Source organism: Pseudotabrizicola algicola (genome assembly GCF_010915705.1).
Classification (GTDB): Bacteria; Pseudomonadota; Alphaproteobacteria; order Rhodobacterales; family Rhodobacteraceae; genus Pseudotabrizicola; species Pseudotabrizicola algicola.
In genome coordinates, this window is record NZ_JAAIKE010000001.1 from 845,627 (window position 1) to 900,553 (window position 54,927).

59 protein-coding genes (2 of these 59 only partly in view) are annotated in these 54,927 nt (G+C 63.6%); 26 read left to right on the plus strand and 33 right to left on the minus strand.

Annotated elements, in window-relative coordinates:
• Together G3572_RS04075 and G3572_RS04080 are read left to right on the plus strand one after the other, a co-directional pair.
• On the plus strand, positions 1 to 23 hold the final stretch of the coding sequence (locus tag G3572_RS04075) for an ABC transporter permease (protein WP_164609371.1). The gene continues 898 nt to the left of window position 1, outside the view; only the last 23 of its 921 coding nucleotides appear in the window; its start codon lies off the left edge, out of view; it ends in the stop codon at positions 21 to 23.
• Between the two features lie 193 nt (positions 24 to 216).
• Entirely contained in the window at positions 217 to 507 is a 291-nt protein-coding gene (locus G3572_RS04080; protein WP_240335443.1) for an ArsR/SmtB family transcription factor, read from the plus strand.
• A gap of 9 nt (positions 508 to 516) precedes the next feature.
• On the opposite strand, the gene G3572_RS04085 is transcribed toward G3572_RS04080, so the two are convergent.
• Positions 517 to 1,254 carry an SDR family oxidoreductase gene (locus tag G3572_RS04085; protein WP_164609373.1) on the minus strand — a complete coding sequence of 246 codons (738 nt, stop codon included), beginning with the start codon at positions 1,252 to 1,254 and terminating at the stop codon, positions 517 to 519.
• A 68-nt stretch (positions 1,255 to 1,322) separates the two neighbouring features.
• Entirely contained in the window at positions 1,323 to 1,592 is a 270-nt protein-coding gene (locus G3572_RS04090; RefSeq protein ID WP_164609374.1) for an usg protein, read from the minus strand.
• A 193-nt stretch (positions 1,593 to 1,785) separates the two neighbouring features.
• Between G3572_RS04090 and gyrA the strand changes: the two genes are divergently transcribed.
• From gyrA to gluQRS, 6 genes are all read left to right on the plus strand, one after another.
• A complete protein-coding gene (gene gyrA, locus G3572_RS04095; RefSeq protein WP_164609375.1) occupies positions 1,786 to 4,503 on the plus strand; it encodes a DNA gyrase subunit A in 2,718 nt (905 codons plus the stop codon).
• Positions 4,496 to 4,831, plus strand: a complete 336-nt coding sequence (locus G3572_RS04100) for a hypothetical protein (RefSeq protein ID WP_164609376.1) — start codon at positions 4,496 to 4,498, stop codon at positions 4,829 to 4,831. Before gyrA ends, G3572_RS04100 begins: the two co-directional genes overlap by 8 nt.
• 86 nt (positions 4,832 to 4,917) lie before the next feature.
• Positions 4,918 to 5,622, plus strand: a complete 705-nt coding sequence (locus tag G3572_RS04105; protein WP_164609377.1) for a hypothetical protein — start codon at positions 4,918 to 4,920, stop codon at positions 5,620 to 5,622.
• Between the two features lie 96 nt (positions 5,623 to 5,718).
• The gene (locus G3572_RS04110) at positions 5,719 to 6,069 is read left to right on the plus strand and encodes a DUF6614 family protein (RefSeq protein WP_164609378.1); all 351 of its coding nucleotides are present in this window, start codon (positions 5,719 to 5,721) and stop codon (positions 6,067 to 6,069) included.
• A gap of 48 nt (positions 6,070 to 6,117) precedes the next feature.
• Positions 6,118 to 7,449, plus strand: a complete 1,332-nt coding sequence (gene trmFO / locus G3572_RS04115) for a methylenetetrahydrofolate--tRNA-(uracil(54)-C(5))-methyltransferase (FADH(2)-oxidizing) TrmFO (RefSeq protein WP_164609379.1) — start codon at positions 6,118 to 6,120, stop codon at positions 7,447 to 7,449.
• The gene (gene gluQRS, locus G3572_RS04120; RefSeq protein ID WP_164609380.1) at positions 7,437 to 8,297 is read left to right on the plus strand and encodes a tRNA glutamyl-Q(34) synthetase GluQRS; all 861 of its coding nucleotides are present in this window, start codon (positions 7,437 to 7,439) and stop codon (positions 8,295 to 8,297) included. The genes trmFO and gluQRS overlap by 13 nt, the downstream gene beginning before the upstream one ends.
• Positions 8,298 to 8,367: 70 nt before the next feature.
• Here the strand turns inward: gluQRS and G3572_RS04125 are convergent, their stop codons facing one another.
• The 5 genes from G3572_RS04125 to G3572_RS04145 form a co-directional block, all read right to left on the minus strand.
• A complete protein-coding gene (locus G3572_RS04125) occupies positions 8,368 to 8,916 on the minus strand; it encodes a sarcosine oxidase subunit gamma (RefSeq protein ID WP_164609381.1) in 549 nt (182 codons plus the stop codon).
• On the minus strand, positions 8,909 to 11,914 hold the full coding sequence (locus tag G3572_RS04130) for a sarcosine oxidase subunit alpha family protein (RefSeq protein ID WP_164609382.1): 3,006 nt from the start codon (positions 11,912 to 11,914) through the stop codon (positions 8,909 to 8,911). Before G3572_RS04130 ends, G3572_RS04125 begins: the two co-directional genes overlap by 8 nt.
• The gene (locus G3572_RS04135; RefSeq protein ID WP_164609383.1) at positions 11,911 to 12,234 is read right to left on the minus strand and encodes a sarcosine oxidase subunit delta; all 324 of its coding nucleotides are present in this window, start codon (positions 12,232 to 12,234) and stop codon (positions 11,911 to 11,913) included. Before G3572_RS04135 ends, G3572_RS04130 begins: the two co-directional genes overlap by 4 nt.
• 78 nt (positions 12,235 to 12,312) lie before the next feature.
• Positions 12,313 to 12,741, minus strand: coding sequence for a hypothetical protein (locus G3572_RS04140; RefSeq protein ID WP_164609384.1), 429 nt, complete (start codon positions 12,739 to 12,741; stop codon positions 12,313 to 12,315).
• Positions 12,742 to 12,811: 70 nt separating this feature from the next.
• Entirely contained in the window at positions 12,812 to 14,059 is a 1,248-nt protein-coding gene (locus tag G3572_RS04145) for a sarcosine oxidase subunit beta family protein (RefSeq protein WP_164609385.1), read from the minus strand.
• A 241-nt stretch (positions 14,060 to 14,300) separates the two neighbouring features.
• Here G3572_RS04145 and ccmI point away from each other — a divergent pair, with 241 nt between their 5' ends.
• The 3 genes from ccmI to G3572_RS04160 are packed head-to-tail and all read left to right on the plus strand — an operon-like array spanning position 14,301 to position 16,236.
• Positions 14,301 to 15,527, plus strand: coding sequence for a c-type cytochrome biogenesis protein CcmI (gene ccmI / locus G3572_RS04150; RefSeq protein ID WP_164609386.1), 1,227 nt, complete (start codon positions 14,301 to 14,303; stop codon positions 15,525 to 15,527).
• A complete protein-coding gene (gene ruvX, locus G3572_RS04155; protein WP_164609387.1) occupies positions 15,524 to 16,009 on the plus strand; it encodes a Holliday junction resolvase RuvX in 486 nt (161 codons plus the stop codon). Before ccmI ends, ruvX begins: the two co-directional genes overlap by 4 nt.
• A complete protein-coding gene (locus G3572_RS04160; RefSeq protein ID WP_164609388.1) occupies positions 16,006 to 16,236 on the plus strand; it encodes a DUF1289 domain-containing protein in 231 nt (76 codons plus the stop codon). The genes ruvX and G3572_RS04160 overlap by 4 nt, the downstream gene beginning before the upstream one ends.
• A 36-nt stretch (positions 16,237 to 16,272) precedes the next feature.
• Here G3572_RS04160 and G3572_RS04165 read toward each other — a convergent pair whose 3' ends face one another.
• Together G3572_RS04165 and G3572_RS04170 are read right to left on the minus strand one after the other, a co-directional pair.
• Positions 16,273 to 17,004 (minus strand): hypothetical protein, encoded by a 732-nt coding sequence (locus tag G3572_RS04165; protein WP_354003984.1) that lies wholly within the window; start codon positions 17,002 to 17,004, stop codon positions 16,273 to 16,275.
• 13 nt (positions 17,005 to 17,017) lie between these two features.
• Positions 17,018 to 17,836 carry a sulfite exporter TauE/SafE family protein gene (locus G3572_RS04170; protein ID WP_164609389.1) on the minus strand — a complete coding sequence of 273 codons (819 nt, stop codon included), beginning with the start codon at positions 17,834 to 17,836 and terminating at the stop codon, positions 17,018 to 17,020.
• Between the two features lie 123 nt (positions 17,837 to 17,959).
• On the opposite strand from G3572_RS04170, the gene G3572_RS04175 reads away from it, so the two are divergent.
• The gene (locus G3572_RS04175; RefSeq protein ID WP_164609390.1) at positions 17,960 to 19,147 is read left to right on the plus strand and encodes a multidrug effflux MFS transporter; all 1,188 of its coding nucleotides are present in this window, start codon (positions 17,960 to 17,962) and stop codon (positions 19,145 to 19,147) included.
• Here G3572_RS04175 and dusA read toward each other — a convergent pair.
• Positions 19,129 to 20,073 carry a tRNA dihydrouridine(20/20a) synthase DusA gene (dusA, locus tag G3572_RS04180; RefSeq protein WP_240335444.1) on the minus strand — a complete coding sequence of 315 codons (945 nt, stop codon included), beginning with the start codon at positions 20,071 to 20,073 and terminating at the stop codon, positions 19,129 to 19,131. The genes G3572_RS04175 and dusA overlap by 19 nt on opposite strands.
• A gap of 305 nt (positions 20,074 to 20,378) precedes the next feature.
• On the opposite strand from dusA, the gene G3572_RS04185 reads away from it, so the two are divergent.
• Positions 20,379 to 21,395, plus strand: coding sequence for an SDR family NAD(P)-dependent oxidoreductase (locus G3572_RS04185; protein WP_164609392.1), 1,017 nt, complete (start codon positions 20,379 to 20,381; stop codon positions 21,393 to 21,395).
• 27 nt (positions 21,396 to 21,422) lie between these two features.
• Here the strand turns inward: G3572_RS04185 and G3572_RS04190 are convergent, their stop codons facing one another.
• The 5 genes from G3572_RS04190 to G3572_RS04210 all read right to left on the minus strand — a co-directional run bounded on the left by G3572_RS04190 (position 21,423) and on the right by G3572_RS04210 (position 25,564).
• Positions 21,423 to 21,722: an SH3 domain-containing protein gene (locus G3572_RS04190; protein ID WP_164609393.1), complete on the minus strand. Its 300-nt coding sequence runs from the start codon at positions 21,720 to 21,722 to the stop codon at positions 21,423 to 21,425.
• A gap of 80 nt (positions 21,723 to 21,802) precedes the next feature.
• Positions 21,803 to 22,585, minus strand: coding sequence for a heme ABC transporter ATP-binding protein (locus tag G3572_RS04195; protein ID WP_164609394.1), 783 nt, complete (start codon positions 22,583 to 22,585; stop codon positions 21,803 to 21,805).
• The gene (locus G3572_RS04200; protein WP_164609395.1) at positions 22,585 to 23,637 is read right to left on the minus strand and encodes a FecCD family ABC transporter permease; all 1,053 of its coding nucleotides are present in this window, start codon (positions 23,635 to 23,637) and stop codon (positions 22,585 to 22,587) included. The genes G3572_RS04195 and G3572_RS04200 overlap by 1 nt, the downstream gene beginning before the upstream one ends.
• Positions 23,637 to 24,527, minus strand: a complete 891-nt coding sequence (locus G3572_RS04205; RefSeq protein ID WP_164609396.1) for a heme/hemin ABC transporter substrate-binding protein — start codon at positions 24,525 to 24,527, stop codon at positions 23,637 to 23,639. The genes G3572_RS04200 and G3572_RS04205 overlap by 1 nt, the downstream gene beginning before the upstream one ends.
• Positions 24,524 to 25,564: a hemin-degrading factor gene (locus G3572_RS04210; RefSeq protein WP_164609397.1), complete on the minus strand. Its 1,041-nt coding sequence runs from the start codon at positions 25,562 to 25,564 to the stop codon at positions 24,524 to 24,526. Before G3572_RS04210 ends, G3572_RS04205 begins: the two co-directional genes overlap by 4 nt.
• Before the next feature lie 192 nt (positions 25,565 to 25,756).
• On the opposite strand from G3572_RS04210, the gene G3572_RS04215 reads away from it, so the two are divergent.
• From G3572_RS04215 to G3572_RS04250, 8 genes are all read left to right on the plus strand, one after another.
• Positions 25,757 to 27,871, plus strand: coding sequence for a TonB-dependent receptor domain-containing protein (locus G3572_RS04215; protein WP_164609398.1), 2,115 nt, complete (start codon positions 25,757 to 25,759; stop codon positions 27,869 to 27,871).
• Entirely contained in the window at positions 27,865 to 28,272 is a 408-nt protein-coding gene (locus G3572_RS04220) for a hypothetical protein (protein ID WP_164609399.1), read from the plus strand. Before G3572_RS04215 ends, G3572_RS04220 begins: the two co-directional genes overlap by 7 nt.
• Positions 28,269 to 28,940, plus strand: a complete 672-nt coding sequence (locus G3572_RS04225; protein ID WP_164609400.1) for a MotA/TolQ/ExbB proton channel family protein — start codon at positions 28,269 to 28,271, stop codon at positions 28,938 to 28,940. The genes G3572_RS04220 and G3572_RS04225 overlap by 4 nt, the downstream gene beginning before the upstream one ends.
• On the plus strand, positions 28,927 to 29,304 hold the full coding sequence (locus G3572_RS04230; RefSeq protein ID WP_164609401.1) for an ExbD/TolR family protein: 378 nt from the start codon (positions 28,927 to 28,929) through the stop codon (positions 29,302 to 29,304). Before G3572_RS04225 ends, G3572_RS04230 begins: the two co-directional genes overlap by 14 nt.
• A 1-nt stretch (position 29,305) precedes the next feature.
• Positions 29,306 to 29,695, plus strand: coding sequence for an ExbD/TolR family protein (locus G3572_RS04235; protein ID WP_354003985.1), 390 nt, complete (start codon positions 29,306 to 29,308; stop codon positions 29,693 to 29,695).
• Positions 29,692 to 30,561 (plus strand): TonB family protein, encoded by an 870-nt coding sequence (locus G3572_RS04240; protein WP_164609402.1) that lies wholly within the window; start codon positions 29,692 to 29,694, stop codon positions 30,559 to 30,561. Before G3572_RS04235 ends, G3572_RS04240 begins: the two co-directional genes overlap by 4 nt.
• Before the next feature lie 119 nt (positions 30,562 to 30,680).
• On the plus strand, positions 30,681 to 30,848 hold the full coding sequence (hemP, locus tag G3572_RS04245) for a hemin uptake protein HemP (protein ID WP_164609403.1): 168 nt from the start codon (positions 30,681 to 30,683) through the stop codon (positions 30,846 to 30,848).
• A 37-nt stretch (positions 30,849 to 30,885) separates the two neighbouring features.
• Positions 30,886 to 31,125 carry a DUF1289 domain-containing protein gene (locus tag G3572_RS04250; RefSeq protein ID WP_164609404.1) on the plus strand — a complete coding sequence of 80 codons (240 nt, stop codon included), beginning with the start codon at positions 30,886 to 30,888 and terminating at the stop codon, positions 31,123 to 31,125.
• 9 nt (positions 31,126 to 31,134) lie between these two features.
• Here the strand turns inward: G3572_RS04250 and G3572_RS04255 are convergent, their stop codons facing one another.
• Positions 31,135 to 31,605 carry a Dps family protein gene (locus tag G3572_RS04255; RefSeq protein WP_164609405.1) on the minus strand — a complete coding sequence of 157 codons (471 nt, stop codon included), beginning with the start codon at positions 31,603 to 31,605 and terminating at the stop codon, positions 31,135 to 31,137.
• A 146-nt stretch (positions 31,606 to 31,751) separates the two neighbouring features.
• Entirely contained in the window at positions 31,752 to 32,159 is a 408-nt protein-coding gene (locus G3572_RS04260; protein ID WP_164609406.1) for a hypothetical protein, read from the minus strand.
• Positions 32,160 to 32,312: 153 nt separating this feature from the next.
• Between G3572_RS04260 and G3572_RS04265 the strand changes: the two genes are divergently transcribed.
• Entirely contained in the window at positions 32,313 to 33,206 is an 894-nt protein-coding gene (locus G3572_RS04265; RefSeq protein ID WP_164609407.1) for an alpha/beta hydrolase family protein, read from the plus strand.
• Here G3572_RS04265 and G3572_RS04270 read toward each other — a convergent pair.
• Genes G3572_RS04270 through bglB form a run of 7 tightly spaced genes read right to left on the minus strand, consistent with a single transcriptional unit; the run spans position 33,203 to position 42,055 of the window.
• Complete coding sequence (locus G3572_RS04270) at positions 33,203 to 34,258, minus strand: ABC transporter ATP-binding protein (RefSeq protein WP_164609408.1); 1,056 nt, start codon at positions 34,256 to 34,258, stop codon at positions 33,203 to 33,205. The genes G3572_RS04265 and G3572_RS04270 overlap by 4 nt on opposite strands.
• Before the next feature lie 10 nt (positions 34,259 to 34,268).
• Positions 34,269 to 35,318 carry a carbohydrate ABC transporter permease gene (locus G3572_RS04275; protein WP_164609409.1) on the minus strand — a complete coding sequence of 350 codons (1,050 nt, stop codon included), beginning with the start codon at positions 35,316 to 35,318 and terminating at the stop codon, positions 34,269 to 34,271.
• Positions 35,315 to 36,295 carry a carbohydrate ABC transporter permease gene (locus G3572_RS04280; protein ID WP_354003986.1) on the minus strand — a complete coding sequence of 327 codons (981 nt, stop codon included), beginning with the start codon at positions 36,293 to 36,295 and terminating at the stop codon, positions 35,315 to 35,317. Before G3572_RS04280 ends, G3572_RS04275 begins: the two co-directional genes overlap by 4 nt.
• Before the next feature lie 36 nt (positions 36,296 to 36,331).
• Positions 36,332 to 37,594, minus strand: a complete 1,263-nt coding sequence (locus G3572_RS04285; protein WP_164609410.1) for an ABC transporter substrate-binding protein — start codon at positions 37,592 to 37,594, stop codon at positions 36,332 to 36,334.
• A 46-nt stretch (positions 37,595 to 37,640) separates the two neighbouring features.
• The gene (locus G3572_RS04290; RefSeq protein WP_164609411.1) at positions 37,641 to 40,115 is read right to left on the minus strand and encodes a hypothetical protein; all 2,475 of its coding nucleotides are present in this window, start codon (positions 40,113 to 40,115) and stop codon (positions 37,641 to 37,643) included.
• Positions 40,116 to 40,124: 9 nt separating this feature from the next.
• The gene (gene kduI, locus G3572_RS04295; protein ID WP_164609412.1) at positions 40,125 to 40,958 is read right to left on the minus strand and encodes a 5-dehydro-4-deoxy-D-glucuronate isomerase; all 834 of its coding nucleotides are present in this window, start codon (positions 40,956 to 40,958) and stop codon (positions 40,125 to 40,127) included.
• Positions 40,955 to 42,055: a beta-galactosidase BglB gene (bglB, locus tag G3572_RS04300; protein ID WP_164609413.1), complete on the minus strand. Its 1,101-nt coding sequence runs from the start codon at positions 42,053 to 42,055 to the stop codon at positions 40,955 to 40,957. The genes kduI and bglB overlap by 4 nt, the downstream gene beginning before the upstream one ends.
• Before the next feature lie 110 nt (positions 42,056 to 42,165).
• Here bglB and G3572_RS04305 point away from each other — a divergent pair, with 110 nt between their 5' ends.
• The gene (locus G3572_RS04305; protein WP_164609414.1) at positions 42,166 to 43,221 is read left to right on the plus strand and encodes a LacI family DNA-binding transcriptional regulator; all 1,056 of its coding nucleotides are present in this window, start codon (positions 42,166 to 42,168) and stop codon (positions 43,219 to 43,221) included.
• A gap of 256 nt (positions 43,222 to 43,477) precedes the next feature.
• Positions 43,478 to 44,392, plus strand: a complete 915-nt coding sequence (locus tag G3572_RS04310) for a shikimate dehydrogenase (protein WP_164609415.1) — start codon at positions 43,478 to 43,480, stop codon at positions 44,390 to 44,392.
• Positions 44,393 to 44,451: 59 nt separating this feature from the next.
• On the opposite strand, the gene G3572_RS04315 is transcribed toward G3572_RS04310, so the two are convergent.
• The 4 genes from G3572_RS04315 to dctP all read right to left on the minus strand — a co-directional run bounded on the left by G3572_RS04315 (position 44,452) and on the right by dctP (position 48,395).
• Positions 44,452 to 45,384, minus strand: coding sequence for a dihydrodipicolinate synthase family protein (locus tag G3572_RS04315; RefSeq protein ID WP_164609416.1), 933 nt, complete (start codon positions 45,382 to 45,384; stop codon positions 44,452 to 44,454).
• A gap of 31 nt (positions 45,385 to 45,415) precedes the next feature.
• Positions 45,416 to 46,711, minus strand: coding sequence for a TRAP transporter large permease (locus tag G3572_RS04320; protein WP_164609417.1), 1,296 nt, complete (start codon positions 46,709 to 46,711; stop codon positions 45,416 to 45,418).
• A complete protein-coding gene (locus G3572_RS04325) occupies positions 46,708 to 47,289 on the minus strand; it encodes a TRAP transporter small permease (protein ID WP_354003987.1) in 582 nt (193 codons plus the stop codon). The genes G3572_RS04320 and G3572_RS04325 overlap by 4 nt, the downstream gene beginning before the upstream one ends.
• 89 nt (positions 47,290 to 47,378) lie before the next feature.
• The gene (gene dctP / locus G3572_RS04330; protein WP_164609418.1) at positions 47,379 to 48,395 is read right to left on the minus strand and encodes a TRAP transporter substrate-binding protein DctP; all 1,017 of its coding nucleotides are present in this window, start codon (positions 48,393 to 48,395) and stop codon (positions 47,379 to 47,381) included.
• Between the two features lie 154 nt (positions 48,396 to 48,549).
• On the opposite strand from dctP, the gene G3572_RS04335 reads away from it, so the two are divergent.
• Positions 48,550 to 49,272, plus strand: a complete 723-nt coding sequence (locus tag G3572_RS04335; RefSeq protein WP_164609419.1) for a GntR family transcriptional regulator — start codon at positions 48,550 to 48,552, stop codon at positions 49,270 to 49,272.
• 43 nt (positions 49,273 to 49,315) lie between these two features.
• Here the strand turns inward: G3572_RS04335 and G3572_RS04340 are convergent, their stop codons facing one another.
• The 5 genes from G3572_RS04340 to G3572_RS04360 form a co-directional block, all read right to left on the minus strand.
• Complete coding sequence (locus G3572_RS04340) at positions 49,316 to 49,963, minus strand: DUF3047 domain-containing protein (protein WP_240335393.1); 648 nt, start codon at positions 49,961 to 49,963, stop codon at positions 49,316 to 49,318.
• Positions 49,964 to 50,104: 141 nt separating this feature from the next.
• Positions 50,105 to 52,309, minus strand: coding sequence for a xanthine dehydrogenase family protein molybdopterin-binding subunit (locus tag G3572_RS04345; RefSeq protein ID WP_435530950.1), 2,205 nt, complete (start codon positions 52,307 to 52,309; stop codon positions 50,105 to 50,107).
• Complete coding sequence (locus G3572_RS04350; RefSeq protein WP_164609420.1) at positions 52,306 to 53,289, minus strand: FAD binding domain-containing protein; 984 nt, start codon at positions 53,287 to 53,289, stop codon at positions 52,306 to 52,308. The genes G3572_RS04345 and G3572_RS04350 overlap by 4 nt, the downstream gene beginning before the upstream one ends.
• A complete protein-coding gene (locus tag G3572_RS04355) occupies positions 53,286 to 53,795 on the minus strand; it encodes a 2Fe-2S iron-sulfur cluster-binding protein (RefSeq protein WP_205518461.1) in 510 nt (169 codons plus the stop codon). The genes G3572_RS04350 and G3572_RS04355 overlap by 4 nt, the downstream gene beginning before the upstream one ends.
• A 137-nt stretch (positions 53,796 to 53,932) precedes the next feature.
• A complete protein-coding gene (locus G3572_RS04360) occupies positions 53,933 to 54,679 on the minus strand; it encodes a GntR family transcriptional regulator (protein WP_240335394.1) in 747 nt (248 codons plus the stop codon).
• 148 nt (positions 54,680 to 54,827) lie between these two features.
• Between G3572_RS04360 and G3572_RS04365 the strand changes: the two genes are divergently transcribed.
• On the plus strand, positions 54,828 to 54,927 hold the start of the coding sequence (locus tag G3572_RS04365; protein WP_164609422.1) for an NCS1 family nucleobase:cation symporter-1. It continues 1,325 nt past the right edge of the window; 100 of the gene's 1,425 nt are visible here — the first part of the coding sequence; the start codon lies at positions 54,828 to 54,830; the stop codon falls past the right edge of the window.

Genomic DNA, 54,927 nt, shown 5'->3' on the forward strand with positions numbered 1-54,927 from the left:
ACCCGCGGATCAGGGGGCGCTGAGCGACGCAAACGGGCAGTGCGGCGGGTCGAGAACGGGATACTCTTGTTTGTAGCCCCCCTCCTGCACTACATAAGGGTCTTGTGATGCAGCTCTTTGCAGGATGCGACCATGTCACTTGACAGGCTGACAGCCGCCGGCGACGCCGCCCAGGTCCGCGAGGCACCGGGATGTGACAGCTTGCCGCCTGCCGCGATGGAAGTTCAGGCGGCGATGGCGGCAAGCTTCCTCAAGGCGCTGAGCCATGAAGGGCGGCTGATGATCCTGTGCCACCTCTCTTCGGGCGAAAAGACGGTGACAGAACTAGAGCGTCTGCTTGACAGCAGACAAGCCGCTGTCAGCCAGCAACTCTCGCGCCTGCGTCTTGAAGGGCTTGTGTCCTGCCGCCGCGAGGGAAAGGCGATCCACTATGCCATTCAAGACCCGAAGGTAAGCCGCACGATCGCGCTTATGTATGACCTGTTCTGCAAACCGGACGCGGTCTGATCGGGGGCATCATCCCCGGCCCAGATAGGGCATGTCGCGCGCCATGATGGTCATGAACGGCACGTTCACATCCAGCGGCAGGTTTGCCATGTGCAGCACCGCTTCGGCCACATGGACCACCGGCATCACCGGCTCGGGGCGGATCTCGCCACTGGCTTGCGGCATCCCCACCGAGAAACTCGCCGTCATCTCGCTGGCCGCGTTGCCGATGTCGATCTGGCCACAGGCGATGTCAAACCGCCGCCCGTCCACGGCCAGCGTTTTGGTCAGCCCCGTCACGGCATGTTTCGACATGGTGTAGGGGGCCGAACCCGGGCGCGGGCGATCTGCGCTGATGGAGCCATTGTTGATGATCCGCCCGCCCTGCGGTGCCTGCCGCCGCATCAGACCGAAAGCCGCGCGGGCGCAAAGAAACATGCCGGTGATGTTCACATTCGACAGAGCAAGCCAATCCTCGACGGCAATCTCGTCAATCGGTTTGCCGGGCAAGGACATGCCCGCATTGTTGAACAGGACATCCAGCCGGCCAAATTCAGCCTCAAGCAACGCAAAGCCGCTGTCCACCTGTGCGGGGTCTGTGACGTCCATCGGCAGCACCAAGGCATCATGTGTGCCAGCCGTTTCGCGCAAAGCACCCTCGCGCCTGCCCGCCAGTGCGACGCGCCAACCTGCCGCGATGAAAGCCCGCGCCGTCGCGCGTCCGATGCCCGACCCTGCCCCTGTGACCAGAATACTGCGCTGTGTCATGCAAAGCTCCTCCCTTTTACGGGGCGAACCTTAGCGGGCGTTCGGGGCATGGGCCAGAGGCACCGCGTTCAATGCAGCTTGAACTCTCCCACCACATTGCGCCATTCGTTCGGCCCGATCAGCCGTTTGTGGCTGAAGCGCACCGAATGCAGCGGGCCTTCGATCTTTTCCTGCCAATATTCGATAAACTTGAACAAGCGCGGATAATCGGGGGCAAGATCATAGTCCTGCCAGACGAAGGTATTGAGAACATTTCGATAATCCGGCATCCGGTACAGCATTTCCGCTGTGGTCAATCCATAGCCTTTGAGCATCAGTTCGGTTTCGCGTCTTTCCATCTGAGTCTCCGTTTCAGCCTCCCCCGCTGAAAGCATGCCAAAGCCAGATTAATAATCAATGATTTCAATTTGCTAGCACACAAGACGCGCGGCTGCCAATGTGCCGGTCGGGGCGGCATTGCACCCCATCCCTTGCTTGGTGTAAGGTCGGCGCAACAAGATATAGCCCCCCCGCAAGGAAGGCACCGAGCGCATGAGCGACACACCCGAAGACACTGATATCAAAGACGAAATGCCAGAGCGGCCTGCGCATTCCGGCCCGCAGATCGACATCGCGGCAGAGATGAAGGCGGCCTATCTCGACTACGCCATGAGCGTGATCGTGAGCCGAGCCATTCCTGATTTGCGCGACGGCCTCAAACCCGTTCATCGGCGCATTCTTTTCGCGATGAGTGAAACCGGCAACAGCCATGACAAGCCCTACCGCAAATCGGCGCGTCCGGTGGGCGACACGATGGGCAAATATCACCCCCACGGCGACTCGGCGATCTACGATGCCCTCGTGCGGATGGCGCAGCCTTTCTCGATGTCCCTCAAGTTGCTCGATGGTCAGGGCAACTTTGGCTCGATGGATGGCGATACCGCCGCCGCCATGCGCTACACCGAAGTGCGCATGGACAAGCCGGCAGCTTTCCTCTTGGCGGATATCGACAAGGAAACCGTCGATTTTCAGGACAACTATGACGGCAAGGATAAAGAGCCCACCGTCCTGCCCGCCCGTTTTCCCAACATGCTGGTCAATGGCGCAGGCGGTATCGCCGTGGGCATGGCCACCAACATCCCGCCGCACAATCTGGGCGAGGTGATCGATGGCACCTTGGCGCTGATCGAAAATCCCGATCTGTCGTCCGAGGCATTGATGGAAATCATCCCCGCGCCGGATTTCCCGACGGGTGCGACCATTCTGGGCCGGTCTGGAGCGCGCAAGGCCTATCTGGAAGGGCGCGGGTCGGTCATTATCCGCTCGAAGACCCATATCGAAGAGATCCGCAAAGACCGCTATGCGATCATCGTCGACGAGGTGCCATATCAGGTCAACAAGGCCGCGATGATCGAGAAGATTGCCGAACTGGTGCGCGAAAAGCGGATCGAAGGCATCGCAGCCGTTGCCGACGAATCCGACCGGATCGGCATCCGCGTGGTGATCGAACTGAAACGCGACGCCACGCCCGATGTGGTGCTGAACCAGTTGTTCCGCTTCACCCCGATGCAGACGTCGTTCGGCTGCAACATGCTGGCGCTGAATGGCGGGCGGCCTGAACAACTGACGCTGCGCGATTTCCTGACCCATTTCATTACGTTCCGCGAAGAGGTGGTGGCCCGCCGCACCGCGTTCGAGTTGCGCAAGGCGCGCGAGCGCAGCCATATCCTTTGCGGTCTGGCGGTCGCCGTCTCGAATGTGGATGAGGTGGTGCGCACCATCCGCGCCTCGGCCGATGCGGCGGAAGCGCGTGAAAAACTGATGACGCGCCGTTGGCCCGCCGCCGATATCGCGCCCTATATCCTGCTGATCGACGATCCCAGCCACACGATGAACGAGGACGGGACCTACAACCTGTCCGAGGTTCAGGCCCGCGCCATTCTGGAATTGCGTCTGCAGCGCCTGACCGCGCTCGGCGTCAAGGAAGTCACGGACGAGTTGGAAGAACTGGCCCGCAAGATCAAGGAATACCTCGAGATTCTGGGATCGCGCGAGAAGATCATGGCGATCATCTCGGACGAATTGCGTGAAGTGAAGCAGCTGTTCGCCGTGCCGCGCCGCACTGAAATCGTCGACTGGGCCGGCGATATGGAAGACGAGGATCTGATCGAACGTGAAGACATGGTCGTGACGATCACCTCGGGCGGCTATATCAAACGCACCCCGCTTGCGGAATTCCGCCAGCAGAACCGGGGGGGCAAGGGTCTGTCCTCGATGGCGACCAAGGAAGACGACGTGGTGACAACCCTGTTCGTCGCCAACACGCACACGTGGCTTTTGTTCTTCACCACCGATGGCATGGTCTACAAGCTCAAGACGTGGCGTCTGCCGCTTGCGGGCCGCACCGCCAAGGGCAAGGCGATTGTCAACATCCTGCCGATCCAGACGGGCGTTTCCATCGCGGCGCTGATGCCTGTCGATGTGCCAGAGGCCGATTGGGAAACCCTTCAAATCGTCTTTGCCACCAGCGATGGCGATGTGCGGCAGAATGACCTGAGCGACTTCACCAACGTCATGCGAAACGGCAAGATCGCGATGAAACTGCCCGAGGGCGTCAGCCTTGTGAACGCGGCGATTGCGGACGAGAATGACGATGTGATGCTGGTGACTGCCCTCGGCCGCGCCATCCGCTTTTCAACGCAGGAAATCCGCGTGTTCAAGTCGCGCGGCTCCACCGGCGTGCGCGGGATCCGTCTGGCCGAAGGTGACAAGGTGGTATCGATGGCGATCATCCGCCACTTCGAAGCCACACCCGAAGAGCGCGAAGCCTATCTCAAGCAACGCCGTCTGATGGCCGGAGCAAATGACGACGAGGCAGAGACGGACGAGGAAGAAGAGACGGTTCAGGCGGGCCAACTCTCGCCAGAGCGCTATGCCGAGATGTCGGCACAGGAAGATCTGATCCTGACCATCACCGAAGGCGGAGCGGGCAAGCTTTCGTCCAGCCACGGTTATCCGGTGCGCGGGAGAGGCGGCATGGGCGTGATGGCGATGGACAAAGCGATGCGCGGCGGGCGGCTTGTGGCCTCCTTCCCTGTCGAGATGTCCGATCAGATCATGCTGGCGACCAGCACCGGCCAATCGATCCGCGTTCCGGTGGATCAGATCAGCTTCCGCTCGCGCTCGGCGGGCGGGGTGCGTGTATTCAACGTGGGGCGCGAGGAATTCGTCGTCTCGGTGGCCCGTGTGGCCGAACAGGGCGATGAGTGATCTGGTCTCTGCGCTCGGGGCGCTTGCCGCCTCGGGCCAGACGATTACCTACGGCGCGCTTGCCCGTGATCTGGGCTGGCGCATGGCGGAGCTGACGTCCGCGCTGGAAAGCCTGATGGAACAAGACGCGCGCGCGGGCCGCCCCCTGCGCGCGTCTCTATGCGAGGCGCGCTTGTCTGGCGGCCTTCCCGCGCGCGGTTTTTTCGAAAAGGCGTCGGAGCTTGGCTTTGATGTCAGCGATCCCGCGGCTTTTGCTGCGGCGCATCGTGCGGCCAGCTTTGCCGTCGCCAGGCCTGTGGCCGCCGGATCACAAAACCGACAGGACTGATGCCGCGCGTTTACTCCGGGGGTGCTTAGGGCGTATCCTGTCCGCGAAGCGCAAGAAATGCGCGGTAATAACATCTTGAGGCGACTATGAAGCAGACCCTTTCCCTGGCCTTGGCCGGTGTCTTGTGCGCATCGGCCGTGCAAGCATTTGAAGCCAACGGCGGCTCGCTTTCTTTGGGCTATTCAACCTTTTTCGGCAGCAGCCCCGCAACCGACGTCAACAAACTGTCCTTTGGCAGCGCGCTGGAATTCGGACTGACGCCCGACATCGCCCTGCAGGGCGACTTTGCCTACAGCAAGTTCGACGCCACCGGCCTCAGCAACACCGGCGTTGGTCTGCACGGCATTTACCACCTGAACGAAAGCACCTCTTTGGGGGCCTTTATCGGGCGTGACAATATCGACGGGCGCAACCTGAACTACTATGGCGTTGAAGTGGCACACCAGATGGGCATGTTCGAGACAGAAGCCTTCGTGACCATTGCTAAAGATGGCGGCAAGGATGGCACGGTCTTTGGCTTGAAGGGAGATTATGTGATCTCGGATGCCGTGACGGTGGGTGCGCGCTTTGACCAGTTGAAGGTCGAGGGGGCCGATGCCGCCAAGTTTGCCGTCACCGGCGAGGTTGCCGCTTTGCCCGGTCTGAACCTCACTGGAGAGTTGGGCCGTGGCCGCATCAAGGGCTATGGCGCGGACCCCTATGTCGGGGTCGGTGTCAAAGTGAACTTCGGCGCCAAGAACGGTGCGACCTTCGGCAACCGCAGCATTCTCGATTTGCTGCCGGGCGGCTGACCACTGCAACCGGGCGGCGCGCAGAGCGCTGCCCGGTGCCCGTTAAGCCTTTGCACATGTTGCGCCCCTATCCTCGTCAGCCAGAGGAGATGCAGCATGAACCTTTACCACTGTATGATCGAACTGCGGCAGGATTGCCGCGCGCTTGCCTTTGCCAAAGCCGTTGACGGCTGGATGACATACCTGCAGACACGCGGGCTGATCTCCGGCTGGCGACTGATGCGGCGCAAGTTCGGGCTTGCCTCCGGCGCGCACCCAGACTTCCTGCTCGAGATCGAAGTGCCGGGCATGGCCGCGCTGGACGATGCCTTTGTCGCCCTCGCCACCGTCGATGACGATGCGGCCCGGCGGTATGATCTGATGCATCAGATGATTGCCTCGGTCGAAATCGGGCTTTACCGCCCCTACCCCGACGCTGCGCAACGCGAAAGGATCGCGCTTATCTGACGCAATCCACAGCTTGAAAGCGGGCGGGGCGCGGGATATCTCCCGCGCATGAGCAAGACACTTCACATCATCGGCGGCGGAATGGCCGGATCAGAGGCCGCATGGCAGGCTGCCCAGCAAGGCATCCCTGTGGTCATCCACGAAATGCGCCCCGCTGTTGGCACTTTTGCCCATCGGACAGGGCATCTTGCCGAAATGGTCTGCTCCAACTCTTTCCGTTCGGATGACCACGAAAGCAATGCCGTGGGCCTGTTGCATTGGGAAATGCGGGCGGCACAGGGTCTGATCATGGAACAGGCGGCGGCCCACCGCCTGCCCGCCGGGGGCGCACTGGCTGTTGACCGAGACCCTTTCGCTGAAAGCGTGACAGCGCGGATCATGGCGCATCCGCTGATCTCGGTGTCCTACGAAGAAATCACCGAACTGCCCGCGGACGGACACTGGATCATCGCGACCGGTCCGCTGACATCCGGCGCGCTTGCAAACAGCATTCGCGGCGCGACAGGGGCCGAGGCCTTGGCTTTCTTCGATGCGATCGCGCCGATCGTCTATGCCGATACTGTCGATATGTCGGTCGCATGGATGCAATCGCGCTATGACAAGGGCGAAACGTTGGAAGAGCAGACCGCCTATATCAACTGCCCGATGACGCGCGATCAGTATGAGGATTTCATCGACGCCCTGCTCGCCGCCGACAAGACAGAGTTTAAAGAGGGGGAGACGGCTGGCTACTTCGACGGCTGCCTTCCCATCGAAGTGATGGCGGAACGCGGGCGCGAAACCCTGCGTTTTGGCCCGATGAAGCCGGTGGGGCTGACCAATCCGCACCAGCCGGACGCTAAGCCCTATGCCGTGGTGCAACTGCGCCGTGACAACCGGCTTGGCACGCTCTTCAATATGGTCGGCTTCCAGACCAAGATGAAATATGGCGCGCAAACCGATGTGTTCAAACGGATTCCCGGACTGACGGAGGCAAGCTTCGCACGTCTGGGCGGCATTCACCGCAACACCTTCATCAATTCGCCCACGCTTCTGGACGATCAGATGCGGCTGAAATCGCATCCGCATATCCGCTTTGCCGGGCAAATCACCGGCGTGGAAGGTTATGTCGAAAGCGCCGCGATGGGGCTGATCGCGGGCCGCATGGCCGCCGCCGAGATGAGGGGCGAAACGCTGCCCCCCCCGCCGCCCGAAACGGCAAGCGGCGCCCTGATCACCCATATCACCGGTGGGGCCGAGGCAAAAACCTTCCAGCCGATGAACGTGAACTTTGGCCTTTTCCCCCCAATTGACGCACGGGGCGGGCGTCGTGGCCGGAAAGACCGCTACAAGGCCTACACCGACCGTGCCAAGGCGGCCTTCACGGCATGGCTGGGCTGAGCGCGCCTGCTGCGTGGGCCTTTGTCACCCGCTTTGCGCCTTCGCCCACGGGCCCGCTGCATCTGGGCCATGCCTATTCGGCGCTCCTTGCGCATGACTTGGCGCGCGCCGCCCAAGGCAGCTTCCTCTTGCGGATGGAGGACACAGACAGCGAACGCAGCAAATATGCGTTCGAGGCGCAGATCCTCGACGATCTCGCCTGGCTCGGGGTGCGGTGGGACGGGCCCATCCACCGCCAGTCGGACCATATCGCTGCATATAACCGCCGGTTGGAGCCACTGGCCGCGCGGGGGCTGCTCTACCCCTGTGGCTGCAGCCGCACCGATATCCGCGCGGCGCTTGCCGCCCCGCAGGAAGGTGTGCCCCACCAGACCTATCCGGGCACCTGCCGCAGCCGGACGATGGCCTCACGCAAGCCGGGCGATGCGCTGCGGCTCAACCTTGCCGCCGCCCTCGAGCAGATCGGCACCGCGCGATTTGTCGAGACGGGCCCGACCCATGCTGGAACTCACAACATCAATCCCGCTCTGGCACAGGCCCAGATCGGTGATGTGGTGCTTTCGCGCAAGGGGGAGAACATCGTGGCCTATTTCCTCGCCTCGGCACTGGATGATGCCGATCATGGCATCACACATGTGGTGCGGGGCGAAGACCTTTTCGACTTCACCCCGGTTCAGGTCATCCTGCAAGGCCTGCTCGGCCTGCCTACCCCGACCTACCATCATCACCGCCTGATCCGCGATGAAACGGGCAAACGATTGGCCAAGCGCGATGATGCCCGTGCCTTGTCGAAGTACAGGGCCGAAGGTGCCACCCCGCAAGACATACGCCGCATGGTCGGTCTTTGACCCCCCGCGCCTTGTACCGTTCACAAACACGCTCCGAGGGCGCGGGGTGGAAATCCCCCGCCCGCACCGGCTAGAGTTCCGAGCCCGGCTGGGCGGAGGTGCTCAGCAGCCCCATCACATAGGCGGCGACTGACCGGAAGCACACCAGTGTAAACCCCCCGTCCTCGGCCCAGAAGGCCGCGGCAACCTGTGCGGCGCGGCTGCGGCGCAACTCGCCCGGCTCCAGCCGGTCGAAGTCCACCGGCGACAGCTTGCGCAGCACCTGATCTGCCTTCGCGCCCTCGATCCGGAACACCGCTCTGGCGTCGGAAACATCCACAGCCAGATGGTGCTGGCCTTGCAGCGCCTGCGCGATACCCGCCAACGCAGCCGCCACGTCGCCATAGGGCAGGATCAGCAGAAACTCATCCGGACTCATCCAGCCAGCGGCCCTGTCACCCTGCCGGACGATCCGTCGCTGCGCCGGCAGCGCGCATCCGGTGGCCGCGTGCACAGCCGCCTCCAAACCGGCGGTGCCGGCCTTGGCGCGCAGGGTGATCATGCCCAAGGGGCCGATCTCACGCACCGATGCAAACCCTTCGAACGTTGCGCCGCCAAGCGCGCTGACCGGATCAGACATTCTGCTTTTCTCCGTCCTTGTCAAAGAACACCGTCTCGACCACACGCGCCTTGGTGGTGCCACCGTCGCGCTTTGTAAACTCCACCACCTCGCCCATGCGCTGCGGCCCCTGACGCAGCAGACCAAGCGCGATGCCGCGGCCCAGAGTCGGGGAATGATAGGTCGAGGTCACCCGGCCCTGCACCTTGCGCTGGTTGTTGGGGTTCATGCCGTGATCGGGAATATAGGCGCCATCCTCGATCACCGATCCGTCCAGCGTCTCGAACCCGACCAGTTTCCAGCGATCGGGATTGGCAAGGAAGCTGCGTTCCTGCCCGCGCTTGCCCAGATAATCGGCCTTCTTCTTGGAGATCGCCCAATCCAGCCCGAGGTCCTGCGGAATAACGGTGCCGTCGGTTTCGTCGCCGATCATGATGAAGCCCTTTTCGGCCCGCATGATGTGCAGCGCCTCGGTGCCGTAGGGCATCGCACCGAATTCGGCCCCCGCCTTGTGCAGCGCCTCCCAGAAGGCCGCGCCGTGGCTCGCGGGCACCGCGATTTCATAGGACAATTCGCCCGAGAAGCTGATGCGGTAGATACGGCAGGGAAAGCCGCCCAGAGTGCCGTCGCGCCATGCCATGAAGGGCAAGGCCTCGCGCGAGACGTCCATCCCGCCCAGCCGTTCCAGCACCTTTCGGGCATTGGGGCCGACAACCGCCACCTGCGCATATTGCTCGGTCACATTGGCGGTGAACACCTGCCAATCCCACCATTCGCATTGCAGCCAGTCTTCCATCCAGGCATGGATCCGGTCCGCGCCGCCCGATGTGGTGTGGCACAGCCATGTGTCTTCGTCGATGCGCGCCACCACGCCATCATCCGACAGGAAGCCCTGTTCATTGCACATCAGACCATAGCGGCATTTGCCGACGGGCAGAGTGCTCATCACGCCGGTGTAGAGCATATCAAGGAAACGTCCGGCATCCGGACCTTTGACGATGATCTTGCCAAGGGTGGAAGCATCAAGAAAACCAAGAGCTTGCCGGGTGTTCTTCACCTCGCGCTCCACCGCCTGATGCACGGTTTCACCGGCGCGCTGGAAGCAATACGGCCGCCGCCAATGGCCGACGGGTTCAAAATAGGCCCCGTTACGCTCGTGCCAGCCATGCATGGGCGTCTTGCGCAGCGGCTGGAAAATTTCGCCCCGCGCCTCGCCCGCCAAAGCCCCCAGAGGAACTGGCGTATAGGGCGGGCGGAAGGTCGTGGTGCCAACCTGCGGAATCGCGGTGTTAAGGCTGTCGGCAAGCACGGCCAGACCGTTGATATTGCTCAGCTTGCCCTGATCGGTCGCCATGCCGAGCGTGGTATAGCGCTTGGTGTGTTCGACGCTTTCATAGCCTTCACGCGCGGCAAGCTGCACGTCGGAGACCTTTACGTCGTTCTGGTAATCCAGCCACATCTTGCTGCGCAGGGCGACAGATGCCCCCTGCGGCATCACCCAGACCGGTTCCAATGGTGCCTCGTCCGGCACGGTATGCGCTGGTGCGTCTGATGATGCTGCTGCAAAGCCAAGGGCTTGCAAGGCAATATTGACTTGGGCATGGGCATCGGCCAGCGCATCGCGCAAGGCCCCATTTGCTGCGCCTGCCGCCATCACCATGGCGCTGCCATCTTGATGCAAAGGCGGACGAGCCGGATCGGGCCGGAACATCGCCTGCTCCTCATCCCAGATGAGCTTGCCGCCGCAATGGCTCCACAAATGCACCACAGGCGACCAGCCGCCCGACATGGCGACCGCGTCACAGGGCAGGCTCGAGCTCGCAGAGCCTTCGCCCGCCTGCAGGCAGATCTCGACCCCTTCAACCCGCTTGCCGCCCTTGACCTTGGCAATCGCGCGTCCGGTTTCTACCCGAATGCCAAGGGCGCGCGCACGACTGGGCAAAGCGCCATTGGCAGCCGCCCGCGCGTCGATCACGGCAGCCACCTCCAGACCGGCCTCGTGCAAGGCAATGGCGGTGCGATAGGCGTCGTCGTTATTGGTCACAACCACCGTGCGGTCGCCCGGCGATACTGCCCAGTTCACGACATAATCACGCACCGCTCCAGCCAGCATGACGCCCGGAATGTCATTGCCCGCAAAGGACAGCGGCCGCTCGATCGCACCCGTTGCGGCAAGGATCTTGCCCGTGCGCATCCGCCAAAGCCGGTGCTTCGGACGCCCGTCACCCGGCGTGTGATCGGCGATCTTTTCGTCGAGCAGCACATAACCGTGGTCATAGGACCCTGCCGCCATGCAGCGCAGGCGCAAGGTCACATTGTCCATCGCCATCAAGGCCGCGACGCTGCGTTCAACCCAGTCTGCCGCTGGCAGACCGTCGATCACATCCCCGTCCACCGGCGCGCGACCGCCCCAATGGGCCGTCTGCTCCACCAGCCAGACCCGTGCACCGGCACGGCCTGCCACCAGCGCAGCCTGAAGCCCGGCAATTCCCCCGCCCACGATCAACAGATCGCAGAACGCATAGGCCTGTTCATACCGGTCTGCATCCCGATCTTTCGGGGCAGAGCCAAGACCTGCCGACTGGCGGATGATCGGCTCGAAAAAGTGCTTCCACGCCGCACGAGGGTGGATGAAGGTCTTGTAGTAGAACCCGCCCGGCAGGAAACGCGCGGCGTAGTTGTTGACCACCCCGATGTCGAACTCGAGACTGGGCCAATGGTTCTGGCTGCGTGCTTCCAGCCCGTCGAAAAGCTCGGTGGTGGTGGTGCGCTGGTTCGGCTCCAGCCGCGGCCCCTGCCCCAGATTGACCAAAGCATTGGGCTCTTCCGCGCCGCTGGCCACAATGCCGCGCGGCCGGTGGTATTTGAACGAGCGCCCGACCAGCATCTGGTCATTGGCAAGCAGGGCCGATGCCAGCGTGTCGCCCGCGCAGCCGCGCAGCCGCTTGCCGTTGAACGTGAATTCCACCGGGGCAGAGCGATCGATCAGCCGCCCGCCGGATTTGAGACGCGTGCTCATGAATAGCCCTTCCACTCTGGGCGCTTGGCCTTGATTTTCTCGACAATTTCGGCTGGGGGTTCGGCGGTCTGCGCAAGGTAGGTGCCGAACACCTCCAGCGTCGCGGTGCAGCGTGCGGCCAAAAACCACTTGCCGCAGCCATAGGCATGCCGCCACCGTTCACAATGCACACCCTTGGGGTTTTTGCGGGCGAACATATAGGCTTCGAATTCATCATCGGATGATCCGGGGCCAAAGCGTTTCAGATGCGCCTCTCCACCGGGAGAAAGTTCGGTTTCTTCGGCCTTTACGCCGCAATACGGGCATTCAAGGATCAGCATGGCGCACCTTCGAACGTGAAAAAGGCGGGTGCAGCAAAGCACCCGCCCGACAGTTTGGGGGAGGAGAGAGTATAAAGCTTAGTTGCCAGTCGGCGCAGCCGGAGCGGCTTCGGGAGCCGGAGCGACAGGGTCGGCAACGGCAGGCGCGTCAGCGGCAGGCGCATCAGCAGCCGGAGCGGTTGCTTCAGGCGTGATGGCAGTCGGAGCTTCGGGTGCGAGAGGCGCAGCAGGCGCATCGGCAGCCGGAGCGGTGGCAGGCGCTTCGATGGTGACGTTGTTACCGGTCGCGCCCGGTTGGGTCTGCGTGCTGGTGCCGCTGCCGCCGTAGACAAGCGCGGCGATGCCGACCGCAACGACCGCCCCGCCAAGGAGCCATGCAAACCAGTTGGTCGACTCGCGGGTCTCGCGGATGTGGGTCGTGTGAGTTGCACCGGCATAAGGTGCGGCACCCGGGTTGCCATAACCCGGCGTGGTGGTCTTCGTGGTAGAGTTATACGCGTCGGACATGTCTGGTCCTCCTTGCAATGTCTGATTGCAATAGGAACAGCGTCACCCCCCATTTGGTTCCAACAAACCATCAATGTGCAACCCCCGCAGCCACCGATTCATCGATGAAACGGCCTTCGCGGAAGCGCCACATGTCAAATTCCGCCGCCAATGGTCCCGGCTCGCCACGCGCCATCAGATCGGCCATCGCCCAGCCGGAACCCGGAATCGCCTTGAAGCCGCCGGTGCCCCAACCGCAGTTGATGAAGCAATTCCCCAGCGGGGTTTTCGAGATGATAGGCGAGCGATCCCCGGTCATATCCACGATGCCGCCCCATTGACGCAACATCTTGAGCCTTGAAATCATGGGGAAAGTTTCAACCAGCGCCCGCAGCGTTTCCTCGATGTGGTGGAAAGAGCCGCGCTGGGTATAGTTGTTGAACCCGTCGGTGCCGCCCCCGATCACCATCTCGCCCTTGTCGGACTGGCTCATGTAACCATGCACCGTGTTGGCCATCACAACCACGTCCATACAAGGTTTGATCGGTTCCGAGACGAGCGCTTGAAGCGCCATCGACTCCACCGGCAGGCGGAAACCAGCCATGTCGGCAACCTGCCCCGAATGGCCGGCAACCACGATGCCGAGTTTCTTGGTGCCGATATAGCCCTTCGTGGTCTCCACACCCGTCACCCGCCCGTTTTCCGAACGAATGCCCGTCACCTCGCATTGCTGGATGATGTCCATCCCCATGTCGGAACAGGCCCGCGCATAGCCCCAAGCCACAGCGTCGTGCCGCGCCGTGCCGCCCCGCGCCTGATAGAGCGCGCCGAGAATCGGATAGCGCGGACCGTCGATGTTGATGATCGGCACCAGCTGCTTGACCCGCTCCGGCGTGATCCACTCGGTCGCCACACCCTGCAGGTTGTTGGCATGCACCGTGCGCAGATAGCCGCGCACCTCGTGATGGGTCTGCGCCAGCATCAAAAGCCCTCGCGGGCTGAACATGATGTTGTAATTCAGCTCCTGGCTCAGCGTTTCATACAGCGACCGCGCCTTTTCATACAGCGCCGCAGACGGGTCCTGCAGATAGTTCGACCGGATGATCGTCGTGTTCCGGCCGGTGTTGCCGCCCCCCAGCCAGCCCTTTTCAATGATGGCGACATTGCGGATGCCGTGGTTCTTGCCAAGGTAATAGGCCGTTGCCAGCCCATGCCCCCCCGCACCGATGATGATCGCATCATACGAGGCTTTGGGCAGCGGCGATTTCCAAGCCCTCTCCCATCCCTGATGGTGGTTGAGCGCCTCACGCGCGATGGCAAAGACGGAATAACGCTTCATCGGATCAGTCCCTTGGCAACGGCACGCTTCTGGCATCCTTACTGGACCCAAAGCGGCCACGCGCCTCCGCCCCAAGCGGCACAACAGGGAAAATTGCGACATGCCCGCCGATTGGCAGGCAGGCGCCTGTCACACCGCCGTGAGGGCAGAAGCCTGCCTGCCCACCTGCGGCCAATTCCCGCCTTTTGTCCAAAGCACATAACGCTTACATGGAGGCTGGCGCAGTGATGGGGACACAGACATGGCGGTGTGGGGATTTTGGGCGGCGGCGGCGCTGCTGGTGGCTGGCGTCGTCGCGACACTGATGCGCGCCATGCGGCGCGCGCCCGAGGCCGAACGCCCGACAGCAGACTTTGATCTGGCCGTCTATCGCGACCAGTTGACTGAAATCGAACGTGACATCGCGCGCGGCGTAATCCCCGCCGACGAAGGCGCGCGGCTCCGCACCGAAATCCAGCGCCGCCTGCTCGATGCCGACCGTGCCGCGCGCGTGGCCGCGCCCGTCGGCAAGGCACAGGGCGGGCGCGGCATGGCGGCACTCATGGTCGCGGTTCTGGCGGGCTCTGTCGCCGTCTACTGGCACCTTGGCGCGCCTGGCTACCCTGATCTGCCGCTCGCGCAGCGCTTTGCCCTGTCCGACGACTTGCTGGCAAACCGTCCGTCTCAGGCCGAGGCGATAGCGCAACTGCCCGCCCTGCCCACGCGTCAGGACGTCGATCCGTCCTTTCTGGAACTCATGGTGCAATTGCGACAAGCCGTGCAGGACCGCCCCGATGATCTGCGCGGGCTGGAACTTTTGGCCCGCAACGAAGCTGCCTTGGGCAATCTGGCCGCAGCCACCGCTGCGCAGGAAGCAATCCTTGCGCTCAAAGGGGCCGAGGCAACTGCCGAGGATCATGCCGCCCATGCCGAATTGCTGATCATGTCGGCGGGTGGCTATGTCTCGCCCGAAGCAGAAGCCGCGCTGGTTCGAGCGCTTGAGGCAGACCCGAGAAACGGCACAGCGCGCTATTACACCGGCACCATGTTTGCTCAGGTCGGCCGCTTCGACCGCACCTTCATCCTGTGGAACCGCCTGCTGCAGGAAAGCCCGCCAGACGCGCCCTGGATCGACCCGATCCGCGCGCAGATCACCGACGTTGCCGCGCGCGCCGGGGTGCCCTTCACCCTGCCGCCTGCCACTGCCGGACGCGGACCAAGTGCCGCCGACGTCGCCGCCGCAAGCGAGATGACCGCCGAAGAGCGGCAGGCGATGATCGAAGGCATGGTGGAACAGCTTGGCGCACGCCTTGCCCAGCAGGGCGGCGAGGCGGAAGAATGGGCGCGGCTGATCACCTCGCTCGCCCAGATCGGACGTATGGAACAGGCACGCGAGATTTACGCCGAAGCGCAACAACGCTTCGCCGGCCGCACGGTAGAGCTTTCGGGTCTGCGCCAGGCCGCAGTCGAGGCAGGGGTCGCCGAATGATCCTGACCGACATAACCGACTTTCTGGCCGTGCTGCCGCGAAGCGGCGGTATCGCGGGGCTTGATCTGGGCGACAAGACCATCGGCGTCGCCCTCTCCGACCTGCGCCGTCAGGTCGCCACACCTGTTGAAGTGATCCGTCGTGAAAAGTTCACGCTGGACGCAGGACGGCTGCTCGCGCTGCTTGCGGCGCGCGGTGCGACAGGCATCATCCTCGGCCTGCCGCTCAATATGGATGGCAGCGAAGGGCCCCGCGTGCAGTCAACACGCGCCTTTGCCCGCAACCTCGAAAAACTGACCCCCCTGCCAATCACCTTCTGGGATGAGCGCCTGTCCACCGTCGCCGCCGAACGCGCGCTGCTAGAGGCGGATACGTCGCGAAAAGGTCGCAAAGAGGTGATCGACAAGGTCGCGGCCAGCTATATCCTGCAAGGGGCGTTGGACCGCATGGGCTACATGACAGCAAGGCAGGGTGATCTGTGACCGACGAGATCTGGAAACGCGACGAGATCGAGTCGCCCTGCGTCAAACTCTGCGTTGTCCACCCCGAGGCGCGCCTCTGCGTCGGCTGCCTGCGTAGCATCGACGAAATCACGATGTGGTCGCGCCTGAGCCCGGACACGCGCCGCAGCATCATGGCAGAGCTGCCGTCCCGCGCGCCTCTGGTCGCCAAGCGCCGCGGCGGTCGCAGCGCGCGTCTTCAAGGCTAGGCAAGGGTCTGCCCCGCCTGCGCTGAAGACGGGCCGTCAGGGCTGCGCGATCCACTCGGCGACCGAAGCCAGCATCGGTCGGAAATAGGCGATGATCCGGTCTTCACGCTCCGTGCCGCTCCATGACGCAACACCATGCACGGTCAGACGATGCAGCAAACTGGCCTCGCCGGGCACCACAGGCAGTTCCACGCGGGCGCAGGTTCTGAACACCTCGGCGCGGGCCGCCTGATAGGCATCGGTGATGTCGATATCGGCCCAGCTTTCTGGCGGGTGCGGGCGCAAGGCTTGGCGCAAGGCCTCGGCCATGATCCGGTGGCTGCCTTCCCAGACGACCAGCGGGGCCGCGCGCACCGACGTAAGCGGCACACCCAGAATCCAGGCATGCGGCTCGCGGATCATGCGGCGGCGGTCGGGACCGATGGGCAGCAGCCCGTCGAGATGTGCTGCCGCGCGCTTTTGGCGGAACGCAAAAGCGGCTGCGCTTTCCTCTTCAGAGGGCTGCGGATAGCCCGGCCGGATCACCGAAAGCTGCGCCCTGTGCAAGGAGCGCGGAGCCACGGGCAAGGCCTGCCAAGGAAAGGCACAGGCTCCGACCGAGCCATCGGCAGCATTCGGCAGAGCGTCCACACCGACAAACCATGTCCCGCCACAGCGCCACGGCTCGGGGCTGGCCGCGATCTCTTGGCGCGCGACCGGCAGCGCCGCCTCTGCCCAGGCGCGCAGCGCGGGATCCGGCCCCAGTTTTCGCCAGCCCCTGTCATTCACCTTGCAGCCCCCGTCACAGCCCCACGACCTTGCGCAGCATGTTGAGCGCAACCAGCGTGATGAAGACGGCAAACACCCGCTTGAGAGGTTTCGGGTCCATCGCATGGGCAAGCTTTACGCCCCAAGGCGTTGAAATCATGGTCATCGCAAAGATCAGCGCAAAGGCAGGCAGGTTGACCGCACCCAGCGTGTAGGGCGGCGCGCCTTCGACATTCAAAAACAGGAACACCAGAACCGAAGGCACCGCGATCATCATGCCAAAGCCGGACGCGGTGGCAACCGCGCGGTGGATGGGCGTGTTGTAAAGGCTCATCAGCGGCACCCCGAAGCTGCCGCCCCCGATGCCCATCAGGACCGACAGAAAGCCCACCATGCCGCCCAGCCCCGCCCGTTTCGGCCCCGCCGGCATCTGCTGGCCCAACCGCCAGTCGGAGCGGCCAAAGGCCATGTAAAGGCCGACAAGCACCCCGAGCACACCGAAGATGGCCTGAAGCGTCACCGACTTCAGGGCCGAAGCGGTGAACACCCCGATCACAGCTCCCACCCCGATATAGGGCGACCACGACCGCAAGATCTGCCAGTCCACCGCCCCGCGCTTGTGATGCGCCAGCACCGAGCGCAACGACGTGACCACGATGGTGGCCAGAGAGGTCGCCAGACAGACCTGCATCAACTGCGGCCCGGCAAAACCCAAATGCCCGAAGGCATAGAAAAATGCTGGCACAAGGACGATGCCCCCACCGACACCCAAAAGTCCGGCAATCACACCTGCGACAAGGCCGATCACCGCCAAAAGGCCGATCATCGGGATCAGAAGGCTTGGGTCTGGCATGCTGACTCCTCTTGCATCGCCGATGTGATAGCGCGGGGTTGCGGCGGGGGCCAGTGCAGGCTTACGCCGGGTGCGCGAAAGGTGTAGGCAGGAGCCATCTTTTCCAGACGCGAGTCGCATTTCATGACTTCCAGTTTGCTTCGCCCCGCGCTTGTGCTGGGCCTTTTGTCTTGCGTTGGTCCCTTTGCCATCGACATGTATCTGCCTGCCATGCCCGAGATCGGCGCCGACCTTGGCACCAGCGTTGCGGCCATGCAGGGCACGATCACCGCCTATTTTCTGGCCTTCGGTGTGGCTCAACTGTTTTACGGCCCGTGGGCGGATCAAGCCGGGCGCAAGACCCCACTCTATGCCGGTCTTGGCATCTTTCTGCTTGGCACGCTGATCTGTGCCCTTGCGCCCAGCATCGGCTGGCTGACGGCGGGACGCTTTGTGCAGGGGTTGGGCGGCGCCGCCGTGATGGTGGTGCCACGGGCGATCATCCGTGACATGGCCACCGGCCATCAGGCCACACGGTTGATGGCAGCCATCATGCTGGTGATTTCTGTCTCGCCCATGCTGGCACCGCTGGCCGGCGCAGGGGTGATGGCGATTGCCGACTGGCGCTGGATCTTCGGTATGCTGGCCGTCGCGGCGGGGCTTTCCCTTTTGATGATCCGCTTTGTTTTGGCCGAAACCCTGCCACAGGCACAGCGGCAGCGTTTTGACATGGGCGATACCCTGCGCGGTGCCAAACGGTTGCTGACCAATCGGGGCTTCATGGCGTTGACCTTCCTTGGCGGCTTTGCGATGGCGAGTTTCTTTGTGTTCATCGCATCAGGCCCCTTTGTCTACACCCAGGCCTTCAACCTCTCTCCCACCGGCTTTTCGCTCGCCTTCGCGGTCAATGCGATCGGGTTCTTCTCGGCATCGCAACTCGCGGCCGGACTCGGCCAGCGCTATGGCGCATCGCGGGTGGTGCGGGTGGCGGTGCTGGGCTTTTTCGCCAGCACGGTCTGCCTTGCGCTGATCGGCGCGATGGGCTTTGCCTCGCTGGTGGTGGTGATGGCGGGCCTCTTCATCGCCAACGCCTTCCTCGGGCTGGTCATCCCCACCGTGATGGTCTTGGCACTGGAAGAGCATGGCGACATCGCAGGTCTTGCCTCCTCGCTTGGCGGCACATTGCAGATGCTGGCAGGCGGCGTGATGATTGCCGTGACCGCCCCCTTCTTTGACGGCACCGCGCTGCCGATGCTGGCCGCCATCGCGGTCTGCGGGACACTCGCGCTGCTGCTGTCGCGCCTTGTTCGGGTTCAGGCCGCGGCGGCCTGAACCTGCGAAAGCGCGTGATCGAGCAGATCAAGCCCTGCCGCGTTGCGCGTGGCGCCCTCGGACAACACGCGCCGCCATCCGCGCGCGCCGGGGCGGCCGGTAAAGAGGCCCAGCATGTGGCGGGTGATCTGGTGCAAGCGCCCGCCCGACTCCAGATGTGCGGCGATATAGGGACGCATGCCCTGCACGACCTGGTGGGCATCCGGCGCGAATGCGTCGCCCCACAGCGCATCGGCGCCTATCAGGGTGGCCGCCGGATCATGATAGGCCGCGCGCCCGATCATCACCCCGTCAAGCCCTTGATCGAGCATGGATTTTGCGGCGCTCAAACTCGCAACACCGCCATTGATGCAGATGGTCAGATGCGGGAACTCACGCTTCATCCGCAGCACGAGCGGATAATCCAGCGGCGGAATCTCCCGGTTCTCTTTCGGTGACAGCCCCTGCAGCCAAGCCTTGCGGGCATGGATGATGAAGTGGCGCACCCCTGCCCGCGACACCTGCTCTAGAAAACCGGGCAGCACTTCCTCGGGGATCTGGTCATCCACGCCGATCCGGCACTTGACCGTCACAGGGACGGGCGATTCCGCGATCATGGCCGCGACGCAATCCGCAACCAGCCCCGGGCGTTCCATAAGCACCGCCCCGAAACAGCCTGATTGCACACGATCCGACGGGCAACCCACGTTCAGGTTGATCTCGTCATACCCCCAGTCCCGCGCGATCCGTACCGCCTGCGCCAGTTCGGACGGCACCGAGCCTCCCAGCTGCAAGGCGACCGGATGCTCGACCGCGCTGTAATCAAGCAGCCTGGGACGCGGCCCATGCAAGATCGCCGCGGCCGTGACCATCTCGGTATACAGCATCGCACGGCGCGTCATCATGCGGTGAAACACACGGCAGTGCCGATCCGTCCAGTCCATCATGGGCGCCACGGAGAGTCTGTGTGGGTTTTGTTCCATCGTCTTCGCTTGCCCTTAATCCATGCGCCTCTTGCGGCCCTTCGAGGGAGTGGTCGCGCGGCATATAGCGGATATAGGCAGCAAAGGGAAATCGCTGCGGCGCAAACGCATAGGGTGAACAGGGCTTGCACTAAAATCCGCCGCTCCGCCGTGGTTTGCAGCGCGGCCCCCTTGCCACGGCGATGGCACTAGCCCGGCCTCTGGCATGATGGCAAATTGCGGCATAGGGTGTCACCCATTGCGAAGACGAATGCATTGGAGAGCAGAGAGTGAGCAAAACCGCTTTTGTGACGGGTGCCGCCGGATTCATCGGCTTTCATCTGGCCAGATTGCTGCTTGAAGAGGGCTGGACGGTTCACGGTTATGACGGCATGACCGATTATTATGACGTCAAGCTGAAGGAACGGCGGCTGGAAATCCTGTCCCGATCCGCGCGCTTTCATATGACGCGCGCCCTTCTGGAAGACGCGGCCACCCTGACATCCTGCGTCGCGGCGGCGCGTCCGGATATCATCGTGCATTTCGCGGCGCAGGCCGGGGTGCGCTATTCGATCGACAATCCCCGAGCCTATGTCGATGCCAATATTGTCGGCACCTTCAATGTGATGCAGGCCGCTCTTGATGTAAGGCCCGCACATCTTCTGATGGCCTCGACCAGTTCGGTTTACGGGGCGAATACCCAGATGCCCTATGCCGAGACCCATAAAGCCGACACCCAGATGTCTTTTTATGCGGCCACCAAGAAAGCCAATGAGGCAATGGCCCATTCATGGGCGCATATCCACGGCTTGCCGATCACGATGTTCCGCTTCTTTACCGTCTACGGCCCGTGGGGACGGCCCGACATGGCGCTGTTCAAGTTCACCAAGGCGATCCTGGAAGGCAGGCCCATCGACGTCTACAACCACGGCAACATGTGGCGCGATTTCACCTATGTCGATGATCTGGTGCGCGGGATACGGCACCTGTTCGACGCCATCCCCGGCACTGGCGCTTCGGTCGCGGGCGACAGCCTGTCGCCCGTCGCCCCGTGGCGCGTGGTCAATATCGGCAATTCCGACAAGGTCCGGCTGGAAGACTTCATCGACGCCATCGAGGTGGCGGCAGGGCGCAAGGCCATCCGCAATTACATGGACATGCAGCCCGGCGATGTTCCGGCGACTTGGGCCGATGCCAGACTGATCACCGCCCTGACAGGCGCACGCCCCGGCACCGATTTCGTGACGGGGGTGCGCGCCTTTGTCGACTGGTACATCCACGATTACGCGGGGCAGGCGGCGGGTTGAAGCGCCCTCTGCATCGGGCGCTTCGGCTTACTGAGACTTGAGATAGGCGCGCGAGACAAATCCCTTAAGTCCGCGCGCCTGCTTGAGCGACACGCGGCACCAGCGGGTGCTGCCCGTCTGCTCGCAGCTATGGACCCAAAAGACCGTGCCGTTGGGAAAGCCCGCAATCACCTTATAGCCGGTGCCCGGACCCGCCCGCATCTTGAGCATGTCATCCGCCGCAACGGCAGTTACCTCGTAATAGCCTGCCCGCTCGGCGAGCGCGGGCGAAACGCCAAGCCCCGCCCCAAGCACCACGGCCATTGCGGCAAAGACATCCTTGCGCATGGTTTTCTCCTGTTTTGTTATCTGCCTCGACCGCAGATTATACGCCAAGGCCGGGTGGCAGCAACCACAGGGAGAGCAGTTCAGACCGGCCCTGCCGCCTGCGGCAGCGCAAACCAGCCGCCCGCTGGCGGCAGGCAGCCCACGCGAAACCGGCAGCCATAGGCCCGTTCCAAGGCGGCATCCGTCAGCACCTCGGCCACTGGACCCTGCCCCGTCAGGCGGCCTTGATCCATCAACCAGACACGGTCGGCCGCCATCGCGGTGAGGTTCAGATCATGCAGCACCGCCACCACGCCGCCCCCCTTGCGGGCATAATCCCGCATCAGGGCCACCACCCCCAACTGGTGAGCGATGTCCAGACTGGCGACAGGTTCATCCAGCAACAACCAGCGTGGCAGACCGTCCACCATCGGCTCCCAGACCTGGACAAGCACGCGGGCCAATTGCACACGGGCCTGCTGACCGCCCGAAAGCTCTTGGTAAAGGCGTGCGGCAAGGCCCGCCAGATCCACCGCTGCCAGCGCCCGCGCCACCAGATCACCACGTCCGGAATGGCGGGCGGAAGTCAGGCCAAGCCGAACCACCTCGGCCACGGTAAAGGGAAAGGCCAGCACCGCGGCTTGCGGCAGCACACCGCGCACGGCGGCAAGTTCCCATGCGCTGAGCCCTGCGCAATCCTGCCCGTTCAGGATCACCCGGCCCTGATAGGGCACGTCCCCCGTCAGGGCGCGCAGCAGCGTGGTCTTTCCCGACCCGTTGGGGCCGACGATCACCGTCACCTCGCCTGCCTGTGCCTGCGCGCTCACGCCGTGCAGCACCTCAACCTTGCCAAGCGACACCCGGATATCTTCTGCCGTCAGCATCACAGGTCCACCACGCCGCGGCGGCGCAGCAATATCCACAGGAAAACAGGTGCGCCGAGTGTGGCCGTCACAATCCCGATGGGCAATTCCGCGGGCGCGATGATGCTGCGCGCGATCAGATCGGCCAAAAGCAGCAGGGTCGCCCCGGCAAGGCCTGCGTTGACCAGCAGATACCGGTGATCCGGCCCCGTGGCCAGCCGCAGCAGATGCGGCACCACGATGCCGATAAAGCCGATCCCCCCGGCGACGGCAACCGCAGCCCCAGTGGCCGCCGCAACGGTCAGGATGGCCACCGACTTAACGCGCTGCACCGGCAAACCGATGTGATGCGCCGCCGCTTCGCCAAGAGCCAGACCGTTCAGCCCCCGCGCCAGAAAGGGCGCGGCCAGCAAGGCCAGCAGCATCACCGGCCCTGCTGCCATCAACTTGGGCCAACTTGCCCCGCCCAGACTGCCAAGGCCCCAGAAGGTCAGGTCACGCAGCTGGCGGTCATCGGCGATGTAGACCAGCAAGCCAGTCACCGCTCCGGCCAGCGCCCCCAAGGCGATGCCCGCAAGCAGCATGGTCGCAACCGAGGTGCGCCCCGCGCGGGTGGCAACGCGGTAAAGCACAAGTGTGGACGCCCAGCCGCCCAGAAATGCCGCCAGCGGCACGAGGTGATATCCAAGCGTCTGTGCGACCCAAAGCGGCGCGAGCCCCCCAAGCACAATCGCCAGAACCGCCCCCAAACCTGCGCCCGCCCCCACGCCCACAAGACCGGGATCTGCCAGCGGGTTGCGGAACAGCCCCTGCATCACCGCCCCAGCCACCGCAAGCGAGGCCCCGACCAGCACACCCGTCAGCATGCGCGGCAGCCGGATCTCCCACAAGATCAGGCGATCACGCGCGGGCATGGCATCGCCGAGCGTAAGCGACCACAGAGATACGCCAGATGCGCCATGCGACAGGCTGAGAAGCATGGCCAGCGCCAGTGCAGCGGCAAGCACAAACAGCGTCAGCCGTGCCTGTGCTTCTCGCTCTCCGGCCAGACGGGGAATATCCAGCGCCACCATCAGCCTTGCTCCGCCAAACCGCCGCGCAGGGCGCGGTTCAACTCGAGCGCCGCAGCGCCGGTGCGCGGCCCGAAGCCAAGAAGGTAGAGCCCGTCCATGCGAAGCACCCGCCCCGCCTGCCCTGCAGGGGTCAGCCCCAAGGCGGGGTGGGCAAGCAACTGGTCCGTCTCGATCGCAAGATCGCCGCCGCGATCCATGACGAGGATCACATCGGGCGCGGCGGCGATGGCCGCCTCGTCTGTCAGGGGCTTATATCCCGACAGGTCCGTCACCGCATTCACCCCGCCGGCCATGGCGATCATCGCCGCAGCCGATGTTTCCGTCCCCGCCGCCAAAATCCGGCCCCCCTGCATCGAGAGCACAAACAAGACCCGTGGCCGGATCGGCAGTGACGCCGCCGCCGTCGCTGCGGCATCAAGCTCTGCCTGCGTGCGCGCTGCGAGCGCCGCCCCGGCCTCTGGCACGCCAAGCGCTTGCGCTGTCACGCTGATCTTGGCCAGCACATCGGCAGGGGTGCGCGCCTCGGGCAAAGTCACCAGCGGCACACCGGCATGGGCCAGTATCTCGATGGTCTCGGGCGGGCCGGCATCATGCTCGGCCAAGATCAGATCGGGGTCCATCGCGATCAGGTTTTCTGCCGACAGGCTGCGCACATAGCCCACATCGGGCAAGGCAAGCACTGCCTCGGGATAGCTCGATGTGGTGTCGCGCGCGATGAGGCGATCCCCTTGGCCCAGCGCAAAGACGATTTCCGCCGCCGATCCGCCCGCAGCAACCACGCGGCGCGGCCCGTCTTCCGCCTGCGCCCCGCTCGCGAGGGCCGTTACCAGCACAAGCGCCGCCGCTCCGGCTTGAACGCGCTCCATGGCCCGATTGCGCAGGGAGGTCATGCCATTACCTCGGCCAACAGGGTTTCGGTCATCCGGTCCCATCCACGGGTATCTGTATCGGCCTCGGCGCGCTTGCCGAACATCTGCAAGATCAGCCGCCCCTCCCCATCAAACGCCTCGATCGAGATGGCCGGACCGCGCTTGGTCGGCTTCACCACCCGCCAGACTTCGGCAATGTGATCGGTGCGCAGATGCAGGTTGAAGCGCGGGTCCATCACATTCTGCCACGGCCCCATCGGCATCAGCCGATCGACCGTTCCCGAATGGATCTGGATGCAGCCGTCATTGCCGACAAAAATCATGATCTTAAGCGCCTCTTCCGAGGCACGCTCCAGCGCCGTCGACACCGCATCAAGCGGCAAGGGCTGCGCAAACTGCGGCCCGACCGCGCGGTTTGCGCCCAGTCGGTTCATCTTCAACTTGCGCACCATCGCCAGAAACTGGTGCGTGTCCGTCATATGCGCCCAGTCATGGCGCAGTGCCTCGATACGATCTTCGGCGATGCGGGCAGGATCGGCCCCCACACGCTCCGCGATGTCAAAGGCGCAGTCTGCGGGCAAGGCCAGCGCCTCTACCGCCGCATCAAAGGCGGCCACATCGGACAGCGGGCCAAGATGCACCTTGTGAACCGCATCGCCCGCATTGTCGAACACCTGCAGACTGCGTTTGACGCCCTGATCCGTTTCCCGACGAATGGCAAAGCCGTGCACCCAGTGGCGCGGAAAGATGCGCAGGTCGATTTCTTCGCCCAGCACCATCGCCGCATGTGGCCCCGCGTGAAAACCGGTGTAGACCCCGCGACGCTCGTGAACCGCACTTTCATTGCGCGTCAGTGCCATGACCTCGCCCATTCTGGCCACATGGGGAATCAGCTTGGCCGGATCAGCCACGATCCGCGTCACCGCCCCGCCCACGTCGGCGGCAAGCAGATGCGCCTCGGTTACGCCGATGGCGGCAGCCAGATCACGCTCGCGCAATTTGGGATGATCACTGCGGGCTGCGGCGATGCGGGCAAGAAGTTCGGAGGAAAGCAGCATAAGGGCATCCTTTGACATGGGGGCAGTCGCATGTCTGGCAGGGGCATTTGCCCGTAAGCTGGATGGCGCTTTGCAATACTTGACGATTTTACTCGGGCAATTTAGAAGCCGAGTCGAGCGGGGTCAAGAGCGATCCCGCAGGGTGCCAGCGTTCCGCCAGCCGACCAAAACCGTCGCGACCAAGGAAACGCCATGCAACCGACTTCTCAGAGGCCACCGGCCTTTCCGGGCCTTGCCCGCCTGTTGACCACCGCCGCCATCATCGCCATCGCCGCTCCCGCCAGCGCACAGGAGTCGGCTGGTACCGGCACCTTTCTGGGGCGGCTGATCCTTGGGGCGGGGCAATCGAAAGTGGCCATCGACACGCCGCAAGCGGTCACCGCGCTGGAGCAGGAAGACATCGACCGGGAACAACCCGCCACCATCGGCCAGTTGTTCCGCAACGTTCCGGGGGTGCAGACCGCAGGCTCTGACCGTCCGCTTGGCACCGCGTTCAACATTCGCGGCATCGGTGCCACCGAACAGACCGCCAGCGAGGCGCGCATCATCGTCAATGTCGATGGCGTCCCGAAGTTCTACGAACAATACCGTCTTGGCTCTTTCTTCACCGAGCCAGAGCTTTACCGCCGGGTCGAGGTGCTGCGCGGGCCGGGGTCCGCCGTGCTTTACGGCTCGGGTGCGATTGGCGGCACGGTCAACTTCGAAACCAAGGACGCAGGGGATTTCATCCCCGACGGAAAATCCGCGGCAGCGCGGTTCAAGCTGGGCTATGACACCAATGGCGACGGGGTTGTCGGATCGGCGATCTATGCCCTTCGCACAGCGCCCGGAGCGGAGTTCCTTGCGGCTTTGGGCTATCGGACAGCAAAGGATTACAAGGATGGCGCCGGCACGACCCTGCGCGGCACCGGATCTTCTGCGCCATCGGCCTTGCTCAAAGGCACGTTCCGCTTGGGCGAGACGCAAACCCTGCGCCTCTCGGCACAGCGCTTTGAAAGTGACAATGACAACGCAACCTTGTCGCAGACGGGCGGCGGCAATGTGGTGGCCGATACCTTCGGCATCGTGCAGCGAGACACAACCGACACCACGATCAGCGCCGAATGGCAGGCGACCACCGATCTGGCGTGGTTGAACCCCAAGGTGCAATTGGCCTGGTCTGATACCGCCGTATCGCAACGCAATGCGCGCACGCTGTCGGGGGCGCCGCAAACCTGCTTGCCAACGCCCTCGAACCTGAACGTGTTCTGCGCCGTGGATTACGCATACCGAACCGCGCTGCTGAAGGTCGAGAACACCGCAAGCCTGCAAGGCGCAGGGTGGGAAAACTTCCTGACCTTTGGTCTGCAAGCCACCAACCAGCGCCGCGTTGCGCAAAGTGCCGGCCCGCTGGGCTTCCACCCCGAAGGGACCGACCGCAAGATCGGGATTTATGCCCAATCGGAGCTTCTTCTGGGAGAGCGCCTGACGCTGATCGGCGGGGCACGCGTGGATTTTGGCAATCGCAAACAGGGCGCGGCTGTGCCCGGAGCAGCCCCCGTCAAGGATGAGGCCACCGCCCTGACCTTTGCCGCGCTTTACAAGCTGAGCGATGATCTGTCGGTCTTTGGCTCGCTGGCACGCACCGAACGGTTGCCGACACTGGATGAGCTTTATTCCTGGTCCGCCACCAAGGCCCCTGCCCTGTCGCTGAACAAGGAAACCGCCACCAATGCCGAACTTGGTCTGGCATGGTCGCGTCAGGGGCTGTGGGGGCCAGATGACAGCCTCCAGATCAAGGCGACCGTGTTCCAGAACCGCATCGACGATCTGATCACCACGACTGCCACCACTGACACGGTGTTTCACCGCAATCTCGCCCGCGCCCGCTTTCACGGGGCCGAGATCGAGGCCGGTTATGAAGCGGACCGCGTCTTCGGCCGGCTTGCCTACTCGCGGGTCTTGGGCAAGGATCGCGACTTCAGCTATACGCTTGCCACCACCCCCGCCGAGTCTGTCTCGCTCACATTGGGCGGGCGGGCACCGGAGCGTGGCATCGAATACGGCTGGCGCGGCAATTTCGTTGACAGCATCACCACGGCCACGCGCAGCACCGCGACCGGCGTGATCACGCCCACCCGCTACGCAGGCTATGCAACGCATGCTGTCTTCGTATCGTTCAAACCGCAAAGCGGGGCTTTTGAAGGCTTTGACGTGCAGGTCGCGGTCGAGAACGTGTTTGACCGCGACTATCGGAACAACCTTTCGGCCGATCAGGGCCGGGGCCGCACAGTCAAGCTCAGCCTTGCCAAGGCGCTGTCATGGTGATCCGGCTCTTGGCGGCGGCGGTGGCATTTGCCATCGCCGCAAGCGCGGCCTGCGCGCAGGACATCGAGATCGGGCTGAACACCGTCGAGCCGCAGCCCGATGCCTGCCGCCTGACCTTTGTGGCGCGCAATGACTCCGGCACCGATCTGGCCCGCGTGGTCACAGAAGCGGTGCTTTTCACCAAGGCCGGAAAGGTCGCGCAGTTTACCCTGTTCGATTTCGGGGCGCTGCCGGGTGGACGGCAAAGGGTGCGCCAGTTTGACGTGGACGGACTGGCCTGCACCGATCTGGGTCAGGTGCTGTTCAACGGCGTCTCAGCCTGCGAGGGCGCGCGGCCCGAGACCTGCGCGGCCGCCCTGAGGCCCAGTTCCATGATCGACGAAATAGAGGTGACAGGATGATACATCTGATCGAGGCGCGCGACGCCCTGAGCGCGCTGATCGCCCTTGGTGGTCCGGTGGTGGCGTTGATCCTCGCCCTTTCGGTGCTGGCGGGCGCGGTCGTGCTGTGGAAAGTCTGGCAGTTCCGCGCGGCAGGTGTCGGGCGGCATCAGGGGCTGGAAGCGGCCATTGCGGCGCAAGACGCGGGTCAGACCACACGCGCCCGAGCCCTTTCCGATGCGGCGCAAAGCCATCTTGCGCCCCTGCTGTCCGAAGCGTTGCGATCGGACGGGCCGGAAACGCGCGAACGGCTTTACACCTTGGCCGAGCTGCGCCTGTCCCGGCTGGAACAGGGGTTTCGCCTGCTCGACACGATAGCCCAGATCGCCCCGCTTTTGGGCCTGTTCGGCACGGTTCTGGGCATGATCGACGCCTTCCGCGCCATGCAAGGGGCGGGACAGGCAGTAGACCCTTCGGTGCTGGCAGGAGGGATCTGGGTGGCGCTGATGACCACGGCGGCCGGACTTGCTGTCGCCATGCCGGTGTCGGCACTGCTTGCATGGCTTGACTCACGCATGACAGCCGAGCGACGCATGGCAACAGTGGTGATCGAGGCAGCCCTGTGCCCCGGCATGGCCACGCCCCGCGCCTCCGCAGCGATCAGGGGTCAAACCTATGTTCCGGCTTGACCGGCCCCGGCGACGCAAGACGGTGTCGATGACCTCGCTGATCGACGTCATCTTCCTGCTGCTCTTGTTCTTCATGCTGTCCTCGACCTTCACCCGCTTTGGCGATTTGCCATTGACCACCGCAGCGGCTGGGACCGTTCCCGCCCCGCAAGAGCCGCCAGCCCTTTTGCGCCTGACCGCCGAGACGATGATGCTGGATACCAAACCCATCGCGATGGAAGAGCTGCCGGCGGCCCTGAGCGCCCGCGCGCCGCTGCAGGTGGTTCTGGCGCCGGCAGAAGGGATCACGGCGCAGCGCTTGGTCGATGTGCTGGCCATCGTCCGCGATCTGCGCGGCGTTACCTTGCGCGTGATCGGGGGCTGACATGATGCGTCTTACGCCACCAGCCCGCCAAAAATCCGAACCCACCATCACGCTCATCAACGTGGTCTTCCTGATGCTGATCTTCTTTCTGGTCGCAGGTCAGGTCGCCGCCCCTGTCGACCGCAACATTCGCCTGATCGACGCCGCCTCGGTTTCAAGCCGCGCGCCGGATGATGCCTTGGCCATCCGCGCCGATGGCACGACACTATGGCGCGGCGTCGTCACCAGCCCAGAGGCCTTTGCCGCCGCGCGCCTTGCCGAAGGCTCCGAAGTGCTACGACTGGTGCCCGCCCGCGATCTGCCCGCGCAAGACCTGCTGCACCTTGCCTCTACCCTGCGCGCAGCCGGTGCAGCCGAGGTGCGGCTTGTCACCGAAAGGTCCACGCCATGAGACAGTCGCTTCCCTTTGCCGCCGCGCTCGCCATCTCTGGTGCGCTGCATGCCGCCGGAGCCATCGCGATCACGTCGAAAGAGGCGACTGCCATCGAAGGCGGCGGCGGAGCCACCATTGCCCTGCTGGGCGAATCTTTCGAGGATCTCGCCATTGGCGCGCAGCCGGTTGCGGCGACGACACCAGCAGAGCCGCGCCAGACTCCGACAGCCGTGGCCGCCCCTGCGCCGGTGCCTCCGGTCCCGATGGCCACCACCCCTGCGCCTGCGCCCGTTCCCGCATTGGCCCCACGGCAAGACGCCGATTTGCCCGCCGCCGCCCCGATGACGCAGGAGTTGCACCCCGTAACGCCGCCAGTCGCCGCGCAGCCCGTGCAATCTGCCGCAGAGGAAGTCAGCGTCACCAGCGCAGCCCCCGATCGCTCGCCCCGTCCGCGCGCGCGCAGCGAACAGCCCGCCCCCGAACAGGCCGAGGCACGCAAGGCCGCCCCTGCCGGTAACGCAGATCGCAACGCGCGGAAGGGCAGTGAAAGCGGCAAGGCAAGCGCGGGCGCTGCCGCCACCGCATCAAACCGCACGGCAGAAAGCGCGCAAACCGGCAGTGCTGCCAGTTCCACCTATCCCGGCCTCGTCCTGCGGCAGATCGAACGGACGCGAAAACCCGCGATCGCCGCGCGCGGCACGGTGGTGGTGGCGTTCCGCGTCGGCCCCTCGGGCGCGCTGGCCGCATCGCGCATTGCCCGTTCGACGGGTGATCCGCAACTGGAGCGGGCCGCCCTCGACCATATTCGCCGTGCCGCACCGTTTCCGCCACCTCCGGCAGGGGCTACCACAGATTTCACATTTGAATTTGTCGGGCGGCGTTAGCGGGGGCCGCAACTTTGCGTCGCTGCAGGATCCGCACCGATTGACATTACCAACTAAAATAGTCACCAATAGACGGCGGGCTGCTTGCCTGCCCGCCCCTCCGCACAGGCCCTACACAGATGCAAGACACTCCGCCCCCCGCGCCACCCCAGCCAGACCTTGCAAGCGCGCCCTTGCATGAAGCCCTGTCGCTGACCCAAGGCGGACAGGTGGCGCATATTGCTCTGGACGGGCAGGTCTATGTGCTGCGCATCACCCGTGGCGGCAAACTCATCCTGACAAAGTGACCCCAGCGATCGGGCAGCAAAGCCCAGCAAGGATCAGATGACAAAACTTCCCTCTCCCTGCATCAGCGTCTGCAAGTTCAAGCGCGATGGCCATTGCATCGGATGTTCGATGACCAAGGCCCAGAAGGACCTGTTCAAGAAACTGAAGAAAGAAAAACACCAGCGTGCCTTTATAGACATGCTGGTGCATCAGCAAAATGACATGGGCCGCTACCGCCACTGGGCACCGGCCTATGAAAAGCGCTGCGAAAAGCGGGATGTGAAAAGCCCGCTTTGACGAGAGCCTTCAGCGCAAATGCGCGCGCAGCATCCAGGCGAATTTCTCGTGGGTCTGACCACGGGAAATCGCCAGATCCTGCGTCAGAAGATCACCGTTTTCTTCCGCCACCGCTGCGATTCCCGCCATCGTCGCCGCAAGGGTCTCTTGTGCGGAAAGCAATGTCGCAACCATCACCTCGGCCTTGGCACGGCCATCATGCTCGGCCACTTTCGAGCGCTTGAGCATGCCAGCCAACTGGCCTTCGGCATGACCGTCAAGCGCCTTGATCCGTTCCGCCAGATCGTCCTGCGCGGTGAAGTGATCTTCGTAAATGGTCTGGAACAGGGCGTGCAGCGGGCCAAAGCCCATGCCGGTGACGTTCCAGTGGAAATTCTGCGCCAGCATCGTGGTGACCGCAGTTTCGGCAACACCTTGATTGAGCGCTTCGCACACGGCCTCGCGTGCGGACGGGCTAATTTGGGCTGAAGCTTGCGCCATGCCTGACCTCCTGAATGACGTTTCGGAATTCCGGGGCGGGATTTGCTGGCATGCTGGCTGGCTACCCCGCCCACTCAAGTTAGGCGCAGCAGAGCCAGAGGACAACCCCTTTTTAGAATAATTCTAAATCTGACGAAATCGGTCGGTTACACCCGGTCTTGCCGCAGGGCGAATTGCCCGGCGAGCCAGCCGATCTGCCGCCATGCATGCCGTGGCAGGCGCGATGCCAGCAAGAACCGCAGGCTGCTGTCATCACCACGCAGCGCCGCAGCAACAAGGCTGGCGATCCAGCGCTCATCAAAGGAGAGTTCCGGTGCAGCCGGCTGATGCAGCACGGGCGGACGCCCGAACAGCACCGCCAGACCGCGCAGCAGCGCCTCTGCATAAGCAGCAGCCGCTATGTCGGGCTGCGCCGAAAGCATCGCACAGGCGCGAAACAGATCAAGCCGCGCGGCCGCTTGACACCGCGGTGCCAGACGCCGCAAGGCCGCCACACAGAGCGGGATATCGGTGGTCAACTGACGGAAGGCTTGGGTATCGGCGATGGCCTGCATGGGTATGCTCCCTTTACCTGAGTTTTATAGTTGGTTATTTCTGGCCCGTCCAGAACCGATGCACCTTGCGTGCCAACTTGTCGCTGGACCCGCGCGCCTTGGGCCGTCACTCTGAAGGGGGACAGCCATCGCAATGACACAGGGGGGAAAGCCATGCAGCAAAGCCGCGACACCTTGCGCAAGGCCTTTGGTCTTGATGGGGCGCTCCCGGCGCTGCGGGCCACCGCTGTTGCGACCGTGGTCAATGATGCAACCTGCCGCGCCGAAGCCTTGGACATGCGCTATGGGGGCGAGCGTTTTCGCGCCTTCTGGTGCCTCCCTTCCCATATCGCGGGGCCGACGCCGAGCGTTCTGATCATCCATGCGCATGGCGACCGCTACGATATCGGCGCCGCCGAGGTGATTGAAGGCCGCCCCGCCCTCTTTGCACCCACAGGCCGCGCCTTGGCCGCACGGGGGATCGCGTCGCTGTGCCTTGACATGCCCTGTTTTGGCAGCCGCGCAGGACAGAGCGAAAGCGCCATGAGCAAGGCGCTGCTGTGGGAAGGCCGCTCACTTGCAGGGCAGATGCTCGCAGAAAATCTGGCCGCCGTGGATTGGCTGGCCGCGCATCCCTTGGTGCAGGCAGATCGCATCGGGGTATTCGGCCTCTCGATGGGGGCCACGCTCGGCTATTGGTTGGCCGCGTTGGAACCAAGGGTAAAGGCGACGGCGCATGAATGCTGCCTTGCCGATTTCCGCACGCTGATCGCGCTCGGTCAGCATGATCTGCACGGAATCTACCTGACCGTGCCGGGTTTGCTCGCGCAGGCTTCGAACGGGCAGATCGCAGGGCTGATTGCACCGCGCGCGCAGTTCATCGGCCTTGGCGACCAAGACCCGCTAACCCCGCCTGCCGCCGCAGATGTCGCACTGAACGAGGTGCGCGCGGCCTATGACGCAAATGGCGGGCGGCTGGTCATTCACCGCGAGGCAGCGTCCGGTCATGTGGAGACTGCCGCGATGCATCACGCCATGCTGGATTTCATGGCCGAGGCGCTAGGCTAGGCCACGCGCTGCCCGTCCGCTCCGAAAAGGTGGACCGCCTGCGCATCGTATCCAAGTTCGATGACCGCACCGCGCGCGAGATCGGGCTGGCCCGGCAGAACCGCCAGCAACGTGCCCCCCTCGCCAAGATTGGCATGCACGACGCTTTCCGGCCCCAAAGCCTCCACCAGGCGCACCTCGGCGCGCAGCGGCCCACCCGCCTCGATACGCAGGTGCTGCGGGCGGATGCCAAAGGTCAGCGGACCATCGGGCACCGCAACGCCCGCAGGCAGCGGCAGATGCGCGCCGCTTTCCAGATGAACAGAGCCGCCCCGCGCCTGCCCTGCCCAAAGGTTCATGCCCGGCGCGCCGATGAACCCTGCCACGAACAGATTTGCGGGCCGGTTGAACAGGTTCAGCGGTGTATCCACCTGCTCGACCTTGCCGGCGCGCAGCACCACGATCCGGTCTGCCATCGTCATCGCCTCGACCTGATCATGGGTGACGTGGATCATCGTCGCCCCCAACCGTTCATGCAGGGCTGAAAGCTCTGCCCGCATGCTGACGCGAAGTTCTGCATCAAGGTTCGACAGGGGTTCATCCAGCAGGAACGCGGTCGGCCGCCGCACGATCGCACGGCCGATCGCCACCCTTTGGCGCTGCCCGCCCGACAACTGGCCAGGGCGACGTTCCAGCAACGGCTCGATCTCCAGCATACGCGCGGCCTCGGCGATGCGGGCATCAATCTCGGGCTTCGGCATCTTGGTGTTTTGCAGGCCAAAAGCCATATTGGCCCGCACCGTCATATGCGGATAGAGCGCGTAGGACTGGAACACCATCGCAAGCCCGCGATCCGCCGCCGAGCGCGGGGTGACATCGACCCCGTCAATCTCTATCCGCCCAGATGTCGGTTTGTCCAACCCCGCGATCATCCGCAAAAGCGTGGATTTGCCGCAGCCCGAAGGTCCGACGAATACCACAAGCTCCCCTTCGTTGATCGTCAGATCAATTCCCTTGAGCACATCGACCGCGCCAAAGCTTTTGCGGATATCGTGCAACTGTATGCGACCCATTGGGAAACCTCTATTTCAAGCCGGTTCCGGCGATGCCCGCCGTAATGAACCGTTGCAGGAAGATAAAAACCAGAACGACCGGGATCATGGTGATGACGGTCATTGCCAGCAGATAGTGCCATTGCACATTCAACTCGCCGGCATAGGCGTTCAGGCCGACTTGCAGCGTATAGACCTCTTGCCGCGACAGCACGATCAGCGGCCAAAGGAAGTCGTTCCAGCGCCAGACCACCGAGAAGATCGCCAGAACTGCCAACGCAGGCGCGGTCAAGGGCAGCACGATCCGCCAGTAGATCTGCCATTCGCTGGCATGGTCCATGCGCGCGGCTTCCAAAAGCTCATCGGGGATGGTCAGCATGTATTGCCGCAGCAGGAACACCCCCGTGGGCGTGGCCACCGTCGGAAGGATCACCCCCCAGAGCGAGTTGATCAGCCCCACCCCTGACACGATGGAGTAAAGCGGCACCAGAATGACCGACAGCGGGATCATCAGCGTGGCGATGATCAGCACCACCACAAAGCCCCGCCCCCGGAATTCGTATTTCGACAGCGCAAAGGCTGCCATAGAATTGGTCAGCAGGGTAATCAGCGTCGCCACCCCCGTCACGAAGATCGAATTCTTGGTGTAGGTCAGGAAGTCGAAACGCAGGAACGGGTCCAGATAATTGCCCCAGGAAAACCCCACCTCGCGCACCGGCGTGCGGTTGGCGATGTTGACACGCTCGACCTCGCCCGGGTTTTCCGGGTCCACCATCTGCGCCACGGTACCCACGCGGCGCACCTCGGCCAAGGTGCGGGTCCCCGCTTCGTCGGTCACGGTGAACAGCGGCAGCGGGCGGTCGAAGCCTTCCACCACCACCGTCTGCGCCTCGTATGGCAGCAGCGTCGGCGGAAACTCGGAAAGTTGCGCCGGAGACTTGAACGATGACAGCACCAGCCACAGCGCAGGCCCGAACATGATGAACACGGCAGAGCCCAGCCAGACAAAGGTGAACACATCGGTCCAGTCCCAGCGCTCCCCGCCCTTGCGGCGGGTCAGAAAGGCGACAGCACGGCTCATTTCAGGCGTCCTTTCCGCTCGTTGCGTTTGCCAAGCGCCAGTTGCAGCAGCGTCAGCAGGATCAGCACCCCGCCCATCAGGATCGAGGCCGCCGCAGCAAGGCCGGGGTTCTTCAGCAAGGATGCGAAACCCACCTCGTAGATATACTGCGTCAGGAACAGTGTGGCCGTGCCGGGGCCACCACCCGTCAGCACATAGGCCTCGTCGAACACCTGCACCGCGCGGATCAGCGCCAGCACGATGACGACCAGCATATTGGGCATCAAGAGCGGCAAGGTGATCCGCCAGAAGACGCGGGCAGGCTTGGTGCCGTCCATCTCGGCGGCCTCGTAAAGATCGCGCGGAATGGCCTGCAATCCGGCCAGCAGGATCAGGGCGAAAAAGCCCAGATGCGCCCAGATCGTCACGCCGATCGCGGCCGAAAAGGCATAGTTGCGTTCTAGAAGCCAGTTCACGGGGTCCATCCCCATGCCGACCAGCGCGGCGTTCAAGACGCCGTTGCGGTCAAGGATCCAGCGCCAGATGAGGCCAACAACCACCGGCGACAGCAACACCGGAAAGAAGAACACCGCCCGCCAGAAACTGAGCGCGCGCAGCGCCCGGTTCAGGATCAGCGCGGTAATTGTCGCGGCCACGATCAGCAGCGACACCTGCAGCACCACAAAGGTGCCGGTGTTGCGCAGGGCAATCCAGAACTGATCTTCCTGACAGGTGGCCAGATTGGTGTAATCGGCGCAGCGCAACAGGCGTTCATATTGCGCCGCGCCCACATAGGTGCGTTCGGGAAGGAAAAGGGCCGCCCCCGTCGTCATCGAATAGGCGACGTTGATGACCAGCGGCAACAGGACGAAAATGGTGAAGATCGCCATGTTCGGCAGCAGAAAGAACGCCACCATGCCGCCCTGCCCCGTCAGCCGCTGCCAAAGGCGCAAGGGCGCATCCAGCACACGGGCGAGCGCGCCCAGGGGGGCCGTCACCACGGCCCCCAACATTCCCTTTACCCCGGTCATGGCTTATTGCGCCGCCGCGACCTGTTCAGCGATGTCCTGGTCGATGCGGGCATAGGCATCTTCCAGCGTCAATTCGCCTGCCATCACCTGGCTGATGCGATTGACCAGCGCGCCGTAGACGGGCGAGGCCCATTTCCACGCGGGCAGTGCATCGGCCGCCGGCAAGGTATCGCCCGCCGCCGCCACGAAGGCATCCAGCGCCGCCTTGACGTTGGCATCCTCGGTCTGCCAGTTCAGGCCGCCCGCTGCGGCAACGCCGGCATGGGCAGGCAGGAACAGGGTGCGTTCCGAGAACTCTTTCACGATGTCTTCACGCGCGAAAAACTCCATGACCTTCGCCACTTCCTCGGCGTTCTGGGTGTATTTCACCGCAACCAGCGCAGCCCCGCCGGCCAGACCGGAGCAGCCTGCCGTGCCACAGGGCGAGCCGGTGGCCACCCAGTCGAACCCGTCACCGATCTTGGTCGACAGGTTTGCGATCTGCCAGCTGCCGGAATAGTAGAACGGGATCGCCGCGTTGATGAAGTCATCCGCCGCCGCGCGATAGGTCGACCCCGAAGCCGCAACCCATGTGTCGCGCAGCATCTGGCCACCCTCGACCCAGCCGACCAACTTTTCGGCAAAGGCCTTGGTGCCGTCGTCGACCGGCGCGGGCAGACCGTCGGCGCCGATGTAATTCGCGCCATAAGACACGTTCGGCCCCGAAATCCGGTGGCCCGAACGGTCAATGGCGAAAGCTGCCGCCGTGCCTTGAGATTTCGCAACCTGATCGGCCGCGTTCACCCAGTCATCCCAGGTCGCGCCTTCACCCGGCAGCGCAATGCCTGCCTGTTCAAACAGGGTGGCATTGGCAAAACCGCCGGTCAGCGTCAGCTGGGTCATGAAGCCGGTGATCGCGTCGCTGCCATCTTCGCGCATCCAGTCGGCATGGGCGCCGAAATTGGTGCGCCAATACTCGGCATCCGACAGATGCGGGGTCAGGTCGAGCCAGTGCGGTGCCAGCGTCTTGATATTGGTCACGCGGGCAATATCCGGCCCCGTCCCTGCCTCGAGCTGGATCTGCAGTTGCTCCTGCACGACCTTATAGGCCACTTCGTCCAGAATGACATTGATGCCGGGGTTTTCGGCATTGAAGCGCGCCACGAGGTCTTTCATCACCTCGCCTTCTACCCCGTCCGAATACCACATCAGGCGCACATCACCGGCCAAGGCCGTGCTGCCCATCAGGCTGGCCCCGAGGGCCAAAGCGATCAGTGTTTTTTTCATAGCGTTTTCCTCCTCCATTGTGTCCCGGTTTTCGCCGGGGTCGTCTTCATCGGTGCAGGGTTCTTTGCCCCACGACCGTCCAGTCCTTCGGATTGACCATGCGCCCCTCCGCTTCGATCCGGCCATCGGCATGGAACATCACCGTGCCGTATTCCGGGTCCTCCACGGTGACTGTAGCACGCACATTCGCGTTCTGGTCAGGGGTAAGTTGCGCAAATTGCGCGACGTAAGCTTCCAGCCCCTGCGCGGCCCGTCCCATGCGCACGATCCACCAGCCATGACGCCCCGCCAGACGCAATTCGCAGCCTGCCGTTGGCCCCTCTGCCACCATCTCGAGCGTCCCCGAAGCGCGGATCACCATACCGGCCCCATCTGCAACCACCGCCGCAAGATCACCTTGCAACAGCTTGTCATCAAACGCCAAACCCGGAAACCAGCAATGGGTGAAATCGGGTTGCTCGGGCTGGCCGTCAAACCAGACCAGCGCCAACCCGCGGTATTGCTGCACCCGCGGCACCGAAGCCGAGCCACCCCAGTAGGACGGGCGGCCATAGCCAGAGTGGATCACCTCGCCGGGATGGTTGATCCAGATCTGTGCGTCCGGATTGCGGCCCATGCGGGCATGCAGCAGTGTTTCCTGATACCCCCAGTCGAACCAGCGATAGGCGGCGGCAGAGCCCATAGCCCAGTCGGCCGTCTTGGCATGGTAGAGCGCGGCAAAGCGCCCCTCGCCTTGCGCAAACATCCATTCCTGTTCGCCCTCGGTCAGGCTGGCACGCGCCGAAAGCGCCGCATCAAGCTGCAAGCCATGATCGCGCAGCGCAAGCGCCAGTCCCGGCAGGCAGTGGAACCGCGCCCCGAATTGGCCCATCCCCCACAGCATCCGCGTGATGGCCGACAGTTCAAGCGTGCGCCCGGCGCGCAGCGTGTGCTCATAGCTGCGCCCCTGCGCCGCCGTGATCACACCGTGGTGCGCCGAATTGGCCACCACCTCGATCAGCCGCACCACGGCGCGGCCCGCACGCGCGCGGATATCGGCATCGGGCGACAGGGCATAAAGCGCGGTCAATCCCTTCAGATCGATCGGGAAATAGGGGGCGGAATTGAACTCTGCCATCTCCCATTGCTCAAAGTGATCCAGCCATGCCCGCACCCTTTCGCGTCCGGTGGCGGACTGCTCTGCACCGCTGCGGCCCGAACGGCGGAAGGTGGCATCCGGCAGCAAATGTCCGGCAAGATAGGCCGAGGTGTGGAACAAGAGCGCGTGGTTTTCGCTGAAATACCACTGCACGTCATTGCCCGGCTCGTCCATCCAGTAGCGATAGCCAAGGATGGCCGCATCGATCCGGTCGCGCACACGGTCAGACAGCAGATGCCCGAACCGTGTGCGCCCCCACAGCAGCGGCACCAGCGCGAAGTCGGCGCAATCCCAGCAATCCTCGATCGCGGGGAGGGTCGCGTCGATCATCGCTTCGGTCTCGGGGCCGGAAAGCCCCTGCGCCAGACGCGCCAATGCCGCCACCGTGTCAGGTTCGGCTCGCGTCGCCACCCAAGTCAGCGCCTCGTCGATCCGCGCCTCCAAAGTTGCAGGCACGCTGCCCTGAGCCGCCAGATCGCAGACTTCCACCCCGAAGGTGCGGGTGGCGGAAAACCCGTCTGCGGTCAGCGTCGGAATGAAATGCCGGAAATCCCCCGGCAGATTTTCCGCGCGGTCGATCACCAGACGCGCCGCACCCGCAGGAAGATGGCGTTGCAGAGCCGCAGGGTGATGCGACATGAAATCACCCTCGACCCTGATCGCGGCCTCGACCGCCATCGGCATCGTATGCGGCAGGACCAGGGCGACCTCGCCCCCTGTATAGGCAGGTTGGTCGAAATGCATGCTGGCCAAGGCGGTTTCCATCGCCCGCGCACGGTCGGTGGCGCAGGCGGTGGGTATGCCCCCCTCTGCCTCCGGACCATCCAGCCAGTCGAGCTGGATGTAATAGCGGGCATCCCGCTCGGCCAGATCGTCGAAGAACACCTGAACCGCGTTGTCGCCTTGCTTCAGGCTGACGGAAAACTCGACCCCCGTCTCGGCGTTGCGCTTGTAGGGGGCCATCCAGCCCGCCTCCGCGCCATTCACAAACAGCACCGCGCCGCCACAGGTGCGCAGACGCAGGCGCGCTGTTCCGGCAGACCGCGCACGGATCACCGTCTCGGCCCATGTCGCAATATGGGTGGGACGGAACCAGAACCCCGACAGATCCAGCCGGGGAGAACCGAAGGGCAACCAGTTGCGCGCAGGCGCGAACCCGCCTTGCACGGGCGGGCGCCGGTCGCGGCGGTCGGCGGCAAATTGCGTGCGGCAGGGGTATTCGTGCGGAATGAAGTTCTTGTCCTTGGTCAGGAAGAAGAACGGGTCCATCTCGCCCTTCATCGGCAGATCGGGCAGGTCAAAGCGCGCCTCGACCGTCGGGCCAAGACGCCAGTAGCCAAGGGCCGCGCCGGATGTCAGGGGATGGGACAGAAAGCCTTGCATGTCAGATGCTTACCTAAGCGATGAGATGGGAACGGGGGTAAAGTCGGTATAGGCCTGGTTCTCGCCGGTCATGCCCCAGACAAAGGCGTAAGGGCCGGTGCCAGCCCCCATGTGGATGGACCAAGCGGGCGACAGAACCAGATCGCCATTGGCAATCACCAGATGCCGCGTCTGATCGGGGCGACCCATAAAATGCATCACGCGATCCTCAGCGCCCATGTCAAAGTAGCAATAGGCCTCCATCCGGCGTTCATGCAGATGGGGCGGCATCGTGTTCCAGATGCTGCCCGGCGCCGGATCGGTGATGCCCATCAGCAGCAGGCACGAAGGTGACACCTCGGGGTGAATATACATGGCAAGGCTGCGCACATTGGCCTTGGCCGCATCGCCCAAGGTGATGTGCTTGGCCTGATCGCGCCGGATCAATCGGGTCGGATGATCCGCCCCCGCAGGAACGGAGTTCAGGTAGAACCAAGCGGGGCGCGCCGGATCATCGCTGCGCATCTCCACCCGTTTGGCCCCGCGCCCGATATACAGGATATCGCGGTTGCCCATCGGATATTCGCTGCCATCCACCACCACCACGCCCGGCCCGCCCAGATTGGCCAGCCCGCCCTCGCGGTCGGAAAAGAAGAACTCGGTCCCCAGTTCCGCGCCATCACCAAATGTCAGCGGCGCATCGGTCGGCACCGCGCCGCCCAGGATCATCCGGTCCACATGGGTATAGGTCAGCCGCAAGGCACCCGGCGTGAACGCCCCCTCGACCATGTAATCAGCGCGCAGCCGGTCAGTCGTGGCGGTCATCACATCGGCAGGGTTGCCGCCATAGCGCACATCCATCATGCCGCCACTCCTTTGCTGTCAAGCTGGCCCTCGGCTTCGACCAGACACAGGATCGCCAGCGCCTGTCCATAGCCCGTGGGTTGCAACGGAATGTCACGGTAGAACTGCAGGTCCGGCCCCATGCGGGTGCCGTAAGACACGTTCTGCACCGTGCCCGATGCGTCGATATTGGCCAGCACCGCCGACACGCCCCGCCAGCCCGCCTCGGCCCAATCCGGCCCGCCGATGCCCTGCCCCGCAGCCTTCAGCAGGCCATAGGCAAAGCCGGCCGTCGCACTGATTTCCTCATAGCTTGACGGATCATCGAGCAGCGTGCGCCACGCGCCGCTTTGGGTCTGGAGCGGCAACAACGCCTGAACCTGCGCGCGCAGAACCTCGGTCAGAAACAGCCGCACCGACCCCGGCACGCCCGGAATCTCGAACAGGTCCAGAATACAGGCGGTGATCCAGGCATTGCCGCGCGCCCAGCGGGCCCGCGCAAAATTGTGCCGCCCGTCAAAGGTCCAGCCGTGGAACCAGAGGCCCGTCTGCGGGTCTGACAGGTAACGCGCATGCACCAGAAACTGCCGGATCGCCTCGTCCACAAGCTCTTGCCGGCCAGAGGCATGGCCATAGCGGGCCAGAAACAAACCCGCCATGAACAGCGTGTCATCCCACAACTCGCCCGGGTTCACCTTGTCGGAGACATCATGCTGAAAGCCGCCCTCAAGCGTGCGCGGCGCATCCCGCATCAGCCGGGTCGCCCAGTCATCCAAGGCAGGTTGCCAGCGCGGATCACGCGTCTCGCTCCACAGCAGAGAAAGGGCCAGCATCGGCGCGGTGGTGTTGATGTTCTGTCCCGGCAGTCCCTTGTCCAGATGGCGCGCATACCATCCCTCCAGCAGCGATTGCAGCGCAGGGTCGCGGTGCCGCCGCCAAAGCTGCGCCAGACCGTAAAGCCCGACGCCCTGCGGCCATTCCCAACTGTCAAAGCTGATGTAGTCACCCGCGGTTCCGTCAAGATTGGGCTCGTCAAACTGGCCGTCATGGCGCAGGTCGGTCAGACCTCGCACCAGTTGCCCCAGCTTTTGCCGGATCAGGTCAGCTTGTGGTTGCATCTTTCCCCCTCGGGCCTGCTTTTGTCTTGCAACTGGATCATGGCGCTGCAAAAAAATTGCACAACATGAAAATTTTTTGCATCATCGTCAGGCGATTTGAAAGAAAGCACATGCGCAGCGCCCCACCCGGAAAAAGCGGCAAACCCAGCCGCCGCATCAAACTTGACGATCTGGCAACCGCCTGCGGCGTTTCGGTCGCAACCGTTTCCCGCGCCCTGTCGGGCGCACCGGGCGTGCGCCCCGAACTGGTCGAGAAAATACAGCGCAAGGCACAGGAGTTTCGCTATGCGCTGCCCTCGACCCTCGCCGGGCAGCGCTTGCTGATTCTCGCCAGCCCCGCCGCGATGGAGGATTATGCCCGCAGCCAGTTCACGCTCAACGTGATGCAGGGCATCGAAGAACGGGTCCGTCTGTTGCGTGCAGAAGTGGTGACGCAGGCAATTACCTCCACCGACCAAGAGCGTCAGGCGCTTGCCGAAGCCGCGACCGATCCGCGCGTCGCGGGGCTACTGTTCCTGACGCTGGATGACGAAGATATGCTCGCCGCCGCCCGCCGGTTTTCAAAGCCGGTCGTGCTGGTCAATGGCGATGATCCGTTGATGCGCCTGTCTTCTGTTGCGCCCTCCAACCGCGCGGCCGCCGCGATGGCCACCGATTACCTGATGCGACTCGGGCATCGGCGCATCCTGTTTCTCAGCCATCGCGGCCGCCGCACGATCGAGCGCCGGGTCGAAGGCTGGCGCGACCGGATGACGGCAGGCGGCACCGCACTGGACCCGGATTTGCAGATGGATCTGCCCGACTGGCTGCCCGACCGCGCAGCCGAGGCGCTTCGGGCACGGGTCAATCAGCGTGGCGTCGACTTTACTGCCGTGCTCTGCGCCAGCGACAGCCTCGCCTTGGGAGCGTTGCAGGGTCTGGCCACTCTCGGTCTTTCGGTGCCAGACACCGTCTCTGTGCTGGGCATGGACGGGCTTGCCCAAGGCGCGTTTTTCTCGCCGCCCCTCACCGCACTGGAAATCCCGATGCAACATATCGGAGCCGCCGCCGTCGATCTGCTGCGCGATCTGAGCCTCGGGGCCCATATGCCCGCCCGCCGCATCGAACTCGCCTGCCGCCTCGTCGAACGCCAGTCCTGCGGCCCCGCCCCAAGGGCAAGTGTATGAGGATAAGCCGGAAAGTCTGGTGACCGCCACGACGCGAGCACGCGCGCCGAGCACATTGGTTTTTCGGGGCCGCATCGCTTTCGTCAGCAGGGATAGATCACCCGCTGACACCTCTTTCGGGCCCGCCACAGCGCCGACTTCCACCCGCACTTGCCGCTGCCGCGCGGCGCTTCCTTCCCTCGGCGCTTTGCGAAGTCTGGCGCTTTGGTCGGGCGCGCAGTAGGACTAGGCCCGCTGAGGCGCGCGAAAGGCTATCATGATCTCCGAAATCCCGGTTCCGAACAGGCCCGACCTTGCCTGCGCCGATGATGCGCCGACGCGGCAGACTATTCGCGTCGGTCTGATTGGCAGCGGCATCGGACAGTCGAAATCGCCCGCCCTGCACATGGTCGAAGGCGCGGCGCAAGGGCTGGACTATCGCTATGAGCTGATCGATCTGACAGAGCGGGGGCTGAGCCCCGAGGCTTTGCCCGATCTCTTGGCAGAGGCCGAGCGTCAAGGCTTTGCCGGGGTGAACATCACCCATCCGTGCAAGCAACGTGTCCTGCCTCTCCTCGACGCGCTGTCAGAGGACGCGCAAGCGATTGGCGCGGTCAATACGGTGGTCTTCGCCCGTGGCCGCCGCATGGGCCATAACACCGACTGGTCTGGCTTTTACCGGAGCTTCCGGCAGTCACTGCCCGAGGCAAAAATCGACCATGTGGTGCAACTGGGCGCGGGTGGCGGGGGTGTTGCGGTCGCCCATGCCGCGATCAGGCTTGGGGTGGGCCACCTGTCGGTCTGCGACATCGACGCGGCACAGGCAGAACGTCTGGTAAGCTCACTGAACGCGCGCGCAGGACGCGTTGTGGCGACGGTGATCCCCGATCCGGCAGAGGCAATGGCGCAGGCCGACGGTTTGATTAACACCACACCTGTCGGCATGGACGCGCACCCCGGCTTGCCGCTGGATCCTGCGCTGATCGGGACGCGGCACTGGGTAGCCGATATCGTCTATTTCCCGATTGAAACGGCGCTTTTGGCGGCGGCTCGCGCCAAGGGTTGCGCGGTGCTGCCGGGGGGCGGCATGGCCGTGTTTCAGGCCGTCGGCGCCTTTGAACTTTTTTCCGGGCGCGCGGCAGACAGCGCAAGAATGCAGGCGCATTTCACGACCCTGATCCGCAACGCCTGAGCCCCGTCATCGCGCCAGCGGCCCGCCGCTATGCGAGGCGGAACCGCTCTTGCCTGCCGTCAGCCCAGAGCGGCGATACGGCTGCGAAAGCGCGCGGCCCCCTCGACGATCTGATCGAGCACCACTTCCACCGCCCAGTGCTTTGCTGCGATGTCATAAGGGATGGTGCGGCTGTGAACACAGCCGAAGGTCCCGATCCGGCGATGGAAATGCTTCGCCAGTTTAGGGTATCCCATGCCCTCCGACATTGCGGAAAGGACGAGGAAGGTATCCAGTTCGGCCGCAAGTTCGGGATGGCCACGACCGTGGTCTATCAGCCAGCGGTAGAGATCGGGATGGAAATTGTTCATCACCCCCGAGAACCCGTGTCCGCCCGCCTGTATCGCGGGCCAGGCAATGGCAGCATTGGCGTTGTTGATCGCCAGTGGCGTGCCCTTGACCAGTGCCAGCCTGCGTTTGACGTGATCCAGATCGCAGGTCACATCCTTGAGAAAGGCAAAGCGGCCGCTTTGGGCGCACCAGCTCACCTCGTCATCGGTCAGCAGGCGACGATAGGGGGCGGGACACTCGTATAGCCCCAGCGATAGGTCTGACGGAAGGGCAGTCAGCAGATCATCCAGCCGCGCGCGGAACAGGCTGCTGTCTTCATCGGCGGATGCCAGACGGTTCGTGACCAGAACCACCGCATCGACACCCGTCTCGGCCATCGCGCGCAGCTCGGCCTTCTGGTCCGCCATGCTGTCCGAGATATGGCCCGAGGCCACGACGGGCAAGCGCCCGCCCACACGGTCCACCGTGAAACGGGCCAGCGCCACCCGCTCTTCCAGCGACAGAAACAGCATTTCCGACGACTGGCAAACCGCAAACAGCCCGTGCGAGCCATTGTCGATATACCACTCGATCAGGTTGCCATAGCCTTCCCAGTCAATCGTGTTATCGGCGTGAAACGGCGTGATGACGACAGGAAAGATACCTTGCATGGCATGCGTCATAGGAATGGGTCCTTGAAGTGTGAAAATGCGCTTAGCCGTCGTAACCGGCGGCGCGGGGCAGCATCAGTGTGATGCCGGGAAACAGGATCAGGATCAGCAGGGCAACCAGCAGAACTCCGAGAAACAGCCAGATTTCCCGGATGATTTCAGCCAAGGGAATGCGGGTCACGGCGGTGATGACAAACAGCAGAATGCCATAGGGCGGCGTGATCAGCCCGATCATGCAGTTGATCACCGCGATCACCCCGAAATGCACCAGATCGATGCCCAACTCGCGGCAGGTCGGAATGAACAGCGGGATGATGACCAGTATGATCGTGGTGGCATCGAGAAAGCAGCCCAGCACCAGCAGCAGCAGGTTGATGCACAAAAGGAAAACCAGCGGGTGGATGTCCAGACCCACCAGAGCAGAGGCGACCACACCCGGAATGTTCTCGGACGCGACGACATAATTCAGGATCAGCGCACCGCCGATCACCAGCCCGACCGCTGCCGAGGACCGCGCGCTGTTGACCAGAATCTCGTAGAAATTGTGCCAGGTCAGCGACCGATAAAACACCGCAGCCAAGATAAGGGCGTAGAACGCGGCGACCGCCGCCGCCTCGGTCGGTGTCGTGACCCCGCCATAGATGCCGTAAAGCAGGATGGCGGGCATCAGCAGCGCCGGCCCTGCATTCATCGTCAGGCGCGGCAATTCCCGCAACGGCACCGGAGCATCCTTGGCGAAGTTGCGTTTATGCGAAATGACCGCATTCATCGCCATCAGGACCACGCCCATCATCAGCCCCGGCACGATCCCCGCCAGAAACAGGTAGCCGATGGAGGTATTGGAAACGAGCGCATAGAGCACCATCGGGATCGAGGGCGGAATGATCGGCCCGATGGTGGCCGAAGCTGCGGTGATCGCCGCCGCATAGCCGCGCGTGTAATGGCCGGACTTCACCATCATCTCGATGATGAGCTTTCCGATCCCGGCGGCATCGGCCACAGCCGAGCCTGACATGCCGGAAAACACCAGCGAGGCCAGCACATTCACATGGCCAAGTCCACCCCGGAACCTGCCGACAAGCGCAATACAGAATTGCAGCAGACGGTCCGAAACCGTGCCCGCATTCATGATATTGGCCGCCACGATGAACAAGGGCACGGCCAGAAGGATGAAGCCGTTATACATGCCATCCATCAGGACCTTGCCGCTGATCCCGATGCTCTGGCCCGCTGCCGCCAGATAGATCAGCGATGAGATCAGGATGGAATAGGCGATGGGCGTGCCGATGGCGGCAAGGCCCAGCATGCTGACCAGACACAGCAGAAACTCGACGCTCATGGCTTTTTGCCGATCTCGGAGGGCTGCACAGCCTCGCCGGGCAGCACAGGGTCTTCGACCCCGTAGCGAAACGCGCGCCAGACGGCCCAGAGATAACGGGCGGCGACCGCGAAAAGAAAGATCATGTAGATGAGATAGACGTCGCGCATCCTGATCCAATCGCCGAACAGATCACCCAAGGTCGCGGTCTTCTTGAGCCGAAGCACCATGAACCGGTCCCATGTGGGCGCAACCGAGGCCAGAAGCCCGATCGCAATCGCAAGGCCGGCGACAATGACAAAGCCCCGCCGCACCTGCGGCGGAACCGCCAGATAAAGGATATCGAAGGTGACATGGTCTTGATGGCGCACAACAAAGGCATTGCCCCAGAAGATCAGCCAGACCCAGACCGCCAGACAGAACTCCAGCGTCCAGCTGAAGTTGATGGGTTGCAACCAAGGCAGGTTAGCCGCCACCCATTCGATCCGCGCAGTGTAACGGATCAACACCTGCAGAATGAACGTCCCGAACATGGCCGCCATCAGGGCCGCGGCGACAGCCTCGGCCGAGGTGCGAAACAGGGTCTGGAAACGGGCCACGCGCAAACCTCTGGGAAGCCACCCCGACCGGGGCGGTGGTGGAGAGAGAAGGCCGGGGATCAGGCCCCGGCCCCTTGGCTCAATGCCGATCAGTCACCCAAGGCGTTGATCTGGTCGAGAACGCCTTCCGGCCATGCCTTGGCGAACTCCGAACCGACATATTGCGCCTGCACATGGCTGCGGAATGCGGCGACATCGGGCTCATAGACATCAAGACCCTGTCCGGTCAGGAAGGTGACAAGCTCCGCCTCCTTGGCAAGCTGACCCTGACGGCCCGACTCCGCCGCAGCTTCGGCGGCGGCCTGCACTGCGGCCTGTTGTTCCGCCGACAGCGAATCCCAGACCGATTTCGAAAAGGCGATGTAGTTCAGGTCGACAAGATGGGCGGTCAGGCTCACCTGCTTGGTCACCTCGTAGAACTTGGCATCAACCACCGTGGGCAGCGGGTTGTCCTGTCCATCCACCGACCCTGTCTGCAAGGCGGTATAGATTTCGGTGAAAGCAACAGGAGTCGGGTTGGCGCCAATCGCCTTGCCAAGGAACATCCACGCATCGCTGCCCGGCATCCGCAGGTTGACGCCCGCCAGATCGGCCGGAGTCATCACGTTCCTTTCGGCGCGGGGAAAGCGCAGGTTCACGTGGCGCTTGCCCAGATACATCACCGCCAAGAGCTTGACGCCCAGTTCATCCTCGACCTTCTGCTTGAACGGGTCCATCAGCGCGTCATTGAAGACCCGCACCTGATGCTCGGCGCTCTGATGGACATAGCCGGTCGCGAAAATAGAGAATTCGGGGAAGAAATTGGCAAGCTCCTGCGCGGAGGTGATCGACATTTCCAGATCACCCGAGGCAATCGCCTCAAGCTCCGACCCTTGGGCAACCAGAGAGGCGTTGTAATGCGGCTGATAGGTTGCGAATTCGGCAATGGCCGGTCCGAAGACCGTGGCCAGCGCCACGGAACGCTGATCGGTTTCGGACGCGGGCGTGGACATGCGAATGACCTGCTTGTCCTGCGCCTGTGCGTCATGCGGCAAAAGGCTGGCCGCGAACAGGGCCAGAGCGCCGGTTGTCGCCAGAAACATCCGGCGGGTGATCTGCTTTGTCATTATGTTTCTCCTCCCAGAGTGTTGGTGCGCGAACGGCACACCATCACCGATCCCTGCACAGATGGCGGCGGAATGCGGCGACAGGCATGTTTGCACTACCTATCGATCAACTAACATGTTACCTTGATGTTAGCAACGGTTATTGGATTCCCGCATGCCTGAACCGACAGTGAAACCGAAAGCCTTCCCTGCCCGAGGCCAGACCTCGACGGGGGAAACTTCGCTGCGCCAGATGGCTTACGAGCGCATCGAGGATTTGCTGAACTGGGGAAAGCTTCGCCCGGGGCAGATCATATCGCAGCGCGAACTTGTTGAAATGACGGGCGTTACCCTCGGCTCGGTGCGCGAGGCTATCCCGAAGTTCGAAGCCGAGGGCCTGCTGCACACCGTGCCGCAGCGCGGGCTGATGGTGCCCAGCCTAGACGTGGTCTTTGTGCGCGAGGCCTATCAGATGCGCCGCCTGATCGAACTGGGCGCGGTGCCTGACATGTGCGAACGGCTCGAAAAATCGCTTGTTCAGGGATGGATCGACCGGCACCTGACCGCGCGGGCGCGGTTGGGCGACGACGGGTCGGACGATGTCACCGAGTTTTTGCGGGAGTTTCAGCTTTTTGACTGGGACATGCATAACCAGATGATCAATGCGATGGACAACAAGCTGATTTCCAACGTCTACCGGGTCACGGCCATCAAGATCAGGATGGCGGCGCAATCACGGGTGCGCGTCACAAGGCAGAACGCGACGCGCGTCATCAGCGAACACCTCGATTTCCTGATGCCTCTTTTGCGGGGGGAAACCGATGCAACAGCGCAGGCACTGGCGCGCCACCTGACCCAGTCCCTGCGGCTCGCCTTGGGGGAAGCCGTCCAATCCTGATCGCCGCCACGCCAGTTCGGGGGACAAAAGCCGGAGCGCTATTTCAGCCGGAAAAGCGCAGGTTGCCGATGCGGGCCTTGATCCGCGTCTTGGTATCGTCTGAATCGGCGCTGACCGCGACACCGATCAGGGCAAGATCATCGCGGCCATAGACCCGCGCCAGATCGGCGCGCAGGTTCACGCTTTCCCTGTGCTGGCCGACCCCTGCCGGACGCAGCACGATCGTCCGTCCGCGCGCGCCAAGATAGGGGCTCGGCACGGTCGCCCCCCTGTCGTGCGCACCGCCCCAGACATACATCAGCACCCTGATATCGGGGTTCTCCAGCAGTTTGCGGATGCCCATGCCCTGCGCCGCCCGCGCAACATCCGGCGGCGCGAATATGGTGTAGAGCGACAAGTTACGGTCGTCACCGCCGCGCAGTGACAGGTCCGTCGGCGGAACGCTGACCTCGACGCTCCAGGTCCAGTCGGCGGTGCTGGCCTGCCACGACGCTTGGGGCACGGCCGCCCACAGCAGCGAGACAGCGCCGTTCGATTCGACGCCCAGATCGCGGCCACCCTGCCGCCATGTGTTCCCCCCCAGCAGACTGAACCTTTGATGCGTCCAGCCCGAAAAGGCGATTTCTGCCGCCGACAACGGCCCCGGCGCTGCCGCCGGAAGCATAAGGGCAGCAATGATGATAAAACGCATGGCTTTCACTTCGCACGCCCTCCCGATTTGCCATTCGGGACCTATCGCTGCCTGCAGATTTTTCCTTGCACAATCGGGTGAACGCGAAAGCCCGCCACGGCATCCCCGCCGCCCCGCGCCGCAACCAGACGCGCGGGGTGGTCAGCCAAGATCGTCAAGACGATCAAGACCTTCCAGCAGTTTATCCAGCGTCGCTGGCAGGTGGCGCACGCGGATGCCGGTCGCATCATGGATGGCATTCACGATGCAGGCACCTGCCCCGCAGATGCCAAGCTCGCCGATGCCCTTGGCCTGCATCGGGTTGGCCCAAGGGTCGCGTTCTTCCAGCAGGTTCACTGAAAGCTGCGGCACATCGGCATTCACCGGCAGATGATATTCGGCAAGGTCATGGTTCACGATATGGCCGTCTCGGGGATCGTGGATCAACTCTTCCGTCAGCGCCATCCCGATCCCGAAGGTCATGCCGCCAAGGCATTGCGAGCGGGCCGTTTTGGCGTTTAGGATTCGTCCGGCGGCAAAGCTGCCGTGCATCCGGCGCAATCGTGTCTCGCCCGTAACCGCATTGACCGCAACTTCGGCAAAGAACGCGCCGAACGTGGCCTGCCGGACCGCCTCTGACGTCTTGCCCTTGTCGATCTCGCCCTCCGCCTGCAACGGCGCGCCAGCCAACACCTGGGCCAAGGGCCGCGCGCGGTTATCGGCAATCGCCATGCCGTCCTTGAGCGTGAGGGTGCCTTCGTCACAGCCGCATCGCTCCGCGATGTCTTGGCGGATGCGCTCGCAGGCCAGAAAAACCGAACTGCCCGCCGAGGACGCGCCCCAGGACCCGCCCGACCCCGCTGACTTCGGCAGATCGGAATCTCCCAGCCGGACCTTCACCCGTGCAGGCGGCAGCCCGAGCATCTCAGCCGCGATCTGGTTCAGAATGGCATAGGTGCCGGTGCCGATGTCGGTCATGTCCGTTTCAACCAGCGCCGTTCCGTCGGGGTGCAGCGTGACACGCGCCGATGATTTGCCGATCATGTTGACCCGCGATGCCGAAGACATGCCGCAGCCGGCAAGCCAGTCGCCCTGCCGTGCGCCACCTTGGGGCCGGTTTTCCCAGCCAAAGGCCGCAGCGCCATCGTCCAGCGCGGCGCGCAGCATGTGTGACGAAAAGGGCCGGTCCTCGCCCGGGTCGCGTTCGGGAATGTTGCGGCGGCGCAGGTCAACCGGATCAATTCCGGCGGCTGTGGCAAGTTCATCCATCGCGATTTCCAGCGCGGTCACACCCACCGCCTCGCCGGGCGCGCGGACCGATCCGGCGCAGGTGCGGTTGACCCGCGAAATACGATGGCCGATCAGCCGGTTTTCACCACGGTAAAGAAAGGGCGTGGCCTGCGTGACCGGCTCGGAAAAATCTTCGCCCTCAAGGTTCGAGACAAGCGCCTCATGCCCGATTCCCGTGAGCCGCCCCTCCGCATCGGCGGCAAGGCGGATGTGCTGGCGCGTCTCCGACCGCCGCATTGTGGCTTCGAACACCTGCTGGCGGCTGAGCGCGACCGCCACCGGCTGCCCAAGCGCCCGCGCCGCAAGCGCAGCCGCCACGGTTTCCGGCGAAATGCCCAGCTTCGATCCGAAACCGCCCCCGACAAAGGGCGACAGGATGCGCACATGTTCAGGATCGACCCCCAAGGCATCGGCCAGTTCGTTGACGTTGTACTTCAGCATCTGGCACGAGGCGCGCACCGTCAGCAGATCCCCCTCCCAAGCGGCAATCGCGGCATGCGGCTCCATCGCGGCGCTGTTGTGACCGGGGGTTGTATAGACCGCGTCAACGCAAAAGGCGGCGCGATCCATGGCGGCGGCCAGATCACCGGCAGATGATTGCTTCTTGTCCGGCACTTCCGCAGTCTCGGCATCCGGCGCAACGGACGCGCTTTCTTCGCTATAGCGCAGGGTCACGCTCTGGGCGCCGTGCCGCGCCTGCTCAAAGCGGTCAGCCACCACAAGCGCAACCGGCTGACCAAGATAGGCGATGTCGCGGCTGCCCTGCACCGGCGCCTCGTTGGCCGTGCCCTGCGCGGGATTGCGCAGAAAGCGGTCCCCGTGCAGGACGGCCCGCACGCCCGGCAAGGCTTCGACCGCCTGCGCGTCGATGTGCTCAAGCCTGCCTTTGGCAATTGTCGCGCGCACCATCACGCCGTGCAACATGCCTGCCACCTGCCCGTCATGCGCATAGGTGGCGCTGCCTGTCACCTTTTCAGGCCCGTCCGGCCTGTCCATGCCCGTGCCCAGAACGCCCTGCACCATGGCATCAAGGCGATTGCGGTGGTCGGGTTCGTCCATCTTGTGAAAAGCGGTCACTGCGGTATCTCCCGGCAAAGCTCGTTCAGGGTGGCAGTCAGGGTGCGGCGCAGAAGCGGTACCTTGAAGGCATTGCCCTCTTGTGGCGCAGCACCGTCCAGCAAGACATCCGCCACACGCGCAAAGAGGGCCGCTGACGGCACCTCTCCCACCAGAAGCCTATCGACGGCGGGGTCATGCCAGGGCCGCGGTGCGATGCCGCCAAAGGCAAGGCTGGCATCGGCGATCCGGCCCTCAGCAAGCTCTATCCGCGCGGCCACGGACACCAGCGCAAAGGCATATGAGGCCCGGTCTCGCACCTTGCGATAGGTTTGCCGCCCCCCTGCCGGTGGTGGCAACACCACCTTGGCGATCAGATCGCCGGGCTGGAGAACCGTTTCGATATGAGGTGTGTCCCCCGGCAATCGGTAGAAGTCGCGCAGCCGCAGGCGGCGCGATGCGCCGTCCTTGCCGATGATATCAAGGCTCGCATCAAGCATGGTCATCGCCACAGCCATATCACTGGGGTGCGTTGCGATGCAGGCATCGCTGCCGCCCAAAATGGCGTGCAACCGCGTTGCTCCGCCCAAGGCATGACAACCCGACCCCGGTTCGCGCTTGTTGCAGGGCATGGCGCTGTCCTGAAAGTAATAGCACCGCGTCCGCTGCAGCAGGTTTCCGCCCGTGGTGGCCTTGTTGCGCAACTGGCCACTGGCCCCCGAAAGCAGCGCCTGCGCCAGCACCGGCCAATCACGGCGCACGTCCCGATGCGCGGCGAGATCAGAATTGCTGACCAAGGCACCGATGGACAGGCCCCCTTCCGCGCTTTCAATCGTGCGCAGATCAAGGCGGGTGATGTCGATCAAACGCTCTGGTTGCACCACCTCGCGCTTCATCAGATCCAGCAGGTTGGTGCCGCCCGCGATGATCGTGGCCCCTGCGGCACATGCGGCGACGGCATCCGGCGTGTCTGCCGCGCGCTCGTAGTGGAAGGACCTCATGTCCGGCCTCCCTGCGCCACAGTGCGGATAGCCTCGACGATGTTGGGATAGGCGGCACAGCGGCACAGGTTGCCGCTCATCCGTTCTGCGATTTCGGCATCCGACAAGGCAATCTCGGCATTCAGATCAGCGCTGACATGGCTTGGCCAGCCCGCCTTGATCTCTTCCAGCATCGCGGTCGCCGAACAGATCTGGCCGGGCGTGCAATAGCCGCACTGGAACCCGTCATGCGCAACGAAAGCGCGTTGCAGGGGCGACAGATCGTCCACTGTCCCCAGCCCCTCGATGGTGGTCACCTCATTGCCGTCATGCATGCAGGCCAGTGTCAGGCAAGAGTTGATCCGCCGACCGTTCACAATCACGGTGCAGGCACCACATTGGCCATGATCGCAGCCCTTTTTGGTTCCCGTCATGCCAAGATGGTTTCGCAGAGCGTCCAGCAAGGTGGTGCGGGTATCCGCATTTAGGTTGTGGCTCTTGCCATTGATCGTGAGCTTGGTCTGCATCGGCGCGCTCCTTGCCAGCTTCGACATACCCAAGGCGAACGTGCCAGCCGCGATAGTGTTCCGCGCCTGATGTGAGTTGTCGGAGGGGATGGACGCCCGGTATGCTTCACATATCGCTGCACCGGCGCCGCAGCCGATCATACACCCCACCACCGCAGGGTATGGGCCAGATGCTGACGGATCGCGGCGACGGCGGCTTCTACGTCGCGCTCTTCAAGGGCCGAGATGATCGCCAGATGTTCCTCCATCGCCGAAACGATCCGATCAGCCAGAAAGGGGCGCTGGTTCTGGATGATGGCAATCCGGTTGCGGTTGTCGTCATAAATGCGCTGTGCAAGCTTCAGCCCCACTCCTGCGGCCAGCGCATCGTGCAGCGACAGATCAGTCAGGATCGCGCGACGCTGAACCTCTGGTGTCACATCGGTCAGCGCGGCATCGCGCAGGCGCTCATGATCTTCGCGCAAACGGGCAAAGGGCAAGATAGCATTGGTCTCGATCAACCGCCGCGCGCCTTCACTGTCCAGAATGGCCCGAAGTTCCAGACATTCGCGTGTCATTTCCGGCCCGGCATCCATCACAACCACGCCGCGCTTTGGCAGCACGCTTACGAGCCCGCCCGCCTCTGCCAGTTTGACTGCCTCGCGCACTGCGGCGATGGGCAGACCGAGAATGTCCACCAGCATCGGCATCGACAAAAAGGCACCGCTGCGGATCTGACCCTCGCGCAGCGCGCCGATCAGCGACTGATGCGCTTGAACGGACAGCGAAACATCGGCGCCGGCTTTGGCCTCGGTATCTTCGGTCTCTGCCAGTGCCGCTGTCATCTTGCCCGCCTCTACCCCAAGCCGCTGACCATCGATTATTCGGAAAATGCAGAAAGTCATATCCACTTTTTCCCTGTATGCTTACGTAAGATAGTTGGTAACATTTTAGATGCAATACCAGATGCGGCCATCGAAGTTGGAGCATCAGGCATTCGCAGGGAAAGACCGCGCCGCCCGCATCGCAGCGGTCAAAACGGGAGGGACAAGAATGCATTCCATAACCACTGAAGCGGTAGAAGTGTCCGAAGACGCTCTGCGCCCCGTGACCGCCGAGGAGAAATCCTGGGGCTGGTTCGCGATTTTCAACG

Excerpts from the sequence above, each read along its gene's own strand:
- kduI (WP_164609412.1), bottom strand. The coding sequence starts at position 40,958 with ATGATGGATGTGCGCTATGGCGGCAACCCTGCCGATGTGATGACCGCC.
- G3572_RS04080 (WP_240335443.1), top strand. The coding sequence starts at position 217 with ATGGAAGTTCAGGCGGCGATGGCGGCAAGCTTCCTCAAGGCGCTGAGC.
- G3572_RS04285 (WP_164609410.1), bottom strand. The coding sequence starts at position 37,594 with ATGAAAAAAACACTGATCGCTTTGGCCCTCGGGGCCAGCCTGATGGGC.
- G3572_RS04090 (WP_164609374.1), bottom strand. The coding sequence starts at position 1,592 with ATGGAAAGACGCGAAACCGAACTGATGCTCAAAGGCTATGGATTGACC.
- G3572_RS04100 (WP_164609376.1), top strand. The coding sequence starts at position 4,496 with ATGAGTGATCTGGTCTCTGCGCTCGGGGCGCTTGCCGCCTCGGGCCAG.
- G3572_RS04320 (WP_164609417.1), bottom strand. The coding sequence starts at position 46,711 with ATGAGCGTCGAGTTTCTGCTGTGTCTGGTCAGCATGCTGGGCCTTGCC.
- G3572_RS04085 (WP_164609373.1), bottom strand. The coding sequence starts at position 1,254 with ATGACACAGCGCAGTATTCTGGTCACAGGGGCAGGGTCGGGCATCGGA.
- G3572_RS04250 (WP_164609404.1), top strand. The coding sequence starts at position 30,886 with ATGACAAAACTTCCCTCTCCCTGCATCAGCGTCTGCAAGTTCAAGCGC.
- G3572_RS04140 (WP_164609384.1), bottom strand. The coding sequence starts at position 12,741 with ATGTCCGACGCGTATAACTCTACCACGAAGACCACCACGCCGGGTTAT.
- G3572_RS04255 (WP_164609405.1), bottom strand. The coding sequence starts at position 31,605 with ATGGCGCAAGCTTCAGCCCAAATTAGCCCGTCCGCACGCGAGGCCGTG.
- G3572_RS04225 (WP_164609400.1), top strand. The coding sequence starts at position 28,269 with ATGATACATCTGATCGAGGCGCGCGACGCCCTGAGCGCGCTGATCGCC.
- G3572_RS04135 (WP_164609383.1), bottom strand. The coding sequence starts at position 12,234 with ATGCTGATCCTTGAATGCCCGTATTGCGGCGTAAAGGCCGAAGAAACC.
- G3572_RS04260 (WP_164609406.1), bottom strand. The coding sequence starts at position 32,159 with ATGCAGGCCATCGCCGATACCCAAGCCTTCCGTCAGTTGACCACCGAT.
- G3572_RS04130 (WP_164609382.1), bottom strand. The coding sequence starts at position 11,914 with ATGAGCACGCGTCTCAAATCCGGCGGGCGGCTGATCGATCGCTCTGCC.
- G3572_RS04335 (WP_164609419.1), top strand. The coding sequence starts at position 48,550 with ATGCCTGAACCGACAGTGAAACCGAAAGCCTTCCCTGCCCGAGGCCAG.
- G3572_RS04220 (WP_164609399.1), top strand. The coding sequence starts at position 27,865 with ATGGTGATCCGGCTCTTGGCGGCGGCGGTGGCATTTGCCATCGCCGCA.
- G3572_RS04215 (WP_164609398.1), top strand. The coding sequence starts at position 25,757 with ATGCAACCGACTTCTCAGAGGCCACCGGCCTTTCCGGGCCTTGCCCGC.
- ccmI (WP_164609386.1), top strand. The coding sequence starts at position 14,301 with ATGGCGGTGTGGGGATTTTGGGCGGCGGCGGCGCTGCTGGTGGCTGGC.
- G3572_RS04310 (WP_164609415.1), top strand. The coding sequence starts at position 43,478 with ATGATCTCCGAAATCCCGGTTCCGAACAGGCCCGACCTTGCCTGCGCC.
- G3572_RS04110 (WP_164609378.1), top strand. The coding sequence starts at position 5,719 with ATGAACCTTTACCACTGTATGATCGAACTGCGGCAGGATTGCCGCGCG.
- G3572_RS04240 (WP_164609402.1), top strand. The coding sequence starts at position 29,692 with ATGAGACAGTCGCTTCCCTTTGCCGCCGCGCTCGCCATCTCTGGTGCG.
- G3572_RS04315 (WP_164609416.1), bottom strand. The coding sequence starts at position 45,384 with ATGACGCATGCCATGCAAGGTATCTTTCCTGTCGTCATCACGCCGTTT.
- G3572_RS04145 (WP_164609385.1), bottom strand. The coding sequence starts at position 14,059 with ATGAAGCGTTATTCCGTCTTTGCCATCGCGCGTGAGGCGCTCAACCAC.
- G3572_RS04190 (WP_164609393.1), bottom strand. The coding sequence starts at position 21,722 with ATGCGCAAGGATGTCTTTGCCGCAATGGCCGTGGTGCTTGGGGCGGGG.
- dusA (WP_240335444.1), bottom strand. The coding sequence starts at position 20,073 with ATGATGGACTGGACGGATCGGCACTGCCGTGTGTTTCACCGCATGATG.
- dctP (WP_164609418.1), bottom strand. The coding sequence starts at position 48,395 with ATGACAAAGCAGATCACCCGCCGGATGTTTCTGGCGACAACCGGCGCT.
- G3572_RS04170 (WP_164609389.1), bottom strand. The coding sequence starts at position 17,836 with ATGCCAGACCCAAGCCTTCTGATCCCGATGATCGGCCTTTTGGCGGTG.
- G3572_RS04210 (WP_164609397.1), bottom strand. The coding sequence starts at position 25,564 with ATGCTGCTTTCCTCCGAACTTCTTGCCCGCATCGCCGCAGCCCGCAGT.
- G3572_RS04235 (WP_354003985.1), top strand. The coding sequence starts at position 29,306 with ATGATGCGTCTTACGCCACCAGCCCGCCAAAAATCCGAACCCACCATC.
- G3572_RS04275 (WP_164609409.1), bottom strand. The coding sequence starts at position 35,318 with ATGAGCCGTGCTGTCGCCTTTCTGACCCGCCGCAAGGGCGGGGAGCGC.
- gyrA (WP_164609375.1), top strand. The coding sequence starts at position 1,786 with ATGAGCGACACACCCGAAGACACTGATATCAAAGACGAAATGCCAGAG.
- G3572_RS04205 (WP_164609396.1), bottom strand. The coding sequence starts at position 24,527 with ATGACCTCCCTGCGCAATCGGGCCATGGAGCGCGTTCAAGCCGGAGCG.
- G3572_RS04195 (WP_164609394.1), bottom strand. The coding sequence starts at position 22,585 with ATGCTGACGGCAGAAGATATCCGGGTGTCGCTTGGCAAGGTTGAGGTG.
- G3572_RS04355 (WP_205518461.1), bottom strand. The coding sequence starts at position 53,795 with ATGCAGACCAAGCTCACGATCAATGGCAAGAGCCACAACCTAAATGCG.
- G3572_RS04125 (WP_164609381.1), bottom strand. The coding sequence starts at position 8,916 with ATGTCTGATCCGGTCAGCGCGCTTGGCGGCGCAACGTTCGAAGGGTTT.
- hemP (WP_164609403.1), top strand. The coding sequence starts at position 30,681 with ATGCAAGACACTCCGCCCCCCGCGCCACCCCAGCCAGACCTTGCAAGC.
- G3572_RS04305 (WP_164609414.1), top strand. The coding sequence starts at position 42,166 with ATGCGCAGCGCCCCACCCGGAAAAAGCGGCAAACCCAGCCGCCGCATC.
- G3572_RS04360 (WP_240335394.1), bottom strand. The coding sequence starts at position 54,679 with ATGACTTTCTGCATTTTCCGAATAATCGATGGTCAGCGGCTTGGGGTA.
- bglB (WP_164609413.1), bottom strand. The coding sequence starts at position 42,055 with ATGCAACCACAAGCTGACCTGATCCGGCAAAAGCTGGGGCAACTGGTG.
- G3572_RS04175 (WP_164609390.1), top strand. The coding sequence starts at position 17,960 with ATGACTTCCAGTTTGCTTCGCCCCGCGCTTGTGCTGGGCCTTTTGTCT.
- G3572_RS04265 (WP_164609407.1), top strand. The coding sequence starts at position 32,313 with ATGCAGCAAAGCCGCGACACCTTGCGCAAGGCCTTTGGTCTTGATGGG.
- G3572_RS04230 (WP_164609401.1), top strand. The coding sequence starts at position 28,927 with ATGTTCCGGCTTGACCGGCCCCGGCGACGCAAGACGGTGTCGATGACC.
- G3572_RS04270 (WP_164609408.1), bottom strand. The coding sequence starts at position 34,258 with ATGGGTCGCATACAGTTGCACGATATCCGCAAAAGCTTTGGCGCGGTC.
- G3572_RS04350 (WP_164609420.1), bottom strand. The coding sequence starts at position 53,289 with ATGAGGTCCTTCCACTACGAGCGCGCGGCAGACACGCCGGATGCCGTC.
- G3572_RS04200 (WP_164609395.1), bottom strand. The coding sequence starts at position 23,637 with ATGGTGGCGCTGGATATTCCCCGTCTGGCCGGAGAGCGAGAAGCACAG.
- G3572_RS04340 (WP_240335393.1), bottom strand. The coding sequence starts at position 49,963 with ATGCGTTTTATCATCATTGCTGCCCTTATGCTTCCGGCGGCAGCGCCG.
- trmFO (WP_164609379.1), top strand. The coding sequence starts at position 6,118 with ATGAGCAAGACACTTCACATCATCGGCGGCGGAATGGCCGGATCAGAG.
- G3572_RS04290 (WP_164609411.1), bottom strand. The coding sequence starts at position 40,115 with ATGCAAGGCTTTCTGTCCCATCCCCTGACATCCGGCGCGGCCCTTGGC.
- gluQRS (WP_164609380.1), top strand. The coding sequence starts at position 7,437 with ATGGCTGGGCTGAGCGCGCCTGCTGCGTGGGCCTTTGTCACCCGCTTT.
- G3572_RS04105 (WP_164609377.1), top strand. The coding sequence starts at position 4,918 with ATGAAGCAGACCCTTTCCCTGGCCTTGGCCGGTGTCTTGTGCGCATCG.
- ruvX (WP_164609387.1), top strand. The coding sequence starts at position 15,524 with ATGATCCTGACCGACATAACCGACTTTCTGGCCGTGCTGCCGCGAAGC.